55 protein-coding genes and 2 pseudogenes are annotated in these 56218 nt (G+C 68.2%); 26 read left to right on the top strand and 31 right to left on the bottom strand.

Features of this window, described 5'->3' with window-relative positions:
* Positions 1-165 precede the first annotated feature (165 nt).
* Entirely contained in the window at positions 166-387 is a 222-nt protein-coding gene (locus NBW77_RS09925) for a hypothetical protein (protein WP_131746219.1), read from the top strand.
* Positions 388-481: 94 nt separating this feature from the next.
* Here the strand turns inward: NBW77_RS09925 and NBW77_RS09920 are convergent, their stop codons facing one another.
* Complete coding sequence (locus NBW77_RS09920; protein WP_131746220.1) at positions 482-1213, bottom strand: flavodoxin family protein; 732 nt, start codon at positions 1211-1213, stop codon at positions 482-484.
* A gap of 360 nt (positions 1214-1573) precedes the next feature.
* Entirely contained in the window at positions 1574-2047 is a 474-nt protein-coding gene (locus NBW77_RS09915; protein ID WP_131746222.1) for a VOC family protein, read from the bottom strand.
* Positions 2048-2342: 295 nt separating this feature from the next.
* Between NBW77_RS09915 and NBW77_RS09910 the strand changes: the two genes are divergently transcribed.
* On the top strand, positions 2343-3329 hold the full coding sequence (locus tag NBW77_RS09910; protein ID WP_242605726.1) for an SPFH domain-containing protein: 987 nt from the start codon (positions 2343-2345) through the stop codon (positions 3327-3329).
* 490 nt (positions 3330-3819) lie between these two features.
* Here NBW77_RS09910 and NBW77_RS22790 read toward each other — a convergent pair whose 3' ends face one another.
* Complete coding sequence (locus NBW77_RS22790) at positions 3820-4035, bottom strand: helix-turn-helix domain-containing protein (protein ID WP_502799463.1); 216 nt, start codon at positions 4033-4035, stop codon at positions 3820-3822.
* On the bottom strand, positions 4032-4274 hold the full coding sequence (locus tag NBW77_RS22785) for a hypothetical protein (protein ID WP_502799462.1): 243 nt from the start codon (positions 4272-4274) through the stop codon (positions 4032-4034). Before NBW77_RS22785 ends, NBW77_RS22790 begins: the two co-directional genes overlap by 4 nt.
* 413 nt (positions 4275-4687) lie before the next feature.
* On the opposite strand from NBW77_RS22785, the gene NBW77_RS09900 reads away from it, so the two are divergent.
* From NBW77_RS09900 to NBW77_RS09875, 6 genes are all read left to right on the top strand, one after another.
* Positions 4688-5728, top strand: a complete 1041-nt coding sequence (locus NBW77_RS09900) for an L-idonate 5-dehydrogenase (RefSeq protein ID WP_131746223.1) — start codon at positions 4688-4690, stop codon at positions 5726-5728.
* A 49-nt stretch (positions 5729-5777) separates the two neighbouring features.
* Positions 5778-6923: a transaldolase gene (gene tal / locus NBW77_RS09895; RefSeq protein ID WP_250279612.1), complete on the top strand. Its 1146-nt coding sequence runs from the start codon at positions 5778-5780 to the stop codon at positions 6921-6923.
* A complete protein-coding gene (gene tkt, locus NBW77_RS09890) occupies positions 6920-9127 on the top strand; it encodes a transketolase (RefSeq protein ID WP_242605727.1) in 2208 nt (735 codons plus the stop codon). Before tal ends, tkt begins: the two co-directional genes overlap by 4 nt.
* Entirely contained in the window at positions 9063-10499 is a 1437-nt protein-coding gene (gene gnd / locus NBW77_RS09885) for an NADP-dependent phosphogluconate dehydrogenase (protein WP_131746224.1), read from the top strand. Before tkt ends, gnd begins: the two co-directional genes overlap by 65 nt.
* A gap of 157 nt (positions 10500-10656) precedes the next feature.
* A complete protein-coding gene (locus tag NBW77_RS09880) occupies positions 10657-11469 on the top strand; it encodes an HAD-IIA family hydrolase (RefSeq protein WP_131746225.1) in 813 nt (270 codons plus the stop codon).
* A gap of 119 nt (positions 11470-11588) precedes the next feature.
* A complete protein-coding gene (locus NBW77_RS09875) occupies positions 11589-12011 on the top strand; it encodes a VOC family protein (protein ID WP_131746226.1) in 423 nt (140 codons plus the stop codon).
* Positions 12012-12090: 79 nt separating this feature from the next.
* On the opposite strand, the gene NBW77_RS09870 is transcribed toward NBW77_RS09875, so the two are convergent.
* The 3 genes from NBW77_RS09870 to NBW77_RS09860 form a co-directional block, all read right to left on the bottom strand.
* Positions 12091-13008 (bottom strand): NAD(P)-dependent oxidoreductase, encoded by a 918-nt coding sequence (locus NBW77_RS09870; RefSeq protein ID WP_207386924.1) that lies wholly within the window; start codon positions 13006-13008, stop codon positions 12091-12093.
* The gene (locus NBW77_RS09865; RefSeq protein WP_250279611.1) at positions 13005-14042 is read right to left on the bottom strand and encodes an NAD(P)-dependent oxidoreductase; all 1038 of its coding nucleotides are present in this window, start codon (positions 14040-14042) and stop codon (positions 13005-13007) included. The genes NBW77_RS09870 and NBW77_RS09865 overlap by 4 nt, the downstream gene beginning before the upstream one ends.
* A gap of 124 nt (positions 14043-14166) precedes the next feature.
* Positions 14167-15126 (bottom strand): cyclase family protein, encoded by a 960-nt coding sequence (locus tag NBW77_RS09860; RefSeq protein ID WP_131746227.1) that lies wholly within the window; start codon positions 15124-15126, stop codon positions 14167-14169.
* 162 nt (positions 15127-15288) lie between these two features.
* Here NBW77_RS09860 and NBW77_RS09855 point away from each other — a divergent pair, with 162 nt between their 5' ends.
* The 7 genes from NBW77_RS09855 to NBW77_RS09825 all read left to right on the top strand — a co-directional run bounded on the left by NBW77_RS09855 (position 15289) and on the right by NBW77_RS09825 (position 22819).
* Positions 15289-16089, top strand: a complete 801-nt coding sequence (locus NBW77_RS09855; protein WP_207386926.1) for an IclR family transcriptional regulator — start codon at positions 15289-15291, stop codon at positions 16087-16089.
* Positions 16090-16230: 141 nt separating this feature from the next.
* On the top strand, positions 16231-17790 hold the full coding sequence (locus NBW77_RS09850; RefSeq protein WP_250279610.1) for a sugar ABC transporter ATP-binding protein: 1560 nt from the start codon (positions 16231-16233) through the stop codon (positions 17788-17790).
* On the top strand, positions 17790-18968 hold the full coding sequence (locus NBW77_RS09845; RefSeq protein WP_131746229.1) for an ABC transporter permease: 1179 nt from the start codon (positions 17790-17792) through the stop codon (positions 18966-18968). The genes NBW77_RS09850 and NBW77_RS09845 overlap by 1 nt, the downstream gene beginning before the upstream one ends.
* Positions 18969-18978: 10 nt before the next feature.
* Positions 18979-20136 carry a substrate-binding domain-containing protein gene (locus NBW77_RS09840; protein WP_207386928.1) on the top strand — a complete coding sequence of 386 codons (1158 nt, stop codon included), beginning with the start codon at positions 18979-18981 and terminating at the stop codon, positions 20134-20136.
* A gap of 61 nt (positions 20137-20197) precedes the next feature.
* Positions 20198-21232: a zinc-dependent alcohol dehydrogenase gene (locus NBW77_RS09835; protein WP_131746231.1), complete on the top strand. Its 1035-nt coding sequence runs from the start codon at positions 20198-20200 to the stop codon at positions 21230-21232.
* Entirely contained in the window at positions 21229-22305 is a 1077-nt protein-coding gene (locus NBW77_RS09830) for a D-2-hydroxyacid dehydrogenase (protein ID WP_131746232.1), read from the top strand. Before NBW77_RS09835 ends, NBW77_RS09830 begins: the two co-directional genes overlap by 4 nt.
* Positions 22292-22819 (top strand): shikimate kinase, encoded by a 528-nt coding sequence (locus NBW77_RS09825; RefSeq protein ID WP_131746233.1) that lies wholly within the window; start codon positions 22292-22294, stop codon positions 22817-22819. The genes NBW77_RS09830 and NBW77_RS09825 overlap by 14 nt, the downstream gene beginning before the upstream one ends.
* Before the next feature lie 12 nt (positions 22820-22831).
* On the opposite strand, the gene NBW77_RS09820 is transcribed toward NBW77_RS09825, so the two are convergent.
* From NBW77_RS09820 to NBW77_RS09735, 18 genes are all read right to left on the bottom strand, one after another.
* Positions 22832-24730 (bottom strand): serine/threonine-protein kinase, encoded by a 1899-nt coding sequence (locus NBW77_RS09820; protein WP_242605728.1) that lies wholly within the window; start codon positions 24728-24730, stop codon positions 22832-22834.
* A 437-nt stretch (positions 24731-25167) separates the two neighbouring features.
* Complete coding sequence (locus NBW77_RS09815) at positions 25168-26091, bottom strand: proteasome assembly chaperone family protein (protein ID WP_131746234.1); 924 nt, start codon at positions 26089-26091, stop codon at positions 25168-25170.
* 73 nt (positions 26092-26164) lie between these two features.
* A complete protein-coding gene (locus NBW77_RS09810) occupies positions 26165-26542 on the bottom strand; it encodes a response regulator (protein ID WP_131746235.1) in 378 nt (125 codons plus the stop codon).
* A gap of 341 nt (positions 26543-26883) precedes the next feature.
* Positions 26884-27306: a pyridoxamine 5'-phosphate oxidase family protein gene (locus NBW77_RS09805; RefSeq protein WP_242605729.1), complete on the bottom strand. Its 423-nt coding sequence runs from the start codon at positions 27304-27306 to the stop codon at positions 26884-26886.
* 184 nt (positions 27307-27490) lie between these two features.
* On the bottom strand, positions 27491-27739 hold the full coding sequence (locus tag NBW77_RS09800; RefSeq protein WP_131746237.1) for a DUF4190 domain-containing protein: 249 nt from the start codon (positions 27737-27739) through the stop codon (positions 27491-27493).
* Between the two features lie 50 nt (positions 27740-27789).
* On the bottom strand, positions 27790-30093 hold the full coding sequence (locus NBW77_RS09795) for a HelD family protein (RefSeq protein WP_131746238.1): 2304 nt from the start codon (positions 30091-30093) through the stop codon (positions 27790-27792).
* A 241-nt stretch (positions 30094-30334) separates the two neighbouring features.
* A complete protein-coding gene (locus NBW77_RS09790) occupies positions 30335-30970 on the bottom strand; it encodes a CoA transferase subunit B (protein ID WP_131746239.1) in 636 nt (211 codons plus the stop codon).
* The gene (locus tag NBW77_RS09785; protein ID WP_250279609.1) at positions 30967-31725 is read right to left on the bottom strand and encodes a CoA transferase subunit A; all 759 of its coding nucleotides are present in this window, start codon (positions 31723-31725) and stop codon (positions 30967-30969) included. The genes NBW77_RS09790 and NBW77_RS09785 overlap by 4 nt, the downstream gene beginning before the upstream one ends.
* 116 nt (positions 31726-31841) lie before the next feature.
* Positions 31842-33047, bottom strand: a complete 1206-nt coding sequence (locus NBW77_RS09780; RefSeq protein ID WP_250279608.1) for a 4-hydroxybenzoate 3-monooxygenase — start codon at positions 33045-33047, stop codon at positions 31842-31844.
* A gap of 11 nt (positions 33048-33058) precedes the next feature.
* Positions 33059-34291, bottom strand: a complete 1233-nt coding sequence (pcaDC, locus tag NBW77_RS09775; RefSeq protein WP_250279607.1) for a bifunctional 3-oxoadipate enol-lactonase/4-carboxymuconolactone decarboxylase PcaDC — start codon at positions 34289-34291, stop codon at positions 33059-33061.
* Positions 34288-35769, bottom strand: a complete 1482-nt coding sequence (gene pcaB, locus NBW77_RS09770; RefSeq protein ID WP_131746240.1) for a 3-carboxy-cis,cis-muconate cycloisomerase — start codon at positions 35767-35769, stop codon at positions 34288-34290. Before pcaB ends, pcaDC begins: the two co-directional genes overlap by 4 nt.
* The gene (gene pcaG, locus NBW77_RS09765; protein ID WP_250279606.1) at positions 35756-36337 is read right to left on the bottom strand and encodes a protocatechuate 3,4-dioxygenase subunit alpha; all 582 of its coding nucleotides are present in this window, start codon (positions 36335-36337) and stop codon (positions 35756-35758) included. The genes pcaB and pcaG overlap by 14 nt, the downstream gene beginning before the upstream one ends.
* Before the next feature lie 20 nt (positions 36338-36357).
* Positions 36358-37224 (bottom strand): protocatechuate 3,4-dioxygenase subunit beta, encoded by an 867-nt coding sequence (pcaH, locus tag NBW77_RS09760; protein WP_165485980.1) that lies wholly within the window; start codon positions 37222-37224, stop codon positions 36358-36360.
* 171 nt (positions 37225-37395) lie between these two features.
* Complete coding sequence (locus NBW77_RS09755) at positions 37396-38229, bottom strand: FAD:protein FMN transferase (protein WP_250279605.1); 834 nt, start codon at positions 38227-38229, stop codon at positions 37396-37398.
* The gene (locus NBW77_RS09750) at positions 38226-38678 is read right to left on the bottom strand and encodes an FMN-binding protein (RefSeq protein WP_250279604.1); all 453 of its coding nucleotides are present in this window, start codon (positions 38676-38678) and stop codon (positions 38226-38228) included. Before NBW77_RS09750 ends, NBW77_RS09755 begins: the two co-directional genes overlap by 4 nt.
* A 51-nt stretch (positions 38679-38729) precedes the next feature.
* Positions 38730-40190: a ferredoxin reductase family protein gene (locus NBW77_RS09745; protein WP_207386931.1), complete on the bottom strand. Its 1461-nt coding sequence runs from the start codon at positions 40188-40190 to the stop codon at positions 38730-38732.
* 127 nt (positions 40191-40317) lie between these two features.
* Positions 40318-42000, bottom strand: coding sequence for a sensor histidine kinase (locus NBW77_RS09740; RefSeq protein ID WP_250279603.1), 1683 nt, complete (start codon positions 41998-42000; stop codon positions 40318-40320).
* The gene (locus tag NBW77_RS09735) at positions 42000-42767 is read right to left on the bottom strand and encodes a response regulator transcription factor (RefSeq protein ID WP_131746243.1); all 768 of its coding nucleotides are present in this window, start codon (positions 42765-42767) and stop codon (positions 42000-42002) included. The genes NBW77_RS09740 and NBW77_RS09735 overlap by 1 nt, the downstream gene beginning before the upstream one ends.
* A gap of 183 nt (positions 42768-42950) precedes the next feature.
* On the opposite strand from NBW77_RS09735, the gene NBW77_RS09730 reads away from it, so the two are divergent.
* The 4 genes and pseudogenes from NBW77_RS09730 (at position 42951) to NBW77_RS09715 (ending at position 44225) form a co-directional block, all read left to right on the top strand.
* The gene (locus NBW77_RS09730) at positions 42951-43184 is read left to right on the top strand and encodes a hypothetical protein (RefSeq protein ID WP_250279602.1); all 234 of its coding nucleotides are present in this window, start codon (positions 42951-42953) and stop codon (positions 43182-43184) included.
* A 52-nt stretch (positions 43185-43236) separates the two neighbouring features.
* Positions 43237-43396: pseudogene (locus tag NBW77_RS09725) on the top strand (IS6 family transposase); the annotation flags it as partial.
* Between the two features lie 149 nt (positions 43397-43545).
* Complete coding sequence (locus NBW77_RS09720; RefSeq protein ID WP_242605731.1) at positions 43546-43782, top strand: FitA-like ribbon-helix-helix domain-containing protein; 237 nt, start codon at positions 43546-43548, stop codon at positions 43780-43782.
* Positions 43779-44225: a type II toxin-antitoxin system VapC family toxin gene (locus tag NBW77_RS09715; protein ID WP_131746244.1), complete on the top strand. Its 447-nt coding sequence runs from the start codon at positions 43779-43781 to the stop codon at positions 44223-44225. The genes NBW77_RS09720 and NBW77_RS09715 overlap by 4 nt, the downstream gene beginning before the upstream one ends.
* A gap of 191 nt (positions 44226-44416) precedes the next feature.
* Here NBW77_RS09715 and NBW77_RS09710 read toward each other — a convergent pair.
* Positions 44417-44662: pseudogene (locus tag NBW77_RS09710) on the bottom strand (IS66-like element ISFsp10 family transposase); the annotation flags it as partial.
* Positions 44663-44745: 83 nt separating this feature from the next.
* The gene (locus NBW77_RS09705) at positions 44746-44991 is read right to left on the bottom strand and encodes a hypothetical protein (RefSeq protein ID WP_207386933.1); all 246 of its coding nucleotides are present in this window, start codon (positions 44989-44991) and stop codon (positions 44746-44748) included.
* 26 nt (positions 44992-45017) lie between these two features.
* Here NBW77_RS09705 and NBW77_RS09700 point away from each other — a divergent pair, with 26 nt between their 5' ends.
* Together NBW77_RS09700 and NBW77_RS09695 are read left to right on the top strand one after the other, a co-directional pair.
* A complete protein-coding gene (locus NBW77_RS09700) occupies positions 45018-45767 on the top strand; it encodes a tyrosine-protein phosphatase (protein ID WP_131746245.1) in 750 nt (249 codons plus the stop codon).
* Between the two features lie 301 nt (positions 45768-46068).
* Positions 46069-46734: a polysaccharide deacetylase family protein gene (locus NBW77_RS09695; protein WP_165485982.1), complete on the top strand. Its 666-nt coding sequence runs from the start codon at positions 46069-46071 to the stop codon at positions 46732-46734.
* Here the strand turns inward: NBW77_RS09695 and NBW77_RS09690 are convergent.
* Positions 46719-47606: a putative RNA methyltransferase gene (locus NBW77_RS09690; protein ID WP_207386934.1), complete on the bottom strand. Its 888-nt coding sequence runs from the start codon at positions 47604-47606 to the stop codon at positions 46719-46721. The two genes, NBW77_RS09695 and NBW77_RS09690, sit on opposite strands and share 16 nt — an antisense overlap.
* 50 nt (positions 47607-47656) lie before the next feature.
* On the opposite strand from NBW77_RS09690, the gene NBW77_RS09685 reads away from it, so the two are divergent.
* The gene (locus NBW77_RS09685) at positions 47657-48940 is read left to right on the top strand and encodes an NAD(P)/FAD-dependent oxidoreductase (RefSeq protein ID WP_284346910.1); all 1284 of its coding nucleotides are present in this window, start codon (positions 47657-47659) and stop codon (positions 48938-48940) included.
* A 480-nt stretch (positions 48941-49420) separates the two neighbouring features.
* Here the strand turns inward: NBW77_RS09685 and NBW77_RS09680 are convergent, their stop codons facing one another.
* Both NBW77_RS09680 and NBW77_RS09675 read right to left on the bottom strand, forming a co-directional pair.
* Entirely contained in the window at positions 49421-50230 is an 810-nt protein-coding gene (locus NBW77_RS09680) for a FadR/GntR family transcriptional regulator (RefSeq protein WP_165485983.1), read from the bottom strand.
* An 891-nt stretch (positions 50231-51121) separates the two neighbouring features.
* Positions 51122-51961 (bottom strand): lysophospholipid acyltransferase family protein, encoded by an 840-nt coding sequence (locus NBW77_RS09675; protein ID WP_131746248.1) that lies wholly within the window; start codon positions 51959-51961, stop codon positions 51122-51124.
* Positions 51962-52249: 288 nt separating this feature from the next.
* On the opposite strand from NBW77_RS09675, the gene NBW77_RS09670 reads away from it, so the two are divergent.
* On the top strand, positions 52250-52942 hold the full coding sequence (locus NBW77_RS09670) for a M50 family metallopeptidase (RefSeq protein ID WP_131746249.1): 693 nt from the start codon (positions 52250-52252) through the stop codon (positions 52940-52942).
* A gap of 44 nt (positions 52943-52986) precedes the next feature.
* Complete coding sequence (locus NBW77_RS09665; protein WP_242605732.1) at positions 52987-53793, top strand: SOS response-associated peptidase; 807 nt, start codon at positions 52987-52989, stop codon at positions 53791-53793.
* On the opposite strand, the gene NBW77_RS09660 is transcribed toward NBW77_RS09665, so the two are convergent.
* Entirely contained in the window at positions 53783-54379 is a 597-nt protein-coding gene (locus NBW77_RS09660) for an alpha-ketoglutarate-dependent dioxygenase AlkB (protein ID WP_131746250.1), read from the bottom strand. The genes NBW77_RS09665 and NBW77_RS09660 overlap by 11 nt on opposite strands.
* Positions 54380-54615: 236 nt before the next feature.
* Here NBW77_RS09660 and NBW77_RS09655 point away from each other — a divergent pair, with 236 nt between their 5' ends.
* Both NBW77_RS09655 and NBW77_RS09650 read left to right on the top strand, forming a co-directional pair.
* On the top strand, positions 54616-55611 hold the full coding sequence (locus NBW77_RS09655; RefSeq protein ID WP_131746251.1) for an ATP-binding cassette domain-containing protein: 996 nt from the start codon (positions 54616-54618) through the stop codon (positions 55609-55611).
* Positions 55608-56218: ABC transporter permease (locus tag NBW77_RS09650; protein ID WP_250279601.1), on the top strand; the 611-nt coding region annotated here is incomplete at its 3' end. The genes NBW77_RS09655 and NBW77_RS09650, both read left to right, overlap by 4 nt.

Here is a 56218-nt window from a genome sequence, read left to right as displayed (position 1 = left end):
ACCTTGGAGAGGAGCTCGCCCTCGACCCGGGAAACCCACCGGCCGGTCATCTGGAACCCCTGCGCCAGCAGCGCGGTGTCGAGGGCGTGCCAGCCGTAGGAGTCGGTGACCTCGCGGACCAGCCGTTCGCCCCGCAGTACCCGCCAGATGGTGGTGGCGAAGCGCATGAGATCCGGCCTGCCCGACGACCCCGAGGACGACGACGGTGACCGTGACGTGGTGGCCGTCCGCCCATGCGGCCGCCACGTCCGTCCGGCAATACCGCTGGGCCGTGTCCAGGTCGAGCAGTCGCGCCGGCAGGCGGAGCATCATTTCCTCTCACCCACAGTCACCAGTCACCAGTCACCAGTCGGCGGTCGGCGGTCGGCGGTCGGCGGCACGGGGTAGGCGCCAGCCTGCGCACGTTCCGATCAATTTTTCTGATCAGATAGCGCCAGTTCTGGCGTGGTACCGGCTCGTGTCGTCAATACGGTCAGAACGGTTAGGCACGGTACTCGGGATTTGCGAAGTCGAAGCGAGCGCCGGCGTCCCATTCTTTTCGCTGGTTGCCGTATTCGGGAAACCCGCCGGCAGAGCGAAGCAGCTGGGCCAGGTGCATCAGGTTCCAGGTCATAAAAGTCGTGTTTCGGTTCGTGAACTCATTGTCCAGACCGACTCGCGAGCCGTCCTCGAGCACATCTCCGTAGCTCGGCCCTGGTCCGGCCTCGCCGATCCAGCCGGCATCGGACTGAGGGGCCACGCTGTAGCCGATGTGCTGCAAGCTGTACAAAATGTTGGATGCGCAGTGTTTGATTCCGTCTTCGTTACCCGTGATCAAGCATCCGCCGACCTTGCCGTAATAGAGCCACTGCCCCTTGTCGTTGAGTTCCCCGGAGTGTGCGTACAACCGCTCGATGATCTTCTTTGTCTCGCTGCTGTTGTCGCCGAGCCAGATCGGCCCGGCGATCACGAGGATGTCCGCGGCAAGCACCTGTTCGAACAGGTCCGGCCACGCGTCGATCTCCCAGCCGTGCTCGCGCATATCCGGGTAGACACCGGTCGCGATCGGATGGTCGACGGCACGGAACTGGTCGACACGCACCCCGTGTTTCGCCATGATCGATGCGCTTATGTCGATTAGTAGCTGGGTGTGACTGATCTCCGGTGATCGAGTCAGGGTTGTGTTGATGAACAGCGTGGTCAGGCCCGAGAAATCAGTGTTTACACTGGTCATGACGAGCAGGTTACGGACACTTGGGCACGATCGATAGCCAGCCCCTTACGGTTTGCGCACACGGACGATGCCCAGGCGCGTCCAGCGAGCATGGTCATATACTGCTTGGCGCCTTCACCACCGGACAGGCCGACCCAGAGTCCGAGCGCATCACGGTCGCCGTCGACGGTGCCGCCCATCGCGACATAGACCGTGTGGGACTCCAAAATTCGGGTTTTGGCCCGTGAGTCGGCTTTTGCGGTTGATGCGACCGTCTGCGGAAGTTGAAATGCTCCGCATATGCGGTTGAGGACTCCGGTCAGATGCCGTTCGGAGACGAGCAGCGGTCTGTCGGTGCAGACGTGGTCTTTCTCGCGGTACCTATGCCTGGTCGGCGGCTTGCCGCAGCTCCGCAATGTCGATCTTTTTCATCTGCAGCATCGCCTGCATGGCGCGCTGGGACCGTCCGGGGTCGGGGTCGGCGAGCAGTTCGCCCAGCGCGGTCGGAACGATCTGCCACGACAGCCCGTACCGGTCCTTGATCCAGCCACAGGGTCCCTCCTGCCCGCCGTCGCTCAGCCTGCTCCAGTACTCGTCGACCTCCTGTTGGGAACCGCAGCTGATCTGGAACGAGATCGCCTCGGAGAACGTGAACTCCGGTCCGCCGTTCAGGGCGACGTACTCCTGCCCGTCCAGCACGAAGGTGACGGTCATGACCGTGCCCTGCGGGCGGGGTCCGGCCGGGCCGTAACGGGTGACGTCCACGATCGTGGAGTTCGGGAAGATCGAGGTATAGAAGTCGGCGGCCTCTTCTGCCTGGGTGTCGAACCACAGCCATGGAGTTGTCTTCGGCATCGTCCAGTCCCTTCTGCCCAGTGATCAACCGTATACGAGGTTCGCATCCTGTTCATCTTCGATCCCGAACGCCGCACGGTACTCCTCATCGCCGGAGACGAGGCTGTACGGAGCCGTGGAGTCCTTGTCGGCTCCACGGATTCAGGGCTCAGGATTCCCGGCTGGTGCCTGCCGCTGTCTCCCCTGTGACATCCTGTGGAAAACTTCCGTCTGTCCTCACATCATAACGATTGTCCTGTTTGGTGTGCGTGTGATGGAAGGCCGGGGTCATCACCCCACCTCCCGGAGGAGTCCCGTGAACTTCAGACCCGTCAGGGCCGCAGCCTTCGGCGTAGCCGCGATCCTGCTCCTCTACGGGCTGGGCGCCGGCATCGCGGCGCTCGGCTCGTTCGACCGGACCTCGGGCGGGGAGGTGGCGGTGGTACGTAACGGCGGCCCCTTCGATAACCACCGGATCCGTGGCGTGATCGGACCGGCGTCGACCCGGACCTGGGTGGGTTTCTTCTCCGACGTCCACAAGTACCCATCCCAGCAGCGTTTCTACACAATCACCGCGGATGCCGGGAAAGGCGACCGCGGTGGTGTGGACGTGGTGCAGGTCCCGTCCAAGGACGGTGTCGAGATGGGTATCGAGGGCACCCTGTACTTCACGCTGAACACCGATCACGAGGTGCTCAGGCTGTTCGACGACAAGTTCGGCACCCGTACCTTCCGATCGGTCGACGGCAAGAGCGAGTACCACCCGTACGACGGTGGTGCCGGCTGGTCGGCCTTCCTCGACTCGATCATCCGGCCGGTCATCGGGAACGACCTGCGTGAACAGATCAACAATTTTACCTGTGCGGAACTGGTCTCCAGCTGTGCGCTCGTGCAGATCGGCGCGGACCCGACCGCGACCCGGGGCGCGGCAGTCGTCTTCTCGTCCAACAATGGCAACATCAGTAAGGTCCAGGAGTCGATCAACAGATCCCTGGCCGCCGACCTGCGGGAGACCCTGGGCGCGGAGTTCCTCACCGGCCTGCGGTTCAACCTCGTGCGGATCACCCTCCCCGGTCAGGTGCAGGACGCGGTGAACAAAGCCCAGGCCGAGTTCGCCAACGTCAGCGCGGCCCAGGCCCGGGTGGCGCAGGCGAAGGCCGACGCCGAGGCCAACCAGCAGCGGCAGGCCGGCTACAGCCAGTGCCCTGCCTGTGCCTCCATCGACCAGCTAAAGGCGATCCCGAGCACCGTGACCGTCTATGCGCCCGGACAGCCGTTCGCCGTCACCCAGCCCCAGAAGTGAGCCGGCGTGCGCGCGTTGTGCGCCGGCCTGCTTGCCGGGGAACTGAACGATGAGGGTTCCACCGGGACCTCCTGACCGGCCGACGGGGCGGGGCTGGGGCACGCACCTCGCCGCATCGCTCCCCGTCCATCGCTTCGGGAGGCACGGGTACCCCGGCTCGTCGGTCGACACCCACAACCAGGGTGACTCCCTCCTCCGCCTCGCGATGCACGCACCCCAGGCCCGAGGTTAAAAATCAAGCTTATGGCAGTCGAGTCACTGTTGGAGATCGTCCATCGCGGTAGCCTGGAGGTTCCGGTCTGACGCCGCGCCTGAGCGAGAAAAGGTTCCGCGTGCTGTTCGACGGCTTCGAGTGGACAGACAAACCCGCCCCTGCTTCGGCTTGCCTCGATGGTGGAGGCACACCGTGCACCCTGCGGCATGCAGCCGGGTCGGGCCGAAATGGATCTCTGATCCGGGCCGGAGAACCCTGCCCGGCAGCCAGCGGCTGTCACCCGGACGATGACCCTTGGAATGCGCGGCGGTAGGCGTGGGGACTGGTCCCGACGAGCCGCCTGAAGCGGTCACGGAAGGTATTCGCCGATCCGAACCCGACCTGTCCGGCGATCATCTCGACCGGGTGGCGGGTGGTCTCCAGCAGGTACTGCGCCCGGCGCAACCGGGCGGCGTCCGCCGCCACCGCGCAGCCATGGTCCCGTCTGATCATGTGCAGGTTCGCCGTACCGGGTCAACCTTGATCACCGTGTCCGCTCCGGCCAGCGCATCCAGCCCCCAAGGGGCTCGAAGGGCGAAGGTCCCCGCGTCGACCTCCTCGGTCACCCCGCAGACCAGGAGCTGGTAGGCGACGCGCCCGCCGGGCAGACGGGTGCGCCCGAACACCTCGACCGGGGTCGACAGGTCGAAGGGTAGGACCCTGTCCAGGGCGAGAACGGCGACGGTGTGCATGGCGACAACCTAGACATCCACCCGGTTCTGGCCAACACGGTCTTCTCGCACAGGAACGACGGTTCGTCCGCCGAGCCCTGGTGGACGAGAAAGCCTGCTATGAGGCTGATCGATCGGGAGCTACCACGACCAGCCCGATGAACCACCGTCCAGTATTTTGGACGGTGGTCATAGTTGTGCCGGCTTGTGGATGCGCTCTGCGCTCGATGTCGCCGAACAATGCCTGGTAGCAGGCTACCATCCGATCCCGGGCGACAAGGTTGCCGCCAAGTTGGCCAGTATACTGGACATCAAACATAATGCTGTTATTCTCCTGTAGTGGTCAGCGTGGTTCGTCACAGTCGACCGAGTCGCCCCCGGCTCGTCCCACTCGCTGCCACCGCGCCGGACTCCAACATTGAGGAGAGACTCCAATGCGTGCTTGCGTGGTCCACGCCGCCGGTGACCTGCGCGTGGAGGAGGTCCCCGACCGGGCACCCGGGCTCGGCGAGGTGTCGGTCGCGGTAGAGCTCGCCGGCATCTGCGGCTCCGACCTGCACTACTGGCGGCATGGCCGCGTCGGTGACTTCCGCCTGCGGGAGCCGCTGATCCTCGGGCATGAGGTCATCGGGACTGTTGTCGACGTCGGCCCCGGCGTCACAGCCCTTGCGGTGGGCACATCGGTGGCCGTGCACCCTGCGACGCCCTGCGGAGCCTGCGCCGAATGCCGGGCCGAACGCGCCAATGTCTGCAGGCACAGCCGCTACCTCGGCAGTGCCGCGCAAACGCCGCACGTGCAGGGCGGATTCTCCGACCGGCTCATCGTGCCGGCACGGCAGGTACGCAGGCTCCCACCGGGCCTCGCAGCCAGGCGTGCGGTGCTCGCCGAGCCGCTGTCGGTGGCAGTGCATGCGGCAGCCCGCGCCGGCAATCTTGCTGGCCGGCGTGTTCTGATCACCGGCGCCGGGCCCATCGGCTGTCTTGTCGTGGCCGCCGTCGCGGCTGCCGGCGCCGAAGAGGTGGTGGTGACCGATCTGCTGCCCGAGGCCCTTGCCATCGCCACGGAGGTGGGTGCCACTGCCACGATCCCCGTCGATGGCACGAGCGCGAGCGACAGGAGTGACTGGCCGGGGGACTTCGACGTCGCGATCGAAGCCTCCGGCGCCGCGGCGGCGCTGCATACCTGTGTCGGTCAGGTCAGACGCGGCGGCACCGTCGTACTCCTCGGGCTACTGCCTCCCGGGGAGGTGCCCCTGTTGGGCAACATCGTCGTCACCCGCGAGCTGACCCTGCGCGGCGCCTTCCGCTTCGACCACGAGTTCGACACGGCGCTGGCGCTGCTCGCCGACGGACTTCCCGTTGGTCCCGTGGTCAGTGCCACGCTCCCACTCGCCGATGCGCCATCCGCGTTCGCGCTGGCCGCCGACCGCAGCCGCGCGTGCAAGGTGCTCCTCGATCTGGTTGCGGATCGATGATCAAAGTGCCTTCTCCTGCCTGACGGTTGGCCTTACCTGGAGGCATCTCATGTCTGATCTATCTGATCCGTTACGCGCGCTCGCCGAGGCGGGAGTGGCTGTCTGGTTGGACGATCTGAGCCGGGACCGGCTCAGATCGCAGACGCCGGGGTATCGCGCTTCCAGCCTGGCGGCGCTCGTCCGCGACAGGCATGTCGTCGGAGTCACCACCAACCCGACGATCTTTCACTCGGCGATCTCGGACGGACATGCCTACGACGGGCAGCTGCGCGATCTCGCCTGGCTGGAGGTCCGGCCCACAGAGGCGCTCAGGCTCATCACGAGCCACGACGTGCGGGCGGCATGCGACCTGTTGCGCCCGATCCACGACATGACCGAGGGTCGGGACGGGTTCGTCTCCATCGAGGTCGACCCACGCCTGGCGAACGACACCGAGCGGACCGTCGCCGAGGCCCAGCTGCTGTGGTGGCTTGTCGACCGGCCGAACGTTCTGATCAAAATACCGGCGACGGAACGCGGGGTGCCGGCAATCAGACGCACGCTCGCCGAGGGGATCAGCGTCAACGCGACTCTGATCTTCTCGCTGGACCGTTACGACGCGGTGATGAACGCGTTCCTGAGTGGGCTTGAGCAGGCCCGCCAGGCCGGCCGAACCCTTTCCCGCATCGCCTCGGTGGCGTCGTTCTTCATCAGCCGGGTGGATACCGAGGTCGACCGGCAGCTGGACAAGATCGGGACAGCTGAGGCGGTCGCGCTGCGTGGGCGCGCCGCGATCGCCAACGCCCGGCTCGCCTACCAGCGGCATCTGCGTGTCTTCGGCTCCGAGCGGTGGCGGGCCCTCGAAGTCGAGGGCGCTCGCTCGCAACGTCCCCTGTGGGCCTCGACCGGCGTGAAGGATCCCGCGTACGACGACACGCGCTACGTCCTCGACCTTGTCACGCCAGGCGTGGTGAACACCATGCCCGAAGCAACGCTCAACGCCGTTGCCGACCACGGCGTCGTTCGCGGCGACACGATGAGCGAATACCACGCCGAAGCGGAGCACGTCCTCGCGGCCCTCACCCATGTCGGCGTCGACTACGACGACGTCGTTCGGACCCTCGAGGTCGAGGGCGTGCACAAGTTCGTCGCCTCCTGGAACGCTCTCCTGGAATCGGTCGCCGTCGCCCTGGGGCATCGCGGAGCCGACGGGTGAGCGAGCAGACGGTGACCGCGGCCACGCGGTTCCCGACAGCCCTCGACGCGTTGTCCGTGGCAACGATCCGCACGCTGTGCATGGACGCGGTGCAGGCGGCCGGCTCCGGTCATCCTGGCACACCGATGGCGATGGCGCCGGTGGCGTACACCCTGTGGCAGCGCTTCCTTCGGTTCGACCCAGCCGACCCCATCTGGCCGAACCGGGACAGATTCGTACTTTCGTCCGGGCACGCGTCCACGTTGCTGTACGCGCTGTTGCATCTCGCGGACGTCAAGGCGGTGAACCGGGCGTACGAGTCGCTCGCCGACCCCGCGGTCTCCCTGGACGATCTGCGCCGGTTCCGCCAGATGGACTCCCGTTGCCCAGGTCACCCGGAATACCGGTGGACCTCCGGCGTGGAGGCCACCACCGGGCCGCTGGGTACCGGAGCCGCGACGTCGGTCGGCCTTGCCGTCGCGTCCCGGTGGTTGGCGGCGTATTTCAACCGGCCCGGGTACATGCTGTTCGACTTCGACGTGTTCGCGCTGTGCGGCGACGGCGACCTGATGGAGGGCGTGGCGGCGGAGGCGGCATCCCTGGCCGGCCACCTGGGCCTGGCCAACCTGTGCTGGATCTACGACAGCAACCGGATCAGCATCGAGGGCAGCACGGACCTGGCGTTCACCGAGGACGTCGCGACCCGGTTCGTCGGCTACGGATGGAAGATCATCCAGGTCGACGACGCCAACGACATGGCAGTGCTCGGCGACACGTTCGACAGCTTCCGCGGGGAGCGGCACCGACCCACGCTTGTCATCGTGAACAGCCACATCGGCTACGGGGCGCCGACCAAGCAGGGCACCGCAGCCGCACACGGCGAGCCACTCGGCGAGACCGAGGTACGCGCGGCCAAGCAGTTCTACGGCTGGCCGCCCGACTCCTCCTTCCTCGTCCCAGACGGGGTATACAAGCACGTCGCGGACGGCATCGGCGCTCGAGGCAGGGCGTTGCGCGACGAGTGGACGCAGACCTTCGAGCGTTACCGCGGCGACTACCCGCGACTCGCCGAGGCGCTCGTCCAGATGCAGCACCGGCGGTTGCCCGACGACTGGGACGCAGACATCCCGACCTTTCCCGCCGACGCCGGAGGCATGGCCACCCGCGACTCGTCCGGACGGGTGCTCAACTCGGTCGCGCGCAACGTCTCGTGGCTGCTCGGCGGGGCCGCGGACCTGGCCCCGTCGACGAAGACCGCGCTTACTTTCACCGGCGCCGGCGATTTTCAGCTCGGCAACTCACAGGGCCGCAATCTGCATTTCGGGGTACGGGAATTCACCGCTGCCGCCGTGGCCAGCGGCCTGTCACTGGCGAAGGCACGGCCCTACTGGTCGACGTTTCTTGTTTTCTCCGACTTCGCGCGGGGTGCTATCCGCCTGTCCGCGCTCATGGAGCTACCGGTCGTCCACATCTTCACCCACGACTCGATCGGGGTCGGTGAGGACGGTCCCACCCACCAACCGGTCGAGCAGCTCGCCTCGTTGCGCGCCATCCCGGGGTTGCTCGTCATCCGTCCCGCCGATGCCAATGAGGTGGCCGAGGCGTGGCGGGTCATCATGCGGCTTCGCCGTGAGCCGGTCGCGCTGGTGCTCACCCGGCAGGCCGTACCCACCCTCGACCGCACCGTGTATGCCCCCGCGCAGGGCCTTGCCCGCGGCGGTTACGTTCTTGCCGACCCGGCCGATGGCGATCATCCGGAGGTCATTCTCATCGGTACCGGCAGCGAGGTTCACCTCGCTGTATCGGCGTACGAGCGGCTGAGCGCCGGGGGCATCCGCGTAAGGGTCGTGAGCATGCCCTGCTGGGAGCTGTTCGAGCAACAGTCGGCCGACTACCGGGACCTCGTACTACCCCCTTCTGTCACCGCGCGCGTCGCGGTCGAGCAGGCGGCGACGTTCGGCTGGGAGCGGTATGTCGGTGTCGGTGGCGCGGTGCTGGGCATGCAGACCTTCGGCGCCTCCGCGCCGCTGGGGGCGCTGCTCACCAGGTTCGGCTTCACCCCGGAGGTCCTCGTCCGTGTTGCCTGGGAGCAGGTGCGAGCCGCGTCCGGCAAGGCAGGTCGGCCAGAACTGATGTCGGCCAGAACTGAAGGAGGTAGCAGTGACAGACCAGGCGCAGATCGGCGTGACCGGGCTTGCGGTGATGGGGCGCAACCTGGCACGTAACTTCGCGCGGCACGGTTACTCCGTCGCGGTCCACAACCGCAGTACGGCCCGGACCGCCGCCCTTGTCGACAACCACGGCGACGAGGGCACGTTCATCGCGGCGGAGTCCCTGGAGGACCTCGTCGCCTCGCTGGAACGTCCGCGCCGCATTGTGATCATGATTAAGGCGGGGGCGTCGACCGAATCCGTGATCAATGAACTCGTGCCGCTGCTGGATCCTGACGACATCCTCGTCGACGGTGGCAACGCGCACTTCATCGATACTCGTCGACGAGAGGCTGAGCTGCGGGAGCGGAGCATCCACTTCGTCGGCACGGGTATCTCCGGAGGTGAGGAGGGCGCGCTGCTCGGACCGAGCATCATGCCCGGTGGCTCGGAACACGCCTACGCCCGTCTTGGCCCGATCCTCGAGGACGTCTCGGTCAAGGTCGACGGCACGTCCTGCTGCGTGCACGTCGGCCCCGACGGTGCCGGGCACTTCGTCAAGATGGTGCACAACGGCATCGAGTACGCCGACATGCAGCTCATCGCGGAGGCCTACGACCTGCTGCGACACGGTCTCGAGATGTCTGTGGCCGATGTCGCCGAGGTTTTCCGCGGCTGGAACTCCGGTGACCTTGAGTCGTTCCTCGTTGAGATCACCGCGACGGTCCTCGCCCATGTCGACACAGCCACCGGCAGGCCGTTCGTCGACGTGGTTCTCGACCAGGCCGAACAGAAGGGCACCGGCCGGTGGACGGTGCAGAGCGCGCTGGACCTCGGTGTGCCGATCACAGGCATCGCGGAGGCTGTCTTCGCGAGGTCGTTGTCCGGTCATGTCGGGCAGCGTGCCGCCGCACGCGCCCTGCCCGGCCCCGTCGGTCGCCGTCTCACCGGCGTGGACGCCGACCGCCTCGTTGAGGACGTCCGCCAGGCACTCTACGCATCCAAGATGGTTGCCTACGCCCAGGGCTTCGACCAGATGGCAGTGGCAAGCACGCAGTACGCCTGGGATGTCGACCTCGGCATGATGGCCGCGATCTGGCGCGGCGGCTGCATCATTCGAGCGCGTTTCCTCGACCGGGTCCGCGAGGCATACGAGAAGGAACGTGGGCTGCCGTCGCTGCTCGTCGACAGTTACTTCACGGCCGCTGTCGGCGAGGCGCAGGAGGCGTGGCGGCGGGTCATCGCCACATCGGCATCCCTGGGGATTCCCGCGCCAGGTTTCACCTCGTCGCTCGCCTACTATGACGCGCTCCGTCGGGACCGGTTGCCCGCGGCGTTGGTCCAGGGGATGCGCGACCTCTTCGGAGCGCACACCTACCGTCGGGTCGACCGGGAGGGATCGTTCCACGTCTCATGGGCCGGGAACGGCCAGGAGGTACAGGTCTGACCTGACCTCTTTTCCACCTGTTTGCGCCGAGCTCTGGTTTCAGCGACACTCCGGACCGGGAGTGCCACTGGTCCGGACCCCGATGCGGTTCGCTCGCACCGCTTCGCGTCTTCGGATGTCCCGCCTTCGGATGCCTCAGGGAGAACCAGGAGCGACGATGACGACCGAGCGCACGTCCGTCGAGAACTATCTGATCGACATGGACGGGGTTCTGATGCACGAGGCCCAGCCGGTGCCGGGAGCGGACGCCTTCCTGCAGAAGGTCGCCGCTGCCGGCCTCGGCTATCTCGTTCTCACCAACAACTCGATTTTCACCGCCCGCGATCTTCAGGTCCGGCTGCGTGACGCGGGCCTGCACATACCGGCCGACCGGATCTGGACCTCCGCGCTGGCCACCGCGCAGTTCCTGCACTCGCAACGCCCCGGCGGCACCGCGCACGCTGTCGGTGAGGCCGGCCTGACAACAGCCTTGCACGATATCGGATACGTGCTCACCGACCGTTCGCCCGAGTACGTGGTGCTTGGTGAGACCCGGACCTACAGCTTCGAGGCGATCACCCGGGCGATCCGGCTGGTCCGCGACGGCTCGCGGTTCATCGCGACGAACCCCGACCCGACCGGACCGTCCGCCGAGGGCCTGCTCCCGGCCACCGGCGCCGTGGCGGCACTGATCACCAGGGCGACCGGGGTGACACCGTATTTCGTCGGCAAACCGAACCCGCTGATGATGCGCAGCGCACTCAACACCCTCGAGGCGCACAGCGAGACGACGATCATGATCGGCGACCGGATGGACACCGACGTGATCGCCGGCATGGAGGCCGGGATGGAGACGGTCCTGGTCCTGTCCGGTATCACTTCCGAGGTTGAGATCGACAGGTTTCCCTACCGCCCGTCCCTTGTCCTGCCCAGCATCGCGGACCTGCCGGTCGGCGTCCGGCCGCGGCACGTGTCGCTGTCCGCCGCGTAACCGCCGTTCTGGAGCGGGCGCTCAGGTGAGGCAGCTGGCTCGGACGTTGACTGGGAGGACCCGTTGGAGATGAGACTGGACCACGTCGGGCTGTACGTGTCGGACCTTGGGCGGTCTCAATGGTTCTACTGCACGGTCCTGGGAATGTCGGAGATACCTCGCCCGTCGGACTTCACCTTCCCGGTGTCTATTACCGGGGCGGTGGCGCGGAGGTGCATATCTTCGTGGAGACCACGGTCGGCCGGACAGCCTCGCTGCGCCAGGGGTGGAGTGAGGAGGAGTTACGTTCCGGCTACTGCAGCCACTTCGCGTTCCGAGTCGATGATCTGGATGAGTACCGGAAACGGCTCGCCGAGCACGGTGTGCCGCTCGTCGGTGGCCCTCGGGTGCGCGGGGACGACGTCGAACAGATATATTGCGCCGATCCGGACGGTAACATCGTCGAGCTGCTTACCCAGCTCGACGGGCACACCGCCGAACGGCGGCGGCGGGAAATCATCGAGTCCGGTCAGTCAGTGCCCATCGCACCATCGTGCTGCTGATCCGCCTGGCCGGGATTCTCACCGGACGACCGACCCCGGTGGGCGGATGCGGGGAGGCGGCCCGGGACTGCGCAGTGGTTCAGGCGGCCCTCGGGAACCGTCGGCGCAGGACCTCCAGGACGATGCTGTTGTCAAAGTCGACGAGGCCCTGCTCGACCACATCCGCGTACAGCTGCGCGACCGCGTCGGCCACCGGGAGCGTGACATGTTCGGCCCCGGCACTGGCGAGCACAAAACCGAGATCCTTGACCAGGTAGCCCGCTGGTCCGGTGCCATGGAAATCGCCGCTGATGAAGTGCTGCCGCTTCTGGGACAGGACCTCCGACCGTGCCAGGCCGTTGCCGAGGATGTCGAGCAGCGTCTCGGTGTCGAGCCCACCGCGCTCGGCGAGCAGCAGGGCCTCGGCGAGCGCGGTTATGGTCGCGGCGACGACGAGTTGGTTACACGCCTTGGCCAGGGAGCCGGACCCGACCGGCCCCATGCGGCGGATGGCCCGGCCCATCGCCTCGAAGTACGGCAGCAGCCGGGTACAGGCCTCCTCCGCACCTCCAATCATGATCGAAAGACTGGCGTCCTGGGCGCCCTTCTCCCCGCCGCTGACCGGCGCGTCGACCACGACCACGCCGCGCTCGGCGAGCCGGTTCGCGAGATCGCGCACCGCGACCGGTGACACCGTCCCCATGACGACGAGCGCGTCGACGGCGCTGCCAGGGGCGAGCAGCCCACGTGGGCCGTCAAGGACCTGCCGCACCTGAGGCAGGTCCGGCAGCATCGTGATGACGGTGCGGGCAGCCGTGCCGACCGCGGCGGGGTCGGCCGCGAGTTCGAGGCCGGCCGCAGCTGCAGCCCGGCTCGCAGCCTGACCGCGGTTCCAGGCAAGGACGTCGAATCCGCGGCGGGCGAGGTTGACCGCCATCGGAAGGCCCATTTTGCCGAGCCCGATGAAGCCGACCGTTGTGTCGGGCGTTGTGTCACCGGGTGCCGACGGGTCGGTCACAGCCGTCCCCCGAGTTTTGCCATCCGCTCGCGGAAGGTGGGCCGTTCCAGCACGGCGCCGTTCACGACGAACCTGGGCACCCGCCCGGCGAGTACGTCGAGCACGGTCCGCACGGCACTGCCGCCGTTACCAACCGCCATCTCGTCGGTCCAGGCCAGGCAGTGTGGGCTGAGTACCGTCCGCTCCAGGGTGAGCAGCGGGTTGTCGGGCGACGGCGGCTCGGTCTCGAACACGTCAAGACCCGCCCCGGCGATCCGCCCCTCGCGCAGCGCAGCCACGAGTGCGTTCTCGTCGACGATCGGGCCTCGGGCCACGTTGACGAGCACCGCGGACGGTTTCATCAGCGCAAGCCGTCGGGCGTCGACAAGATGACGGGTCTGCGCAGTGAGAGCCGCCATGACGATCACGGCATCCGCCTGGGTCATCACCGAGTCGACGTCGGCCAGCCGTACGCCGAGGGCCCCCGCGGACTCGGGGCTGCGATAGGGGTCGTACGCCACGACGTCGACATGGAACGGGCGCAGGAGCTCGACAAGATCGGTCGCGGTGTTCCCGAGCCCCAGTAGCCCGATGCACCGGCCGGTGAGTCCCCTGCCCATCCAGCCGGTCTTGTCCGCCCACCGGCTCTCCCTCGTCAGCCGGTCCTTGACGACAAGATGGTGCAGCGTTGCAAGTAACAAGGTCAGCGTCGCTGTGGCAACTGGCCTGCGTGCACCATCCGGGGTGATCGTCACGACCGCGTCGTGTTCGGTGCAGGCGTTGAGGTCGACCGTGTCGTAGCCGACGCCGAAGCGGGCGAAGACGGCGGGAGCGGGCTGACCTTCGTCGAACGTGCGCCGGGTCACCGCGGGCCCGGCGAATATCACGGCGTCGAGACCGGCGACGTCCTGGGCGAGCAGCTCATCGGTGTTGCGATCAAGATAGCGCCACAGGACACCCGCGCTTCCAAGAGCGTCAAGGCCGATGTCGCCCCACACGTTGCGGCCATCAGCATCGAGGAAGTCCCGGCTGACGCCGACCCGGAATTCGTCCACGGCACCTCCTAACGATCCTTGGGGCCTCCGGGCGCGCGAAAGGAGCTATGATCGCACGCCCTTTGGCCGGTGGAAATCTGTGGGACGGCACGAGAAGATCTATGAGCGAGCCGCCTTGGGCCAACTACAGAACCGCGACCGGATTGACGGGAGAGCCTGTCCCGCCCGGCACGTTGAGAGGTGCGACAACGAGGAGGAACTCGTACCTGCCGGCGTCGGCGCATGCCTGCGACAGAGCCTCCAGATCGAGGTTGTCCAGCAGGGGCACACCCATCGCGGTGATGGCAAGGGCGTGGATGGGGGAGTGGACGCCGGGCACCGGCGAGGGGCGCACGTCGCTGTCGCCGTCACCACCCAGCAGCGCGATGTCGCGTTGGGCAAGCAGCGGGAGGGCGTCGACGTGAAAACCGGCACTCGCCTCGGAGGTGTTCCAGGCGCCGACATTTCGACGGCGTTTGAAATGCCCTGAGCGCAGCAGTACGGCGTCCCCGTCGGTGATCTCGATCCCGAGCCGCTCCTCCGCGGCGAGTACGTCGTCGGCATGCACCGCCTGTCCGGGCTCGAGCCAGTCGACGTTCTGCACGAGCGGGATGTCGAGCAGCACGCCCCTCGTCGCGATCACACCCAGCTTGTCCACGGAGCCGTAGCGGGCGCCGCCGGCATCCACCACATCGCGTGCCCGCCGGCCGTCGAACAGCTGCCCGCGGTAGGCGATGTGCGACAGCGCGTCGAGGTGGCTGACCGCCTTCCCGTGGTAGTCGACCGCGATGAAGTCCTTGTGGGTCGAGGGCTCGGGCGCTTCGACGTCCCCGAGGTCCGACATGTAGTGCAGCGCGGGCTTGGCGTTGTCCGGACCCGGAACCGTGTTCCACGGCAGGGCCATGGGAACCACCACCCCGCTGCGGACGAGCTGGGCCGCAGCGTGTGCGTGCGCCGGCGTAAGCCGGTTCCACGCGCCGCGTTCAGGCGTTGACCAGCGGCCCCAGGCACTCACCTGCTCGAAGATGGCTTCGAACTCCTCGCGGGAAACCGGCGGTCCGTTGTCGGGATCCGCTGCCCGCGCGGTGGTGAGACTCTCAGTCATCAGCGTTCCATCTCCGGTGAGGGATCGGCGGTTGTCGCCCATCTGCTGCGCTACGGTCGTGGCTGTCGTCCGGTAGTGCCCGCGCATGGTCGAGAGGTTTCCCGCTCGATAGGAACAACCAGTATTCTGGACGACAGTCAGAATAATGGACGGGAGTTGGCTGTGAGCGCAAGTGACCCAGGCAGTCTCGTCCCCGCGGTCACCCGCGCTGTCGCGATCCTGGACGCGCTGGCGGCGGCTGAGGGGCGACCGCTGTCGGTCAGTGAGATCGCCAGAATGCTCGGGCTGCCGAAGTCCTCGACGGCGAACCTGTGCGCCTCTCTCGAGGCAACTCGATTGGTTACTCGTAGTGATGCTGGATTCACTTTGGGGCGTAAACTGGTTGAACTCGGTGGCCGTTACCTGTCGACCATCGACCAGATCCGCGAGTTCTACGAGTTGTGCCGCCGTGCGCCCCGGCTGTCTCGGGAGACGGCCCGCGTCGCCGTCCTCGACGGGCTCGACGTGCTCTACCTCGCGCGTTACGACGGTACTCAGCCGTTGCGGTTGACCGCGAACATCGGGGACCGTTTCCCCGCGGTGTGCACGGCCACCGGTAAGGCGATTCTGTCGACGCTGGACCCGGCCGTCGTCGAGGACCGGCTGCGGGGCCGCCCGGCGTTGCCCGCGCTCACCGAGCGCTCGATCACGACGGTACCGGCGCTGCTCGAGGAGCTGCGGGCCACGCGATTGCGTGGTTATGCGGTCGACGACGAGGAGACGACCGTCGGGGTCGTGTGCTTCGCCGTGCCTGTGGCGGGCTTCCACACCGAGTCCGTGGCGTTCGCGATCAGCGTCACCGTTCTCGGGGCACGTGTCGACGACGAGTTGCGTGACGCGCTGCTCGCGGACCTGCGCGGCGTCGCTGCGGGGCTTGCGAACCCGATGCTGCCGCGGGGTTCGGGACTCGCGTACTCGGGCTGAGTGCTCCGCGCGCACCGGTCGCGTCTGGTCGGAAACAAATGTGTCATCAGCACTTGACCAGCATGCTGTTTTGCGTCCAGCATGCTGCACGGGCTCGCGGTAGTTGGTCTGCGGGCTGATGACCATTTTTCGGAGGGGTCTGTGTACAACGCTTTCCCCAATGCTGTCTCGGACTCCCTTCGCCCGGCGACGGACGGTGAACCGGTGCCCCTTGTCTGGGTACGGGGTCTGCGTAAGCGGTTCGGTGGAACCCTCGCGCTCGCCGACGTCGACCTCGATCTGCACGGGGGCAGCATCCTTGCGCTCCTCGGCCAGAACGGCGCAGGCAAGTCGACGCTGATCAAAATTCTTGCCCGCGTCTACCAGGCCGACCGGGGTGAGGTGAGCGTAGCGGGCCATCCGCTGGGCAGCGAGGCCGCGACGCGCAGCATGTCCTTCATCCACCAGGACCTCGGGCTGGTGGAGTGGATGACGGTCGCGGAGAACATCGCGCTCGGTGCCGGCTACCCGCGTCGGGGTGGCCTCATCTCCTGGCGGAACCTGCGCAGGCGCTGCACCGAGGCGTTGAAGGTGGTCGCCGACCACCTGGACCCCGATGCGCGTGTCGGCGATCTCACCCGCGCGGACCGCTCCCTCGTCGCCATCGCCCGGGCGCTGTCGGCGCAGGCCGCGGTCCTCGTACTTGACGAGCCGACTGCGAGCCTGCCCGCGGCCGACTGCGCCAGGCTGTTCTCAGTGCTTCGCGTACTGCGTGACCGGGGCCACGGGATCGTCTACGTGAGTCACCGCCTTGACGAGGTCTACGAGGTCGCCGACACCGTCGTGGTGCTGCGGGACGGGCACCTGGTGGCCCGCGGCCGGCTCGCCGAGTACACCGCTGCGCGGCTGGTCCGCGACATCGTGGGCCACGAACCCGTGAGCTACCGCGCCGGCACCGCCGCCGCAGGCGGTGCCCCGGTGCTTGCCCTTGAGCAGGTGTACACCGACGCTTGTGGGCCGGTCAGCCTCAACCTGCACCCAGGTGAGGTTCTCGGCATGGTCGGTCTCACCGGCGCCGGTCACATGGACCTCGGGCGTGCCCTGGCCGGCGCGGGCACTGTCCGGGCCGGCCGGATCAGTCTCGACGGCCGGCCTTACCGTCCGCGTACGGTCGCCGCCGCGGTCGATGCCGGGGTGGGTTTTGTGACCAGCAACCGGCAGGAGGAGGGCTGTGCCCTTGACCTGACCATCCGCGAGAACCTGCTGGCCAACCCCCGGGCGCGGGGCATCCCGCCGCTGCGATGGGTCCGCCCCCACAGCGAGCGGATCATGGCCGAGAAACTCGTGGAGCGCTTCGCCGTGCGGCCGCCCGACAGCGAAGCCACGATCGCGACGCTGTCGGGCGGGAACCAGCAAAAGATCATGATCGGCCGTTGGCTCGGAGTGCACCGGCGGCTGGTGATTCTCGAGGAACCGACGGCCGGGGTCGACGTGGGCGCCAAGGCCGAGATCTACCGCCTGCTCGACGACGCGCTCGCCGCCGGGCTCGCTGTCCTGCTCATCTCCACCGACTTCGAAGAGGTGGCCAACGTGTGCCATCGGGCCCTGGTGTTCGTCCGCGGTGCTGTAACAGCGGAGTTGACCGGAGACGCTATTTCCGTCACCGAACTTACCCGCACCGCATCGGGTGCTCCCGTCGTGACCGAGACGGTGGGGGCGTGATGGGCGCCGCGTCGCGGCCGTCGCGGGAGCCCTCGGTAGGCCGGCATGGCGGCCACTTAGCAGGCAACTACGGCCTGCTCGGGTTGACGGCGCTGCTTTTCCTGATCTTTGCTCTGGTGCTGCCGGACACCTTCCCGACGCTGACGAACATCACGTCCATCCTGTCCAACCAGTCGATTCCCGCGATCCTCGCGCTCGGCGCGATGATCCCCGTCGTCACCGCCAAGTTCGATCTCTCGATCGGCTACGGTCTCGGACTCGCCCACGTCCTGACTATGCAGCTCATCGTCCACAACGGCTGGCCGTGGCCGGTCGCCGCGCTCGTCGTCATCCTGGGCGGCGCGCTCGTCGGGGTGGCCAACGGCATGCTCGTCGAATTCGCGCAGATCGACTCGTTCATCGCAACCCTCGGCACGGGCAGCGTGCTGTACGCGATCACCGGTTGGATCACCCACGGAGCGCGTGTCATCCCCGGTCCGGACGGCCTGCCGGCGTCGTTTACCGACATCTACGACTCGAAGTTCCTCGGCCTGCCGGTCTCGGCGACCTACGTCGTCGTACTCGCGATCCTCCTGTGGCTGCTGCTCGAACGCCTGCCGTTGGGTCGGTACCTCTATGTCATCGGATCCAACGCTCGCGCAGCCGACCTCGTCGGCATCCCGACCCGCCGCTACGTCATCTACGCCTTCGTCGGCTCGGGCATGGTCAGCGGCTTCGCCGGAGTACTGCTCGCCGCGCAGCAGCAGATCGGTAACCCCAGCGTTGGCCTGGACTACCTGCTGCCCGCGTTCGTCGGGGCACTGCTCGGGTCGACCGCGATCAAACCCGGCCGTGCCAACGCGCTCGGCACCGTCGTCGCGGTCGCGATCCTCGCGATCGGGCTGTCCGGTATCGGCCAGCTCGGTGCGCAGTTCTGGGTCACCCCGCTGTTCAACGGCCTGACCCTGATCGTCGCGGTCGGTCTCGCGGGCTACTCGGCGCGCCGCCGGCTACGCGCCGGGGCCGCCGCCACCCGTCAGTCGATGTCCGCAGGCGTGACCGGAGGGCCTGCGTCGCCACCCTCGTCACCCGAAGCGTCCGGGCGGACCGCCGTCGATGCGGCCCCGATTTCACCGGCCGGAGCCCAAACACCCCTTCTCGGTGCCGCACCCGCCGACCACTCCCACCATTCAGCCTGAAGGAGCCACCGTGTCTGTCATCAGGAACCGCGGAGCGTACGTAGCGGTGCTGTTATCGGTGGCCGCGGCGACCTTGGCCGGTTGTTCGCGGGGTTCGTCCACCTCGTCGAGCAGCCCCGTCTCATCCAGTTCCCCGGCAGCCAGTGGATGCCCCGCCGCGCTTGCCACTGCCAAGCAGGCCGTGCAACAGGCCCAGGATGTCAATGCGCCCTGGACCGGGCCCATCACCGGGCCGAAGGCGGTGGCGGGAAGGACGGTCGTCTATGTCGCGCAGACGATGACCAACCCCGGTGTGGCCGGTGCAGCCAAGGGCGTTCAGGATGCCGCGCAGACGATCGGCTGGAACGTCCGAGTGATCGACGGTCAGGGCACCCCCGCCGGCATCCAGGCCGCGTTCAGCCAGGCGGTCGCGCTCAAGCCGAGCGGTATCGTCCTCGGCGGATTCGACCCGAACGCGACCGCGCAGCAGGTCGCGCAGGCAAACGACGCAGGGATCCCGCTTGTCGGCTGGCATGCCGTGGCCAAGCCTGGCCCGAGTGAAAGCCCCAAGCTCTTCTCGAACGTCACCACCTGGGTCGAGGACGTTGCGAAGATCAGCGCAGACTGGATCATCGCCCGGTCGAACGGCAACGCGGGTGTGGTGATCTTCACTGACTCCTCCATCCCGTTCGCCGAGAACAAGTCCCAACTCATCAAGTCCGAGCTTGCGACCTGCTCGACGGTCAAGCTGCTGTCCTACGAGAACATCCCGATCTCGGACGCGAGCAGCCGTACGCCGCAACAGGTGTCGTCGTTGCTGTCACGGTTCGGTGACCAGTGGACCTATTCCGACGCCATCAACGACCTCTACTTCGCCGACGCCGCCGCCGCGCTGCGTTCCGGTGGCAAGAAGGGCGACGCCGCGCCGTTCAACATCGGAGCGGGTGACGGCGACCCGTCGGCCTTCCAGCGCATCCGCGACAAGCAGCACCAGTCGGCCACGGTGCCCGAACCGCTCGGTGCCCAGGGCTGGCAGATCGTCGATGAACTCAACCGGGCCTTTGCCGGCCAGAAAGCCAGCGGTTTCGTCGCACCGGTCCACCTGACCACCACCGAGAACGTCGGTGACACATCCTCATGGGACCCCAGGGGCTACCGCGAGGCCTACCAGGCAGTCTGGGGGAAGTAACGGTGATTTTTCCGGTGGCTCCGCTGAGCATGCCAGTTCCGTCACGCCTCGGGAGCGTCCGATGAGGGCACTGGTCAAGACCGCGCCCGGGACGGGACATGTCGGTCTGGTCGATGACTGGCCGGACCCTCGGCCAGCACCAGGCTGGGTCGTCGTCGAGGTCATCGCCTGCGGACTGTGCGGCACGGATCTGCACATCCTCCACGACGAGCACAAGAACTGGCCGCCGGTTGTGCTCGGACACGAATACGTAGGACGGATCGCGCGGCTTGGCGAGGATGTCGAAGGCTTCGCGGTCGGGGACCGTGTCGTGTGCGAACAGCACACCCTCGCCTGCGGACGTTGCGACGTGTGCCGGCGTGGAGCGATCCATCTGTGCTCGCACAAGCGTTCGCCCGGCTGGGGAATCGACGGGGCCTTCGCCGACAGGGTGGCGCTGCCGGCGGCGCTCCTGCACCGGGTACCCGACAGTGTTGCCGACCTCGCCGCGGTGACGACCGAGCCGAGCGCGATCTGCCTCACCGGCATCGACCGGCTCGATCTGCGTGCCGGCGAGCGGGTCGCCGTGGTCGGGCCCGGGCCGATCGGCCTTGTCTCGGCGTTGCTGGCCCGGCATGCCGGCGCGGCAGAGGTCTTTGTGGTGGGTCGTTCCTCGAGCGCGCACCGGATCGCCGCCGCCGAGCGGTTCGGCTTCACCACGGTCGTGAGCGATCGCGTCGACGCTGTCACGACGATCCTTGCGGCCACCGGAGGGCTCGGGGTCGACGCGGTGATCGAGACATCCGGTGCCGCCGCCGCTCTGGACACGGCGATCCGCGTCTGCCGGTCCCTCGGCCGCATCGTCTGTCTCGGCATCGGTGGGCAGGGGGTCGATCAGGCAGGGCTCGCTGAGGCGATGACCAGGTCGCTGTCGATCCATTTCAGCATGTCGAGCGAGTACTCGACCTGGGACCGGGCGCTGCGGCTGATGGCGGCCGGGTATGACCCGTCGCCGCTTGTTCGGAGCTATCCGCTCGCGGACTGGTCCGAGGCCTTCGACGACGTCGCCGCCCGCCGTGTGATCAAAGCTGTCATTGTCCCGGGGCGGGCACAGTGACCGTGGTGACGATCTGCGCTCCGCTGTCGCTCGACCCGACAGAGGCGATCGCGATGGCTGTCCGGCGTGCTGGTGGCGCGGCCGAGGTGCGCTACGAGCCGGCGCTGTTGCCACCGCAGCGTTTCCCCGCCGATCACACCGGTGACCCGGCATGGCGGCGCCCAACCCAGGCCGAGCAGCGGTGGCAGAAGCTGCTGGCCGAAACCGAAGTGGCGTTCGGTATCCCGGGGGACTCGCCCGACGGACTGCGGGCCTTGGTCGCCACCGCTGCCCGCCTGAAGTGGGTGCAGGGCACCGCGGCCGGCACGGGGGAGCAACTGCGCCGTGCCGATCTGCCGGCCGACGTTGCGCGTCTGCTCACGGTCACCTCCGCCGCGGGGGTGCATGCCCGGCCGCTCGCCGAGTTCGCGATGTTCGGGCTGCTTGCTTTCGCCAAGGACGTCGACCGGTTGTTGGAGGCCAGGGACCAGGCGCGGTGGCCACCGCGCTGGCCCATGCGCCAGCTTGCCCGCAGCCACGTCCTGGTAGCCGGCCTTGGCGGGATAGGGCGTGAGACGGCCCGACTGTGTGCCGCATTCGGTGCCCGGGTCACCGGTCTGCGGCGGCGGCCGTCGGCCGGTGACATGCTTGACGGCCCCGAGATACCCGGAGTCGAACGGGTGGTCGGCATGGACGAGCTTGACGACGTTCTGCGAACATGCGACGCCGTCGTGGCGGCGTTACCCGGAACTCCCGAGACCGAGGGTCTGTTCGACGGGAAACGGCTCGCCATGCTGCCGTCGCACGCGGTTGTCGTCAATGTCGGGCGCGGCAGCGTGGTCGACGCCGCGGCGCTGGTCGCAGCCCTGGACGCGGGCCGGCTACGCGGGGCCGTGCTCGACGTCACCGACCCCGAGCCGTTGCCTTCCGCGTCGCCGCTGTGGCGGCGTCCGAATGTCATCATCAGCCCGCACACGGCCGCGCTGACCGTTGATGAGGACGATCGGATCGTGCAACTGTTCGCTGAGAATCTCGAGCGATGGTTTGCCGGCGGGAGGCTACGCAACGTGGTCAACGCTCATGTCGGCTACTGAGCCCCGGCCGAAACGGGTCTTTCTCGTCGGGCTCATGGGGGCGGGCAAGTCCACGGTGGGTATCGCGCTGGCAGCCCTGCTGGGCTGCAAGTACCTGGACAATGATGTGCTGCTCGAACAACAGGCCCGCGCCAGCCTGCAGGAACTGGCCACCGCCGGGCGCCAGGCTCTGCACGAACAGGAGTCCCGTCAGCTCCGGGCGTTGTTCGACATATCAGGACCGTTCGTCGCCGGTGTTGCCGCGAGTGTCGCGGACCGTGCCGACGACATGGCGCTCATGGTCGCGGCTGGACGGGTCGTCTACCTTCGCGCAACTCCGGCGACCCTGGCCCAGCGGGTGGGAGGCGGGGAGGGCCGGCCGTGGCTGGCGGACGATCCGCTGCCCTTGCTTGAGTCGATGTTCGCCGCCCGTGACCGCGCCTTTCGCAGTGTCGATCATGTGGTTGACACCGACGGACGTGACTCGGAGGAGATCGCGGCTGAGCTGGCGGCGCGGCTCGTGGCGGAGGAGTGAATCCTCGGATCATCAGAAGTAGGACGAGCAGGTGGGCACGCCGGGAACGGCTTCGTTCTGCCCGCCCTGGGACACCGCGGTCGCCGGCAGGTACCCCCAGGCGGAGCCGTATCCATGGGTGTTGGACCGTGAGTCGTCGGCCTGGGTGTAAAGCCACCAGGTGTTGGTGTTGCCCTGGATAACGGGGTTCGAGCGGCCCTGGTACTGGCACATCACCCACACGCTCTTGGCTGCGTTCATGTATCCACTGTCGTCGAGTGCCTCCGACGTCTGATTGGACCGGACGTTCGCGTAGACGGCCGAACCCACATAGGTACCGCAGTAGTAGCGGGTCGAGAAGCGCCGTCCGGCGTAGTCGGTGGTCGCCTCACTGCGCGCCGAGCAACTGTCGACGGAAGCCGGTTGCGGGGAGGCGGCCCCGGGGGACGAGGACGGCACGGGGGATGCGGGAGAAGACGTCTGGGACGAGCGGGATGGGACACCGGTACCCGCGGGGGCCGGACCGGCCACCCCACCAGCCTCGGGCATCGGGCTCGCCATCCCCGCGGCGACCGGTGCCGTCGGTGCGGCGGACATCGTGTCGAAGGAGGACGGCGTCGGCGACCGGAGCGCGTCCGGATTTGCTGCTGCTGCTGCTGCTGCCGCAGCCGCCGCCGCATGCCCGGGTCCGGACCCGGTCGATGCCGGGGCCGCGACGACCGCTGTGCCCGGCGTGAGGAACGGCAGGCCACGTACACCGAGAAGGGCAAGTAGACCGCCTGCGACCGCGACGCATCCCACCGGGACGAACAGGAGCGCCCACCGCCGGCGACGGGAGCCTGTCCGCCTGGCCGGCCGGCCGTCGTCCGGCCCCTCGGCGGAGGATGCTGCGTCCGGGTTCCGTGCAGCGGCGGAATCTTCGGTGCCGGCGGAAAACGCGGCATCGGGTCGGGCAGGTTCCTCAACGGGATGCCGGGTCGGTTCTTCCGGTGTTACAGCAGGCTTTTCCGGCTTTTCGGTTGCAGCCTGGACGGGTGCCGGCTGCATCGGCATGGCGATATGGGTCGTGATGACCGTGGGTGGCCGACTCGGGGCCCCGCGACCCGGCGACCGTTTGAGTGCGACGAGTTCACCGAGGACGTCCGTGGCGGTCTTTGGACGCCGCGCCGGTTCGACGGCCAACATCCGCTGGACGAGCAGGGCGAGGTCTTCCGGCACGTCGTCGCGGTTAATGACCGGCACCGGGCCGTCGAGGACCTGTTGCAGCACCTGCGCCGGAACCCGGCCGGGAAAGGGTCGGTTGCCGGTCAGCAACGCGAACAGGGTGGCGCCGAATGCGAAGATGTCGGACGCGACGCTGTGGTTGTCACCGCGCATCACCTCGGGAGCGGCATACCCGGCGGTGAACGCCGCGGAGACGGTCAGACCGTCCGCTCCGGCATCCAGAGCGGCGATACCGAAATCGCTGAGCACGGCGGTCATGGGCTCACGAACAAGAATGTTCGCCGGTTTGAGGTCACGGTGGAGGACGCCGTGTCGGTGCGCGACGGCCAGCGCGTCGGCAATCTCCGTGGCGGCTTTCAACGCTTCGCTCACGCCGAGCGGGCCGGATTCCCTGACGCGGCCGGCGAGTGACCCGCCCGGCAGGTACTCCATGGCGATGTAGGGCCGCCGGTCACGGGTGGTCCCGGCGGCGAAAACAGTGATGATGTTCGGATGACCGGTCAGTCGTCCGGTGGCCCGACACTCCCGCAGGAAACGGCGTTGCGCGTCGGCATCACGAAGGTCGGCATGTATGATCTTCAGTGCGACCTGGCGATCGAAGATTTTCTGATGTGCCAGGTAGACGGTGCTGAAGCCCCCGTGCCCAATCGGTTCCAGCGGTCCGTATCCGTCGATCATCTCGATGCTTGCGCGGCTGTGGTCGTGCATTGATATCGCTCGACCCGCCCCACCCGCGGCCTGCCGACCGCATCCTCGCATCCGGCTATACGGACAAAACGCTACACCTGATCCGTTCCCCGGGCCAAGGGCGGTAGCGGTCATCGGCATGACGGTTGCGGTTTACCTGCGCCTGTAGCTGGAACGTTTCGCGGGAGACGACCGAGCCCGACCGCTCCCGCAACGCACTGGAGGCTACCGTGAGCAACAACATCCTCTCGCCTCTGGCGAGACCGTGCCCGCGCCCGGCGGGGTGAGGGTGCCTCGACGCCTTCGCCCCACGTCAGATCGTCCAGCTCGGGTTCCTGCCGCCGGCCAAGTCCTCGATCAACGCCGCCGGACAGACCGACATCTACGGCGAGCGGACACTTTCATGAGAAGCGGACGCCCTCACGACGACATCGGGGAAGGGTAAGGAAGAGAACGGGTCAGGAGGTGGTCGGCGGTCCGCCGGGCTCGGTCTGCTCGGCGAGAAACCGCTCGAGGGCTGCACCGAGCTCGTCGGCTGTCGGCAGCGGCCCGGTGGTGGCTGTCGGAAGGCTCGTGCCCTCCCTGCCGCGCACGTACGCGTCGTACTGTTCCTCCAGCGCTCCGACGAGCACCGCGGCATCACCGCCCTGTGCCAGCTGGCGGTCGACGTTCTCACGGACGACCGCCGCCGCGGATCGCAGCCCGTCCAGCGGAAGCAGCAGGCCGGTCGCCCGTGACAGCGACGTGAGGAGTGCCTCGGTGGCGGCGGGGTAGTCGGTCTGGGACAGATAGTGCGGGACGTGGGCGGCGAAGCCCATCGCGTCCTGGCCGGCCCGTCCCAGCTCGTATTCCAGGAGATGGCCGGCGCTGCCCGGGACCTGCACCCGTTGCAACCACGGTTCGTAGCCGACGATCAGGTCCTGCCTGGTGGCGTGAGCGGTGATGCCACACGGGCGGGTGTGCGGGACGGCCATCGGGATCGCGTTGAGGCCCACCGTCAACTGAACGCCCAGCTGCCCGACGAGGGCACGCACGGCGGCGGTGAACCGCTTCCACAGCAGGTCCGGCTCCAGACCGGCCAGCAGCAGGAACGGTGTGCCGGCGTTGTCGTTCACCATGTGCAGCCCGAGTACCGGCTCGTCGTAGTGCTCCCAGCGGTCCCGGAGGAATGTCATAGTGGGCCGGCGGGACCGGTAGTCGAGTAGCCGGTCCACGTCGAAGGTCGCGATGAGGCGGTGGTCGAGAGCGGTCAGCAGGTGGTCGCTGGCAAGGCGTACGGCGCCTCCCGCGTCCACGACGCCGGTGAGGGCCTCCACCATCACGGGCCGGCCCAGTTCGGGCAGGTCCTCGACGACCTCGTACAGTTCATGCGGGTCGAGCACTGGTGGAGACCTCCTTGCAGGGTCTGTCAAGTGGCTTCACCGAAGAGGAAGCCGCGTCGACATCGATCCATTCCTACCGCGTGCCGTCACCTCCATGCTGCCAGGAACGGTACTCACCACCTTGCACCGAGGGCACGCCGATGGCGAACACGGCCGGCCGGTGTGAGGTCAGTGTGATCCGGCCCCCGTCGGCCTCGACCAGGGAGCGGGCGGTCAGCAGCAGTATCTGCAACGCCGGGAATCTCTCCCGGAGTCGCCGGCACACCTCGAGGCCGTTCATGAACGGCAGGCCGACGTCGACGATCGCGATGTCGTGACGGCCGGTCAGCCCGGTCTCGAGCCCGCCCGGACCATCGGTGGCGACGTCCACCTCGTACCCCTCGCGGCACAGCGACCGGATCAACGGCTCGGCGATCGAGGGATCGTCCTCGATGAGCGGTACGGCGGTCACCTCTCCACCGTGCCGGGCTCACGTCTTCTGCTGGTCCGACCCGACCGGGTGGGATGACTGCTCGCCGCTGGTGTCGGTCTCGGCCCACTTGTCGGCTACATCCTGTCCCGTGGACCGGGCCTGCCCGACTACACCGACTACACCGACTACACCGATGACAAAGGTACCTGGGGCGAACCTCTCGGTGTCGTGAGCCTCGTGGTCGAAGGCCTGCTTCTGCTCGTGGTTCTCGCCGCATTCGTCCGTTCTTCCGGCCGGAATGAGCCGGTGGGCGTGCGAACGGCATAGCTGTCCGGAGCTGTGCCGTCGGCAGCGGCGAGGTCCACGATCCGTGCGCCTGTTCAGGGGGCGGTGATGCGGCGTCCGGTAATCGAGTGCGCGCGGATGCCCACCCACCGCTCGCGGGCGATGGTGTCCGCCCAGGGCTCCAGGCTCGTTGCCTCCAACCGGGCCAGCCACGGGTCGCTCACCAGGTCACAGGTTCCCTTCACCACCACGCTCCAGCCCTGGCGCGAACCGGCGTGGTACCCGTCGATCTCGAACGCGACCGCAGCGTTGGACAGCGCCGCCATCAACTTCGAACCGTCCGCCGTGCGAAAGGCCACAATGGTTCCGTCCACCGTGTAGTTCACCGGCAGGATCTCCACCTCGCCGTCCGAGGCAAAGGCAATCCGACCGACCGGTGTTGTCCGCAGCAGTGTCAGGCACTCTTCGAAGGTCAGCACCGAGAGACCCGCATGGTCCACTGTGGGTGAAATGCTCATCATCACCTCGCCGAGTCGAAATTCTTATTGCCCACCGTAATAACGGCGACACGCAACGGCCAGAGAAGATGGTCCCCGTATCGGACGGTCGGGTGCGGACGGAAATCGGGTCGAACGGCGACGGAGCCGGGCGGGGAATCGTTTTCGGTTGGTGTCACGGCGCCGGATCGATATCGGACCCGGATCAGTACCGGGAGTACAGGTGCGAATGCCAGGCGGCCAGGCCGATGATCCACAGTGCGACGTCGATGACGCCGAGAACGAACCCGGCGGTCGCCCTGCCGCCGCCTCCGCCGCGCCGTCCACGCATCCCGAAGACGATCGCGACGATGCCGAGCAGGATCGGGAGAATGAACAGGCCGACGACTCCGGAGGCCAGACTGATGGTGCCGTCCCGGCGGGCCGTAGGGGTCCTGGTGGGTCCGTAGTTCATGTCCGGTCTGTTCCCGCACCCGCATCCGAGTACACGTTGTGACGAACGGGCTATGTTGTCATCGCCGGTCGGTCCCCCAGCCGGTGCAACACCGTCGGCAGCTCCCCGCAGTGGACGACGGTCAGGGTCTGGGTGGCCCTGGTCATCGCCACGTACAGGTCGGCGAGCCCACGCCGGGAACTGCCGAGGATGGCGCCCGGCTCGGCCAGGATGACCGCGTCGAACTCCAGGCCCTTGGACTCGGCGACGGTGAGCACCGCGATCGGGGCGGCCAGCAGGTCCGCCGCGTCCGTCGCGGTGTCTGCCGTCGTCGGATATCCCGATGCGGGGTATCCCGGCACGGCCGCCAGCGCCGCGCGGACCCGCTCGCGCAGGCCCTCCGAGCAGATCACCGCGACCTTTCCCTCACCGACGTCCTCGGCCGCCTGCAACGCCGTGTCGGCAGCCCTGCGGACGACCGCGTCGACACTCCCGTCGACGCGCACCGCTACCGGGAGCCGGCCGGTGGCGCGGACGGACCGTGGCGGCTCGGCGTCCGGGTCCTGCGCGGCGAGCACGTCAGCCGCAACATCCATGATCTCGGATGGGGTCCGGTAGCTCACGCTGAGTCGTTCCACCCGCCATCTGTTCCCGATATGCGGGGTCAGCGCATCAGCCCAGGAACGCGCCGCCGCCGGATTCGCGGCCTGCGCGAGATCACCCACCAGGGTCGCCGACCGCATCGGGCAGCGCCGCCACAGCAGGCGCCACAGCATCGGCGACACCTCCTGGGCCTCGTCGACAATGAGATGACCGAAGGTCCATGACCGGTCGCCACCTGCGTGCTCGACAGCGCTGCGCCGCCGTCGCGATCCGGACCAACGTTCGGCCATCATGTCCGCGTCGACCATCTCCGACAGGCCCAGCCCGTCGAGGACCTCGCGGGCGTACTCCCGTTCGGCGCGCCGCTCCTGCTCGGCCTCCCACGCCGCCAACTCGGCGGACTCGTCGTCAGGATCGCCCAGCAGTTCGGCGGCCTCGTCGAGCAGCGGCACGTCGGCCGGTGTCCACGGGGAGCCCGCCGGCCGATGCAGCAGGTGCCGCTCGGCGTTGGTCAACCGGACCGCCGTACCGGCGGCGGCAAGCCGGGCGGGCGTGGCGAACAGCTCGGCGAGCAGGCCCTGCGGGGTCAGCTGCGGCCACATCGCGTCGATGACCGCCCGCACATCCGGGTCGGCGCGCAGATACCCCGCGATCTCGTCGGTTTCGTCGTCGTCGAGCAGGCCACCGGCAAGGTGCCCGATCACCTGTCTGGTCAGCGCCGTCACCAGTTCACGGACGAAGACCCGCCGGGCTGCGTTGTGCGGTCGGCGGCTACGCCGCGCCCGGGCGCGGGCGTTCTCGACCGTGCGGCGCTCCAGGCACAGGACCGCGCCGTCGTAGGGGACGTCCACCCCGTTGGGGGGAACCTCCTGCCGGTCCTTCACCGCCGCGGCCACGAGTCTCGCCATCCGCAGGTCGCCCTTGAGCGCGACGACCCGGTCGTCCTCCCCGGCGACGGCGTCGACACCGGGGAACAACCGGCCCGGGGTCGCGAAGACGACCCCGGTCTCCCCGAGGGACGGCAGCACCTGTTCGATGTAACGCAGGAACACCGGACTCGGGCCGATCACCAGCACCCCCGACCGGGCGAGCCGCTCCCGGTCGGTGTAGAGCAGGTAGGCGGCCCGGTGCAGGGCTACCGCGGTCTTCCCGGTACCGGGCCCGCCGTCGACGACCAGGACGGACGTGGCGTCGGCACGGATCACCCTGTCCTGTTCGGCCTGCAGGGTCGCGACGATGTCGTGCATGTGGCCGGAGCGGGGCGCGGACAGGGCCTCCAACAGCGGCGCGTCACTGCTCGAGGCGACCACCGGACCGTCCGAGGCGCCCGCGGGGTCGAGGACGTCGTCGGTGAACCCTCTGACCTCCCGTCCCTTGGTCCGCAGGTGACGGCGCCGGACCAGGCCGTGCGGATCCGCGAGGGTCGCCCGGTAGAAGGCGGTGGCCACCGGGGCACGCCAGTCGATCAGTATCGGATCGTGTTCGTCGTCGGACAGTCCGATCCGCCCGATGTAGACGCGTCGGTGGTCGGTGTGGTCCATGGCGCCGAAACACAGCCGTCCCTCCGCCGCGTCGAGCTGGCCGATCCGGTCGGAGTACGCGGTGGCGAAGGCATCTCGCTCCACCCGGGACTGCGGCGTGCCGGTACCCGAGTCCAACAGGACGGCGCGCAGCTGCCCGCGGATCCGGTCACGCAGCTCGTCCAACCGGTTGTACAGGGTGTCGACGTATGTCTGCTCGGATGTGAGTTCCTGCTCGTACGTCGTCGGCACTTGCGGTCCCTCCATGCTCGGTCACGCACTACTCCGGTTACCACCTGCTTCGGTGACGAACTCCGGTGCGGGCCGCGCGAGGATGTATGCGGTGCTCCGGTTTCGGGTGGTAACGGCTCCACTCGCCAACATCCGCAGTCGTGAGTGGGACATCGAGCCTACGTGGCGGAGCGGGTCGGACGCGCGGACCAGTGGCGAGGCCCACCCGCGGGCAGGACAATTCCGGCCGGCGGCGGCGACCTCAACCGGCGACGGCGACCTCGGCGGCGGTGTTGGTCAGGACGTCGGGCACGGTCACACCGGGCGCGGTCTCGACGAGGGTCAGACCGTCCGCGGTGACGTCGAGGACGGCAAGGTCGGTGATGATCCGGTGGACGCAGGCCTTCCCGGTGAGCGGGAGGGTGCACGCGGGCAGGATCTTCGGTGAGCCGTCCCGGGCGGTGTGCTCCATGAGGACGAGGACACGGCGGGCACCGTGGATGAGGTCCATCGCACCGCCCATCCCCTTGACCATCTTCCCTGGGATCATCCAGTTGGCCAGGTCACCGGTTGCGGACACCTGCATCGCGCCGAGGATCGCGACGTCGACATGCCCGCCGCGGATCATGCCGAAGGACAGTGACGAGTCGAAGGTGCTCGCCCCGGACAGCAGGGTGACGGTTTCCTTGCCGGCGTTGATGAGGTCGGGGTCCACCTCGTCGTCGAACGGGTACGGGCCGACGCCGAGCAGCCCGTTCTCGGACTGCATGACGACGCCCACCCCGCCGGGCAGGTGGTTGGGCACGAGTGTCGGCAGCCCGATGCCGAGGTTCACGTACTGGCCGTCGGTCAGTTCGGCGGCGGCGCGGGCGGCCATCTGCTCGCGGGTCCAGCTCATCGGGCACGTACCGTCCTTTTCTCGATCCCTTTGGTGACGGACTGCTCGTCGGTGAGCGCGACGACGCGCTGTACGAAGATGCCCGGCAGGTGCACCTCGTCCGGGTCGAGCTCGCCTGGCTCCACGAGATGTTCGACCTCGGCGAGGGTGATCCGTCCGGCCATGGCGGCGAGCGGGTTGAAGTTACGGGCCGCCCGGGAGAACACGAGGTTGCCGTGGCGGTCCCCCCGCGCGGCGCGGACCAGGGCGAAGTCGGTGACGATGCCTTCCTCGAGGACGTACTCGCGACCGGCGAAGGTCCTGACCTCCTTGGCCGGCGAGGTGAGTGCCACTGTGCCGTCGGAGCGGTAGCGGCGCGGCATGCCGCCGTCCGCGACCTGGGTACCGACCCCTGCCGGGGTGTAGAAGGCCGGGATGCCGCAGCCGCCGGCGCGCAACCGCTCGGCCAGGGTGCCCTGGGGGATGAGTTCGACCTCCAGCTCACCGGCCAGGTACTGGCGGGCGAACTCCTTGTTCTCGCCCACGTAGGACCCGGTGACGCACACGATCCGCCCCTGCGCGAGCAGGATGCCGAGGCCGCCACCGTCCACGCCGCAGTTGTTGGAGACCACGGACAGGTCGGTGGCTCCGTGCCGGTCGAGAGCATCGATGAGGACGGTGGGCACGCCGCACAGCCCGAATCCGCCGACGGCGAGCGAAGCACCGTCGGTTATGTCAGCCACCGCATCGGCGGCGGAGGCCACAACCTTGTCCATGGCGTGCGGATCCCCTTTCGTGGGAGGGAGCGAGTTCGGACGGGCGATTGGTTCGGTAGGGCAGCGGACCGGAGGGCCTGTTGTCGGGCTGTTGTCGGGCTGTTGTCGGATGGTTGTCAGGCGGAGGCGGCCCCGACGTAGTTCTCGGCGACAACAGTGGCCGCGGCGGTCGAGGCGACGGTGTAACGCAGGTTCGCGAGCTGTAGGCGGCACTCGAAGTCGCCGGCTTCCGGGTCGGGATGCAGCATCGTGGTCATGAGATAGGAGAAGTGCTCCGCCCGCCAGACCCGGCGCAGCGCCGTCTGCGAGTAGGCGTCCACGGCCGCGTGGTCCCCGTCTGCGAACCACCGGGTGAGGGCTCGGGCCAGCAGCGTCACGTCGGCGACGGCGAGGTTCAGGCCCTTTGCTCCGGTAGGCGGCACGATGTGGGCGGCGTCGCCGGCGAGGAAGAGCCGCCCATGGCGCATCGGTTCCGCGACGAAGCTGCGCATCGGGGTGATGCCCTTCTCGGTGATCGGCCCACGTTCGAGGTTCCAGTCGGAGTGGACCGCGAAGCGGGCTTCGAGCTCGTCCCAGATCCGTTCGTCCGACCAGTCGGCGAGGTCGGCGTCAGGGGTGACCTGCAGGTAGAGCCGGCTGACAGTGGGGGAGCGCATGCTGTGCAGGGCGAAGCCCCGCTCGTGCCGGGCATAGATCAGCTCGTCGCAGGACGGTGGCACGTCGGCGAGGATGCCGAGCCAGGCGAACGGGTAGGTCCGGGTCCAGGTGTGCAGCGTGCCGGCGGGGACGCATCGACGCCCCATCCCGTGGAAGCCGTCACATGCGACCACGACGTCGCAGCGCAGCGTGTGCTCGGCGTCGCCATGGCGGAAGGTGATGGTGGGACGCCCGCCGTCCATCTTGTCCGCTGACGTGCCGTCCGCCGAGATGCCCTCCACCGCGGTGGCCTCGGCCTCGAACAGGACATGCCCGCCATCGGCCAGCCGGCGGGCGATCAGGTCCTTCACGACCTCGGTCTGCGCGTAGACCATCACGGCGCGTCCCCCGGTCAGGGACGGGAAGTCGATACGGTGGCACTCCCGGTCGAAGCGCAGTTCGATGCCCTCGTGGACGAGCCCCTGGCGGTCCATCCGGTCGCCGACGCCGCTTGCGCGCAGTACGTCGACGGTCCCCTGCTCGAGGATTCCGGCACGCTGGCGCTGCTCGACGCGGTCGCGGCTGCGGCTTTCCAGGACAACCGAGTCGATGCCTTCGAGGTGAAGGAGATGGGAGAGCAAAAGGCCGGCGGGACCGGCACCGATAATCCCAACGCGGGTCTGCACTGTTGTCTCCCTCAGCCGAGCGGGTGGCGGGTGGTGCCGGTGGTGCCGGTGGTGGCTCCGGGGTCGAGGTCGAGGTCGAGGTCGGCGAGTGTGCGGTTGGCGACCTCGAAGGCGGAGTTCGCCGCCGGCACCCCGCAGTAGATGGCGGTCTGCAGCAGAACCTCTTTGATCTCGTCCCTGGTAAGGCCGTTGCGGACGGCCGCGCGTACGTGCATGGCGAGCTCGGTGTGATGTCCCCCGGCCACCAGCGCGGTGAGGGTGACGCAGCTGCGGGCACGCCGGTCCAGGCCCGGCCGGGTCCAGATCTCGCCCCAGGCGTACCGGGTGATGAGGTCCTGGAAGTCGGCGGTCAGGCTGGTCGTCGCGGCCTGGGCCCGATCCACATGGGCGTCGCCGAGGACCGCCCGGCGGACCGTCATCCCGGCCGTGTGCCGATCGGCGTCGTCGGCCGGCACTGGCCGGCCGAAGTGGGCGGCCAGTGCCCGCCCGACCGCAGCCGGCTGTTCGACGCCGGCGAGGTGCGCCGCATGGGCGATCTCCACCAGGGTGGCGTCCGGGATGCCGTCGGCGAGTTCGCGCGCGTGCGCGGGCGGGGTCGCCAGGTCGTCCCGCCCGGCGACGACAAGGGTCGGCACGGTGATGCGACCGAGGTCCGCCCGCAGGTCGTAGCCGGCCAGCGCGTCGCAGCAGGCGGCGTAGCCGGCCGGGTCCACAGCGGTGAGTTCGGCGAGAAGGCCGCGGACCCGGTCCGGGGCCCGATCGGCGAAAGCGGGGGTGAACCAGCGTGCGGCTGCGGGTCCCACCAGCGCGGCCGTGCCCTGCTCGCGGACGACGGCGGCGCGGTCACGCCAGCCGTCCGGTTCCCCGAAACGCGCGGACGAGCAGACCAGGGCCAGCGCGCTGAGCCGCTCTGCCCGGTGGACGCCGAGGTGGGCTCCGACCGCACCACCGAGCGAGACCCCCGCATACGCGAACTTGGAGTAGCCGTACACGTCGGCCAGTTCCAGGACGAGTTCGGCGAGATCCGCAACGCCGGCCCCGGCCCCGGTTTCAGCCCCGGCCACGTCGGCGGCGGTGCCACCGTGACCCGGCAGGTCGAAACGCAGCACCCGGTGGTGGCGGGCGAGTCTCCCGACCAGTTCGTCCCAGACGTGCAGGGTGGTGCCAAGCGACGGGCCGAGCAGCAGCGGCGACCCGGACACCGGGCCGTCGACGCGGTGGTGCAGGCGGATGGCGCTGCTCACGCGTCCCCCCGGGTCCGCGGCCGGGTGTCGCGGCCGCTGTGACGGTCATCGGTGCTGTCACTGCGGGCGTCCGCTTCCGCGAGCACGCTCAGGGCCCGGTCGACCAGTGCCGCAGCGGACCCTGTGTAGGTGGTCGGGTCGAGGAGCGCGGCGATCTCGGCGGCGTCGAGGTGCTTTCTGAGTGCTGGGTCCGCGGCGAGGACATCACCCAGCCCGCGTCCCTCACGCACGCTGCGCCGGGCCGCGTCCTCACTGACCCGTCTTGCCTCGGCCCGGCCGAGCAGGCGGGTCAGCGCGATGGACAACCGTTCGGACACCACCAGGCCTCCGGTCAGGTCGAGATGGGCGCGCATCCGCCTGGCGTCGACCCGCAGCCCTTCGGTGAGGTCGGCGGTACCCTCGGCGGCACCTCCGACGAGGCGCAGGGCCTCCCGCAGGATCTGCCATTCGGCATGCCAGGTACCGGCGGGCCTTTCGTCCTCGGAGACCAGGGAGCCGATCAGTACGGTGGCGAGCGGTCCGACGTGGCGTGCCGCGGCGGCGATGAGGGTGGAACGTACCGGGTTGCTCTTGTGCGGCATGGCCGAGGAGCCGCCGCCGACGGATTCGGCGAGCTCCCCGGTCTCGGTTCGCGTCGCCAGGAGTACATCTGCGGCGATCTTCCCGAGTGCGCCGGCGGTGAAGGCGAGAGCCGCGCCGAGGTCCGCGATCGGGGTACGCAGCGTGTGCCAGGGCAGGAGGGGTTCGGCGAGGCCGAGTTCGCGCGCGAACTCGGCCAGAAGCGCGATGCCGGGTGTCGTCACGGCGACCCCGGCCGTATCCATACAGGTGTTGGCGTTGGCGTTGGCGTAGGCGTCGAAGGCGGCAAGTGTCCCGGCGGCCCCACCCAGTTGGGCGGGCAGCTGGCCGAGCAGCGTGCCGAGCCGGGACCGGGCATCCAGGACGAGCTGGTGCCAGCCGGCCGCCTTCAGACCGAAGGTCGTCGGGACGGCGTGCTGGGTGAGGGTCCGACCGGGCAGGGGCGTGTCGCGGTGTTCGGCCGCGAGCCGGCGGAGTGCCACGGCGGCGCGGTCCAGATCGGTTGTGATCATACCCAGGGCGCGACTGGAGACCAGCATGGCGGCCGTGTCCAGGATGTCCTGGCTGGTCGCACCTTGGTGGACGTACTCGGCCGCGTGCGGGTCGCGGGCGGCGACGGCCGCCGTGAGGTCCGCGACGAGCGGGATCACCGGGTTGCCCCCGGCGCGGGCGCGTAGCGCAATGCCACGGACGTCATAGGCGTCGGCATCAGCGCAGGAACCAACCGTGGCTGCTGCGGACGGCGGGATGAAACCGAGGCTCGCCTGCGCGCGGCTCAGCGCGGCCTCCGCGTCGAGCATGGCCTGTAGCCACGCGGTGTCACCGGTGGCCTGCTCGACGGCGGTGCCGGCCCGGCCCGGTGAGAGCAGACCGACGTCCGCCGCGTCAGCGGTGTTCAAGGAAGACCGTCTCCCCGTCGCCCTGTAGCCGGACGTCGAACCGGAAGACCCGGTCGGACTCTGCGTGGGCGACGAGCGTTGCGCGCCGCGCCGGGTCAAGGCCGCGCAGGAGCGGGTCGGCGGCGTTCGCCCGGGCATTGCCCGGTAGGTAGATCCGGGTGAAAAGGCGGTGCAGGAGGCCCCGGGCGAAGACCGCGACGGCGATGTGGGGCGCCCCTGCGGGGACGGCCGGCGGTAGCGTGCGCAGCACCCAGTGTCCGTCCGGGCCGGTGGGAACGCGGCCGAAACCGGTGAAGGTGTGCCCGTCGCGGTGCAGCGATCCGGGGTTCCCGGTGAGGGAGCCGTCGTGGCCGGCCTGCCAGAACTCCAGGAGGGCATCGGGCACCGGCTGCCCGGCACCGTCGTGGACGGCACCGTGGATGGTGATCGTGTCCGGGTGGCCCGTCGGCGCCATGTCGCCGCCGTGCGCGAACGGCAGGGCATAGCCGAAGAAGGGGCCGATGGTCTGCCCCGGCGTGGCCTGGCGCCCGTTCGCGGCCTGGAGCGCGGTCCCGGGCGTTGCCGGCACACCGGTGTTCTCCGCGGGGTTCAATGCTGGTCCTGCTCGAGCCGGGTGGCGGCCGGGCCGTCCAGGACGACGTCCCAGTTGTACCCGAGGGCCCATTCGGCGGTGGTGCGGTCATGGTCGTATGCGGCGACCAGGCGCCCGCGGGCGTCCTCGTCAGTGATCGAATTGTAGATCGGGTCGAGCGGGAACAATGGATCTCGGGGAAAGTACATCTGGGTGACGAGCCGCTGGGTGAACGCGGTACCGAAGAACGAGAAGTGGATGTGTGCCGGCCGCCAGGCGTTGCGGTGGTTGCGCCACGGATAGGCACCCGGCTTGATCGTGACGAACCGGTAGCGGCCTTCGGAGTCGGTGAGGCAGCGGCCTGCGCCGGTGAAGTTGGGGTCCAGCGGAGCGGGATGCCGGTCGCGCCGGTGGGCGTACCGGCCCGCCGCGTTCGCCTGCCAGATCTCCACCAACTGGCCGCGGACAGGACGCCCGGCACGGTCGAGGACCCGGCCGGTAACGATGATCCGCTCGCCGAGAGGTTCACCGATGTGCTGGTGGGTCAGGTCGGCGTCCAGCTCGGACACGTCGGCATCCCCGAAGACCGGGCCGGCCAGTTCGACGAACGCCTCCGGTGCGGTGACCGCAGGACGGTGAGGATGACGCAGGACGCTGCTGCGGTACGGGGGGAAGTCCAGCTCCGGGTCTGACGAGGCGGGCGTGCCGTCGGCCCGGCGCTTCGCGGCGTCTGCGTGGAACGCCTGGATCTCCCGGAAGATCTCCAGCTGGGTCGCTTCCGCGGCATCCGAGCCTCCTGGCCGGCGCGCGGTGGGATCCGGGTCGGTGTCGGTGTCGGTGTCGGACGTGTCCGGCCCGTTCGCGATGTCGCTCGCTGCTGCCATGGCGATGGCGTTCCTTTACGTTGTTCGCCTAGTGAACTTAAGTTCGCATTTGTGCAGCAGTGTGCGTCCGCGCGCAGGCTGTGTCAACAGTGCCGTCCCACGGTCCAGGGAACCGTGAACGCCCCCGACAACCCGGGAAGGAAGCCCGCCGTCGGAGGTTTCAGGGGTTCGCTAAACCGGCCGCAGGTCGAACCCGGGTGTGCTCCGGTAGTCGCCGTCCGCGGCGACGATCAGACCCTCGGTCTGCTCGAGTCCGGCGAGCCAGGTCAGCGCGTCGGCGCCACGGGCGAACGCGGCAGTGGCGTAGACGTCCGCCCACATCACCGACGGGCCCACAACCGTCACGGCCAACGCATCCCCACCCGCGGGCCGGCCGGTCCGCGGGTTGATGATGTGCGCGCCGCGGGCCGCGCTGCCGGACGTCGCGATTCCACCCGAACGTATGGGCAGGGCACCGAGTACCCGGGAGCGGTCGAGGGGGTCTTCGACGCCGACGTTCCAGGCGGGGGACATCGGGTCGTCCACGTAGGCGGCGATGTCCCCGCCGGCGCCCAGGTAGTAGTCGTGGCCGTCGATCGCGGACAGGTCCCTGGCGGCCCGTTCGACAGCCCAGCCCTTGACCAGGCCGGACGGGTCGAACCAGCGGCAGCGATCCGCCGCCGGCAGGCCGGGCGTCGACCGGTCGTGCACCGGCAGGTCGGCGGTGAAGTAGCCGTCGGTGCGTTCGGTGGCCTCGGCGCACAGGTCGGCGACCTCCCGGATGAGCCCGTTGCACTCGCGTAGTCGCAGTTCGCCCCGGTTCAGCCTCATGATCTCGCTGTCGGGCCGGTAGGTACTGAACAGGGCGTCGACGCGACGGAGTCCGTCGAAGACGTCGGCGACGATCCGTTCGACGCCCGGGTCGACGCAGGCGCGCGGTCCACGGACGTGCACGCTGACCGGCATCCCCATGATCTGCTCGACCCAGGCCCGACGGGACGGCGAGCCGGTCGCCCGGACCGTCATGACAGGTGTGCCGCGTCGATGGCGGACTGCAGCGAACGGGTGTAGCCCTCGCTGGTGACGGTCGCACCACTGACTACGTCGATCTTCGCGCTCTGCGCGGCCACGGTCTCGGAGTTGAGGATCGGGACGGCAACTGTGTTGATCTCGACGTCGCGCCGGTTGTTGGCCGGTACCTGTACGGTGTCGGCGCTGGCGATTTTGCCGTCCTTGACGATGATCTGAACCTGGACGATGCCCCACCGGGTGTTGGCCCGGGAGCCGGTCACGGTTTGAGATCCGTTCGTTCCGCCGCCCGGGTCGGTGCTGCTGTCGGTGCTGCTGTCGGTGCTGCCCGCGGTGATGGTCGTCGACCCGGAGCGCGCCATGGAGCTGCTGGTGCTGGTGCGGTAGCTGAAAAGCAGGACGACACCCGCGACGGTCGAGGCGATGGTGATGACGATGCGGCGCATGGTCGGTTCCCTTCTGGTCGGCCGGAGGATTCGCTCACGAGGCAGCGGGAGTCACCAGGTGAACCGCTCCATGTGCAGCTGGCCGGAGGGGACGCCGGCCGCCACGACCGCGTCCTGTACCGCGTCCATCCACGCGTCCGGGCCGCATACGAACACGTCGTGGTCGGTGATGTCGGGGACGATCTGTCGTAGCGCGATGTCGTCCGGGATGTGGGCGAATTGGTCCGGTAGCCACGACAGACGGCTGGCTGAGCGGCGTCCGGGCAGGTAGATGGTGCGGATGCCGCGCAGCGTGGCCAGTGTGTCGAGTTCCTGGCGCAGGATCAGCTCTGCTTCGGTGCTGGCCCGGTAGATCAGCACGGCCTCGCCGGACGAGTAGTCGAGTTCTTCCAGCAGCGCCCGGATCGGGGTGATGCCGATGCCTGAGGCGATCATTGTCAGCCGGCGTCGGTGGCGGACCGCCCCGGTGAGCCGGCCGTAGGGACCTTCGAGGAGCACCCGGCTGCCGGGCCGTACGGTGGCGAGCCCGCCGCTACCGTCGCCGAGATCCTTCACGGTGATCCGCAGCCAGCGCGGATGCGGCGCCGCGGACAGGGAGTAGGGGTTGCCGCGCGACCAGCCGGGTCCGCTCAGGAACCGCCAGATGAAGAACTGGCCGGCGCTCGCCCGCATCCGTTCGATCGCCTGCCCGCGCAGGTGCAGGGACACGACCCCGGGCGCCTCGATGACGACCTGGTCGACGACGACGCTGTGGCGCCAGGTGCGCCAGGCCGGTAGGCCGATGCGGAACGCAAGGACGCTGCCCGCCGCGGCGGCGTAGATCGTCCACCAGTAGACGCGGGCACAGGGGGTCGCGGTGAAGTCGGTGCCGGTCCACAGCTCGTGCGGGATGGACAGGCCGACGCCGAGGTAGGCGTAGAGGTGCAACAGGTGCCAGGACTCGTAGCGCAGTCGCCTCCGGGCGGCCCGCACCGAGCTGACGACGACCATGACGAGCAGCACGGACCCGGCCGTCGCCAGCAGCATGCCCGGGTAGTTCCACACCAGGTCCCAGGCCTGGGTGAGGATTCCGGTCCGTGCCGATGCCGCGTAACCTACAGTGATCAGTGCGATGTGGACGAGCATCAGGTTGAACGAGGTGAACCCGACCAGGCGGTGCCGCCGTGCCAGCTCGTCCTGACCGTAGGCGCGTTCCACCCAGGGGATACGCGCCATGAGCAGCACCTGGACTAGCAGCAGGTCGGCGGAGATCAGGCCGGTGATCCGGCCGAGGCCGGTCAGGGTGTCGGCGGGGCCGGCCGTGGCCAGGTCGCGCAGGCCTCCATGGGCGACCCACAGTGCCACCACGACGAGCATGCTCCCGGCCGTGGCGAGACCTGCCGCGTCCCGCCATCCCTGCTGGGGGTCGTTCGATGGGATGGGATCCGGCGGGACCGGATTCGCGGCTTGTCCCGCCAGCGGCATCCCGTCCGCGGCGACCGGTCTGGACGAGCCCAGCGTCGTCATGGCCATGGGTTGCCTTTCGTGTCCGCGCCCGGGGACGTGCCGGCGTTCTGATACCCACCGTGGGCGAGGGGTCTTCACCGTCGCTGAAGCCAGGCTGCGAGGTTGCTGTGAGCCGTTCTCGGACAGGTCATCGTCACGACGTACCCGCAGCCCCGCTGGCCACCGAGGTGTCACCCACCGCGGTGTCACCCACGGTGGTGTCACCCACAGTGGTGTCACCCACCGTGGCGCTGTCGGGTGCGGGGTCCGTCACCTCGTCCCCACGGGGCAGCCGGACGCGGAACCGGGCTCCGGCACCCGGGGCGGTGTCCAGCTCGACATCGCCGCCGTGGGCGGCGACCAGTCCGGCGACGATCGCCAGACCGAGACCGGTGCCGCCGAGCGACCGGGACCGGGAGGGATCGGCCCGGTAGAAGCGTTCGAACACCCGCTGTGCGGTCTCGGCCGGCAGTCCGGGCCCGCTGTCGGCGACCTCCAGGACGGCATCGTCGCCGACGCTTTCGACCCGTACGGTAACGGCCGTTCCCGGTGGGGTGTGGATGAGGGCGTTGGACATCAGGTTGGTGGCGACCTGGCGCAGACGAGACTCATCCCCGAACACGATGGGCGGCGGGTCGATACGGCCGGTGACGTCGAGGGTGATCGCGTGGTCCGGGGCGATCATCCGGGCGTCCGCCACCGTGTCGGCTGCGATCAGTAGCAGGTCGACGGGACGTCGTTCCAGTGGGCGTTGCTGGTCGAGGCGGGCCAGTAACAGCAGGTCATCGACGAGCAGACCCATCCCGGTCGCCGTGGTCTCGATTCGTTCCAGCATCCGGCTCACCGCTTCGGGACCGCTCACGGCACCCTGGCGGTGCAGTTCGGCGAACCCGCGGATGGATGTGAGCGGGGTGCGCAGTTCGTGGCTGGCGTCGGCGACGAAACGACGCATCCGCTCCTCGGACGCCCGGGCGCTGGCCTCGGATGTCCGCTGGGCACGAAATGCCGCCTCGATCTGCGCGAGCATCGTGTTGATGGCGCTCGCGAGGCGTCCGATCTCGCTGCGGCGTCCCGTGTTCGGTACCCGTTGGGTCAGGTCTCCCGAGGCGATCGCCTCGGTGGTGGTCTCGACCGCGACGAGTCCGCGCAGGCTGGAACGCACCACCAGGTAGGCGAGGACGCCGAGGACGGCGAGGACGATGACACCGACCACCAGTTCGATGAGTTCGAGCTGGTGGATGGTGTTGTCCACGTCCTCGAGGCCCATGGCCACGGTCACCGCACCGGCTCCGTCCGCGAGGGCGGTGACGAGGACGCGCCAGTCGTCTCCCTTTCCGGTGGCGGACGTGGTGAAGGGCCGTCCGGCGAGCGCGGACACTCCTGCCGCGTCGAGCCGTGGCAGGGCCGGGGCACTGCGCACGCCGCCGGCCGGCACCTGTAGATCGGGACTGGTCGTGGGACCGCCGGTGGCGTCGGTCCACAGGATGTAGACCGCATCCGTGACCGGGCGGCCCGCATTTTTGATCATGTCGAGCCGCTTCCGGTCCGCGTCGGAAAGATCGGTGTTGGAACGATCGGTGTTGGAACGATCGGTGTTGGAACGATCGGTGTTGGAACGATCGGCGTACAAGCTGTCCCAGCCGGCGTGTTCCCGGGTGCTGTGGGCGGTCGTCGTCAGCTGGGAGTCGACGCGGCTGACCAGGTAGGTGCGGAGCGCGGCCGTCCCGGCGAAACCTGCGGCGCCGAGGGCCACGGCGACCAGCACCAGGACGGCCGCTACCAACCTGATCCGCAGCGGAGTGTCGGCGGTGGCACCTCGCAGCCGCTTCAAGATCATTACTGTGGAATCCGCATGATGTAACCGACGCCGCGCAGGGTGTGAATCAATCTCGGTTCGTCCTTGTCGATCTTCTTTCGCAGGTAGGACACATAGGACTCGACGATCCCGACGTCCCCGCCGAAGTCGTAGTTCCACACATGGTCGAGGATCTGCATCTTCGACAGGACGCGTCCGCTGTTCTGTATCAAGTAGCGGAGCAGTTTGAACTCGGTGGGTGACAGCGCTACCGGCTCGCCGTCCTTCCACACTTCGTGGGTCTCGTCGTCGAGTTCCACATCGGCGAAGCTCAGCCGGCTGGCCGGCGTGCCGGCGCCGTTGCCGTCCGTGCCGTTGCCGTTGCCGGGAGCCCCCGCATCGCGCACCCGGCGCAGCACCGCGCGGATCCGGGCGAGTACCTCCGCGAGGCTGAACGGCTTGGTCACGTAGTCGTCGCCACCGAGGGTGAGGCCACGCACCTTCTCCTCGACAGCGTCGCGGGCGGTGAGGAACACGACCGGGATGCGGCAACCATGCACACGCAGCTCGCGCAGGACGGTAAGCCCGTCCATGCCGGGCATCATGACGTCGAGCACGACCAGATCCGGTTGGAACAACTGGACTGCGGTCACGGCATCCGGTCCGTTGGCCGCGGTGGCGACCTCGAAGCCCGCGAACCGCAGGCTCACCGACAGCAGTTCGACGATGTTCGGTTCATCGTCGACGATCAGCAGGCGGGCCTCGGGTGCCGGGTGTTCGGGTACCGGGTGCCCGGGCGGTTCGACCATCGTTGCGCTCCCTCACTCGGGATACCGACAGCGACGGGAGCAGCTGTGCTGGTAGAGCTCCCGGCGTGCGAGTCTGCGCCAGCTTCTCTCGGTTTTGCTGAGGAGCGCGACCCTGCTGGTTAATTCGGCCGTCGCGCCGGGCGCCCCGGTCTGGCCGACATGCCCGCCGTCGAGGTCTTACCGATGGTCCTGGCGCAGAACTACACCCGGACCACCACGAGCGGCGGGCGGGAGGTGGTCAAGCGGCGGGAGGCGGAGGTGGATGGTCTCCCGCCCGGCAGAGCGCGGCTAACCTCCCCGTATAACCGTGACGCCCGCTGGAGCGTCAAACGCGACATGTTCTGGAACGGCCACCCCCTCGACCGCACCCCCCGTCTCGCCCGCCTCGCTCGCCTCGAACTCGCCCAGGCTGCATGACGCCGAATTAACCAGCAGGGTCCCACGGGATTAACCAGCAGGGTCCCACGGGCCGATCCGCGGACTCAAACGCTTCCGCTCCGCCCAGACGGTCGCAGCCGGTCATGCGTTCGCGGGAGAACATCCGCCGCGGCCACTACGAACTCGGCGTCGACACCGACCCGCACCTGCGGCTGACGGCTGCCTTCACCGAACTCACCCTGACGATCTGATCACCGGTCTGGCAGTGCCTGCCATGTCCTGCCTCCACATAACGCAACAGACCCCCGCGGCTCGTTACGGCTTGGCTCCCGCCCTCCCTGCAGCTCCGATGATGACTGCAATGCTAGCATTGCATCTGGAAGTGAGCCGGATAGCCACATTGACCATCAGAGAGCTGGACGACACGATCAAGGCCCGACTGCGGATACGAGCGGCGCAAAACGGTCGGTCGATGGAGGCTGAGGTTCGGGCTATTCTGCGTGCGGCGCTGACCGGGCCAGCGGCGGAGCGGGGGCTGGGTAGCCGTATTCAGCGTCGTTTCACCGATCTCGACGGTTTCACCCTCTCGCCGCCACCGCGTACCGACCAGCCCCAGCCGGCAGAATTTCCCTCGTGATCGTATTGGATGCGAATGTCATCTCGGAGCTGATGCATCCGCGCGCTGATCCCGTCGTTGTGGCGTGGGTCGACGCGCAGACCGTCGGCGACGTCTACCTGACCGCGGTGACGACCGCCGAACTGCGGTACGGCGTTGCGTGCCTGCCAGCAGGACGACGCAGGGCCGACCTCGCCGACCGGGTACGCCGCACCCTTGAGGAGGACTTCCCTGGCCGGATTCTTCCCTTCGACGACGAGGCTGCTAGTCACTTCGCCGAGATCGTCGTGAGCCGCGAGCACCATGGCCTTCCCGTCAGCACGGCAGACGCCCAGATCGCGGCGATTTGTCGCAGTTACTCGGCTGGCCTCGCAACCCGTAACGCGAAGGATTTCGTGCATACGGAGGTCGAACTCATCGACCCCTGGCATGACGGCGGAACGGCAATTGATTCGACAGAATGACTAACGATTCATAAACATAGCGCTATCCCCCATAAGATTCTTGGCTCGCCACCGTCGAGTCGCGTTCATGTCGGGATTCTGATACGAAAAATCCCGAATACTGGTAGCTGTTCAGCTGGGATTGCTGGTTGCTGAGCGTGGCGTCAGGAGGGTTGGGTCGCGGGCGGGAGCCAGGCGCCGATGGTGAACAACTAAGTGAGCGCGTCGAGGGTGTCCAGGCCCCATTTGGTGACGGTGGACAGGTAGGACTGCACGACGGCGAAGTCGATGAGGCCTTGCAGGGTGCGCCAGCAGCTCCCGGAGGCCCGTTGTTGGACCTTGGCGGGTCTGGCGTCGCGGGCCTCCAGTAAAGTGTTCGCCATCGCGTCGGCCCACACCTGCCCGTCCGGGTCACCCTCGTGGACCGACCGCAAGTCCCTGACGAGATGGGCGCCGCACACCCAATCCCCAACGCGTACTTCCAGTCCATCCCGAACCGCACCCGCGCCGCCGCCGCCCGATCGGTCAGGTCCTCGGCCATCTACAGCACCGTGACCAGCGCCAACCGTCCTGGCGACCACCCCGGCCTGCCCCGGACCCCGAACGCCTCGGCGAACCCCTCGTCAGCGAACAGCTCACCCAACTCGTCCCGGACCCGCATCGCCAGCGGATACGGACCCGGTACCAGCCCTGACCGGGAGCCGGCCGGGGCGCTCCCCATCTGGAGGTGAACTTTCTCCTTCGGCCCGGCCCCACTGCGGGTGGGTGTGCTCAACTGGGAAGGCATCGGACGATCACCTGGAGAGTGAGCCCATGAGCACCGGCGACACGACGGCATCCCGACCCGATCTCGCGCGCCTGGTGAACCTGCGGGACGTGGGTGGAATGCCGACCGGGGACGGCCGGCTCACCCGGACGGGTGTGCTCTATCGCAGTGAGGCGCCTCGGCGTGACGACTGGTCACCATCCGCTGATTTCGAATGGCCGCCACGCACGGTCATCGATCTGCGGTCGCCGGTCGAGCGGGGTAGTGGCGCACATCCGCTGGCATCGGACAGGACCGCCGTCCACGTGATCCCGCTACTCGGCGATGTCGATCCCACTGATCGCACCTCCAGCGCAACCCGCGCGCTGTCCGGTGGTCTGGACGCGCTGTACCTGGCGATCCTTTCGCTTGCCGCTGAAAAGGTCGTTCAGATTCTCCACCTCGCGGTGGACGCGCCAGCACCGCTTCTGGTCCACTGCGCGGCCGGCAAGGACCGGACCGGTCTTGTCGTAGCGGTGCTGCTGCGCGCGGCGGGGGTGGAAACGGATGCGGTACTCACGGACTACGCGGCCACAGCCACGAACATGCCGGGGGTGCTGAGTCGGATGGGTGCCCATCCGCTGTTGCCCGTCGGGGGCGGAATGGACGGTCCTGACATGACCGGGATCTCGGCGCCGGCGGTCGAGCGGGTGCTGGCCATCATTGACGGCCACTGCGGTGGCGCGCGGGGCTGGCTTGCGGATAATGGCGCGCGTCCGGGGGCGGTACATGCCTGGGAATCCCGGTTGTTGTCCTGACACGCGGTCACCGAAAAAGTGCCGGTACGCCGATCCCACCAGCGATCTGTTGCGCAGAGTAGCCGTCGTCCTCAGAATTTCATGAGTGGACCGACGCACCCTCGTAAGAATCCTCGCCCTAGGGGCTGCCGACCTGATTGTCGGCTGTTCCGACAACGGCCGGAACGGCATATCATCAGCTGGCTCACCGCGCCATTCGGCGTTGTGGTCGGCTCCCGGATCGGCGCACCTCGGTCCGGCGGGTACGGCTTCCGTGCCCGCTATACGGGGGGAGCCACCATCGGCGCCGGCATCTTCTCCCGTGTTCGCGCCAACTGTGATCGAGAAGCAGCAGATCCTGTTCAACGCCCCGGGACCGACCCGACAGATCGCCCTTACCGTTGACGACGGATTCAACGCCATCGCGGTTGCCGGGTACATCGATTTCGCCAAGCGAACGAATATTCCCCTCTCGTTTGCACCGAACGGCATGTACCAAAAAGTGTGGAATCCACATGCCGACGCCGTCCGGTCGCTGATCGAAGCTGGACGGGTTACAATGGTCAATCACACCTGGAGCCACTTCAGTATCCGTACGCTGTCGGATTCGGCGCTGCGGACCGAGGTCGAACGTAATGACGACTGGATCGAGCGGACATTCGGTGTCAGCACCCGTCCGTGGTTCCGTCCGCCGTATGGGGAGTACAGCGAGCGGTCCAGGGCGATCCTCGCCGAACTCGGCTACTCGCGGATTCTCATGTGGAACGGTACGGTGGGGGACTCCCGGCTGGGGGTCACGGCCGATGAACTCGTCGCCGCCGCGCGCGAGTCCCTCCAACCGGGAGCAATCGTTTTGGGGCATGCGAACCAGCAGGTGGTCGTTAATCTCTACGGAGAACTCGAGAGGATCATCGCCCAACGCGCTCTCGTCCCGGTCACGATCAGCTCGATGTTCGAACCCAGTAATCTTGCTCACCTGGCCGGTTGATGGATCTCGATAGTGAATGATGCCGTCAGGGAAACTCCGTCCGGCCACCTGTTCTCGATGACTTCCCGGACATCCGCCACCCGTCGGTGATGGGCACTCGGACCCATTATCACCAGGTTCAAAAGATCGTCTGCTTTCAGGGAAAGCTCAAGGTCCAGCATCAGCCGGTCCTGACGGACGAACAGGCCGGCAAGTTTCTCGCGCAGCCGCGCGGCCTTTCTGTCGTCCACTGTGACAAGGCCGAGCGGATTCACGATATCGGCCAGATGCCGGGCGGTGGGCATCACGATGACCAGCTTGCCGTCCGGTCGCAGAACGCGGCGCATCTCCGCGACGTTGCGTGGCGCGAAGACGTCGAGCATCAGGGATGCCACGCCGGTGCGGATGGGCAACGGACTGCGCACGTCCGCCCCGACGGCACCGATCAGCGGATGCGCGCGGGCCGCCCGCCGCAGCGCGTAGCGGGACGCGTCAATGGCGATTCCGACCGCGCCTGGACACGCTCGAAGCAGGTGTGCCAGGTAATAGCCGGTACCGGCCCCGACGTCGACGATGACCGGCTGGCCACCGGGTTGCCGGCCATGGGTGTCCCCAAGCTCGGTGTCGCTCTTGGTCTGCTGTCCCAGGACGGTTTCAGCGAGCGCGTCGGCGAGCGCCGTAAAATGGCCGGCAGCGAGGAACGCCTCCCGCGCCTGCACCATGTCGGCGCTGTCGCCGGAGATCTCGTTGGCCCGTCCAGTGGTGAACGTCACATACCCCTGCCGGGCGATGTCGTAGGCGTGGCCGGCCGGGCAGCGTACCTGACTGTCGCCGACAGTGAGGCCCTGGAGACACAGTGGGCATGTGAGATAGGCGAGAATCGCATGAATCACGCGTTGCCCACCGCCATCATCGGCCGCATGGCGACGACAGTACGTGCCCGGTGAGCGCGTTCGAACGGGTGGCGGTCGTGGGCGCCGGCATGGTCGGGCTGTCCACCGCATGGTTTCTGCAGGAGCGCGGAGTCCAGGTCACGGTGATCGAACGTGATCATGTGGCCGCCGGATCCTCCTGGGGTAACGCCGGCTGGCTGACGCCGAGCCTGGCGACGCCCCTGCCGGAACCGGCTGTGCTGCGTTATGGCGCCCGCGCTGTGTTGAGCCCCGCCTCACCCGTGTACGTGCCGCTCCGCGCCGACCCTCGGCTGCTGCGGTTCCTTGCCGGATTCGTCCGCAACAGCACAGCAGGCCGCTGGCGGGTGGCGATGGGGGCACTTGCCCCGCTCAACCGCAGGGCGTTCGCCGCCTTCGATCTGCTCGCGGCCGGGGGCGTGGAGACATCCACCCCCCCGGCCGCGCCGTTTCTGGCCTGCTACCGCAGCGCGCGCGAGCGGGAGGGGCTGGTCACCGAACTGGAGGAGATCCGCGCTGCCGGGCAGAAGGTCGAGTTCGAACTGCTCAGCGGACCCGCGGTGCGTGGACTGTTGCCGGCGCTGACCACAGAGATCAATGCTGCGGTCCGCATCGACGGACAGCGCTTCTGCGATCCGGGGCGTTTGGTGACGGCGCTCGCGGACAGTGTCCGAGCCCGCGGCGGTGACCTGTGGGAGGGGGTCGGCGTCCGGGGGATCCACGTAGGCCGTCCGGGGATTCTCGATGCCCGCGACAGCCTGAATGGTGCCGGCGAGGTAGGACTGGACCTTTCGACGGGGCAGATCGCCCGGTTCGACGCGGTCGTCGTGGCGAACGGCGCGTGGCTGGGGGAACTGGTTCACCCGTTCGGAGTCCGGATCCCGGTGCAGGCCGGACGCGGGTACAGCTTCAGCGTCGCCGCCCGTCAGGTTCCCGACGGTCCGCTGTACTTTCCCGCACACCGGGTGGCCTGCACACCCCTCGGGGACCGGCTGCGCATCGCCGGGATGATGGAGTTCCGGAAACCTGGAGCGCCGCTCGATCACCGACGCATCGCTGCGATCGTCAATGCGGTCCGCCCTTTGCTGACCGGTGTCGACCTCGACATGCGGACGCAGGAATGGGTTGGTTCGCGTCCGTGTACACCGGACGGCCTTCCCGTTGTCGGGCGAACCGCGTCCCCGCGGGTGTTCGCGGCTGGCGGTCACGGAATGTGGGGAATTACCCTTGGTCCAGTCACCGGGCAGTTGGTGGCAGAGGCGGTCACCACGGGTCGGCGGCCCGTGGAACTCGCGCCCTTCGATCCCCTTCGTTGATGGATTGGGAGTCGTAGGAATGCTCTTGGTAACGGCCATGCCCTGAGGAAGGGGGGCTCCAACCTGCGGGCGGGTTCTGCGCTTTGACAACAAGTGCGATGGGTGTAAGTCTGCCTGGGTGGAGCGGCGAAAGGCCGCACCGTCGGTGGTTGTCCGAATACTTGGATGACCGGCCGCCGACCGCCGAAGAAGTGGACGGACGATTGACGGCGTTGCGCCATTCATGTTTCAGATACCGGACGGCCGCTTCCCGCCGCAGTGCCCGGGACGACGCCAGCGGTCACGATGACGGATCGATGCAGGTTGTCTGCGACGATGATGGCCATCGCTGGTGGGTCGTCCGCTGGTCGCTCGCCGGCCTGCTTGCTGACGGTCCGTTCGAGACGCGAGCGGCCGCGCTCGAACGAGCGTGCATATCGCCCGGGCTCTGACGACACCGCTCCCGGGAGGGACGACCCGCTTAGATGAGGTGCTCGATCCTCAGCCGAGCAGGTCCAGCACGGTGGCGGCTATCGGGCCGTCGGTCAGGTACTCGCCGGTCTCCAGCAGGTGCGCCCGCCACAGATCTTCCGCGGCCCGTGCTTCACGTGCCTCGATGAGTTCCACGACGCGCTCGTGGGCGAGGAGGCGTCGGCGGATCGTCAGCCGGTGCTCCGGGCCACGCTGGTCCACCGTCGGATGCGAGAGAGTTGCAAGATCGAGGATGTGGCGCAGCATGCCGGACAGAACCGACAGGGTGGTGTTTCCGGCAAGCTCGACCAGCAGAACGTGGAAGGCGAGATTGGCCTGCAGACACTGGCCCGGATCGTCGGTCGCGGTCGCAGCCGCGGTTTCGTTCACCGCGATCCTGAGCCTGTCGAGGTCCTCCTGGGTGCGGCTTTCCGTCAGGAGCGCCACGCACGGCGGCTCGATCACCGCACGGGCCTGGTGGATGTCTGCGAGGGTGGTTCCGCGGTACTCCAGCACGAGGGCGGCGTAGCGGGCGGCGATGTCCCCGTTCGGGGTGTGCACCCGTGCGCCGCCGTGTGCGCCACGCCTGACCGTGATCAGCGCTTCGGACTCCAGGACTCTGAACGCCTCACGCAGCGTCGGCCGGGAGACACCGAACTGCTCCATGAGCGTCGCCTCGGGGGGAAGGGCGTCGCCCTCGACGAGTTCTCCCCGGACGATGCGGCGGCGCAGATGCGCCGCGACAAGCTCGGCGGTCTTCGGGACTCGAACCTGCTGTCCGATCGCGACCACTGTGCCGACCCTGCTTGCAGCCGGCATTACCAGCTCTTGTACAGCCATCGTGGGCGCCTCCGTCGACAGGAACAGGTGAGTCTCTTGTAAACACAGACCCGGCGAGCCGTGTGGGCCGATGCGAAATGTTGTTGGTGCTTGAGGTTACCAACGGGTCGCCCTGCTTCCCTAGAGAGCCCGGACACATCTGAGCCTCGGTTGTTGTCTGCAAGTAGCCTTTGCCTTGTCTCAGGAGGGCATCGTGGTCGGACGGTCCCCTAGATGCGGCCCCCACCGAAATGCCTGCCCACCCCTTCTGCTAAAACTGTCCGGGCACTGTGCTATAAGCACTGGGATCTGGACGGTGCGGCATCGGCCCGCGGGGCTCGGGACTCGGAACGTGGCCGTTCCCAGCGTGGCCGTTCCCAGCGTGGCCATGCCGGGAACGGCCGGCGAACCTTCGGGCGCGGGTTTCCTGACACCTGGTGACAGCTCGGACCAGCACATCCTGAGCCGACACCGGCCGAGAGCGCCGCGGGATGCCGGCAGGAGGCAGTCACCGCGATTCGTTGCTCGGGCCTACCGCCGGGGTGGTGTCACAACTCCTCGTCGTGACGGTGCGAGACCTTCCTCGGGCACCTCCCGGTGCCGCCCGCGGCATCCAACGAGCATCACACCGCCGTGGTGGTAGATATCTGTTCGCGATTTCCCGTGTTCGCGGTCGACCGGGTGATCTGCGTCATGGTTGTTGACGGCGGTTACAATCGAATGTTTGCTGGCCGCAATGTTTCCGTTACCCCACGTTTGACGAGGTGCTTGTTTCAGGAATGCGTCCGATACGGCACGGTGAGACGTTTCTGACAACATTCGCGTTTGTTGCCGACACCGCCGACGACCCCGGTCGGTGCGGCCGTCGGTGTTCCGCGAACAGTGGAACGCCGCTGCGACCCCCGCGCGTCGTTACTTCTTCTCGCCGCTCGTGTCGCTCTCGCCGCTCGTGTCGCTCTCGCCGCTCTCGCCGCTCGTGTCGCTCTCGCCGCTCGTGTCGCTCTCGCCGCTCGTGTCGCGCAGTGTGGCCTGCTCACGGGCAACCGTCTCAGGGGTGGGCGCGCCGCCCCCGAGGTGGGCGGGAAGCCACCACGGTGACTCGCCGGGACGCGGTGGTGGATAGTCGCGCTGCGCATCGGCGAGAAGCTTCGCCATGGCGTCCGCGAGCAGCTGCGTCCCGGTAGCGGAGTGCTGGAGCTCGGCTGGGGGGATCGGCTCCCCGAGCATGATCGAGATTGGGGTGCCGCGCGCCGCCCGGAAGTTACGCGGCCGTCCCTTGGTCAGGATGCGCTGGCTGCCCCAGATGGCGACCGGGAGAATCGGGACGTCTGCCTCGGCGGCCATCCGGGCCGCCCCGGATTTGAAGGGCTGGAGGCAGAAGCTCCGGCTGACAGTCGCCTCGGGGAAGACGCCCACGAGTTCGCCAGCCCGCAGGGCCTTCACCGCATGGCGGTACGAGCCGGCACCGGCCGACCGGTCGACGGGAATGTGGTGCATCCCTCGCATGAGGGGCCCGGCGACAGGGTGGGCGAAGACTTCGTGCTTGGCCATGAAACGCACCAGGCGGCGGTGGGAGTACCAGAACGGGACGCCGGCGAGGGCGAAGTCCAGGTAGGACACGTGGTTGATGGCCACGACGCACCCGCCCGTGGCCGGTACGTGCTCCTGCCCGTGCACATCCAGCTTGAGATCGAGAGCCTTGAAGAACCCGAGCGCAAAGCGGATCACCGGCTGGTAGACGAGTTCCGCCACCCGCTCCTGACCTCCCGACCTTCTTCGTTGTGTCGATGGCTCATACCGGCCGCAGAAAGTGAGTGTCTGATCGTACCCTGAGTGGTGTGAACCGGGAGGAGGCCGCACCCGGCAGGCGCTCGACGATCGGTCCCCGGAGCATTGCATACTCGGGTTCCGGCAGTCACACCGACACCGCACCCGCCTGTACAGCGGCGCGAGTGGGACAGAACGCCAGTGGGACAGAACGCCAGTGGGACAGAACGCCAGTGAGACAGGAGACGTGCGACGCCTGACGAGTGGACCCGGCTGCATGCCGAGTGGACGCAGTTACTCACATCCGGGAATCCGCCACGCTGGACAGCGGTCGCCGGCGCCGCGGTCGCTCTGGTCGTGGTGCTCAACAACCGGCTGTGGCCGGTGGCTCGACATGTGATCACTATTGCCCACGAGGGCGGACACGCGCTTGCCGCGGTCGGGAGCGGCCGGCGGCTCGGCGGGATCCGGCTGCATTCCGACACGTCCGGGGTGACCGTGTCGGCGGGCCGCCCGACCGGACTCGGTGTTGTGATCACTGTTGCGGCCGGCTACATCACGCCCTCGTTGCTCGGTCTCGGAGGGGCCGCCCTGCTGGCGGTCAACCAGGTGAGCCTGATGCTGCGGGTCAGCGTGGTCCTGCTGCTCGGAGTGCTGGTCGCCATCCGCAACGCCTTCGGAGCGCTGTCGATCGTGCTCAGCACCGCGACCGTCATCGCCGTGTCCGTCCTCGCGCCATATCGTTGGCAGGAGGTGTTCGCCGCCTTCATCACCTGGTTTCTCCTGCTCGGTGGCCTGCGACCGATCGTCGAGGTCCAGCGGACCCGAAGTCGCGGCCGGGCGCCGACCTCGGACCCGGATCAGCTGGCGCGGCTCACCGCAACCCCGGCGTCGATGTGGGTGGCGTTCTTCGCCATGGTCTCCCTGCTCTGCCTCACCGTTGCGGGGGACTGGCTCGTGCGCTGACCGGTCAGCTCGTGCGCTGACCGGCAGGCCCTGCGGATGGGCATGTGGCAGACTCGGAATCCGTGTGCGGTCGTTACGCCAACACCTTCACCACGCAGCAGCTGGCGGAGTCGTTCACGGCATGTGACGAGACCGGTGGTGCGGAGCCGAACTTCAACGTCGCGCCGACGAATACGGCCCCGGTGGTTGTCATCCCGCGTGACCAGCCGACCGCGGACGCTCGACTCCGGCTGGCCCGCTGGGGCTTGGTGCCGTCGTGGGCCGACGACATCGCCATCGGTACCCGTCTGATCAACGCTCGGGCGGAAACCGTGGCCATCAAGCCGGCGTTCCGTGCCGCGTTTCGGGCGCGCCGTTGCCTCGTACCGGCCACCGGTTACTACGAGTGGCACCGGGTGGAGGGCGCCCGGCGCAAACAGCCGTACCTGGTTCGTCCGGACAACGGTGAGCCTGCCGCGTTCGCTGGGTTGTACGAGGTGTGGCAGCCGCCATCGGGCGGTCGGCTCGCGACCTTCACCGTCATCACGACCACCGCGGCGGGTGGCCTGGAGTTTCTGCATCCACGTTCACCGGTGCTCCTCCCGCGGTCATCCTGGTCGCGTTGGCTCGACCCCCGTCTGGACGATCCGGTGGCCCTGACCGGGATGCTGGCACCCGCGCCGCCCGGCGTGTTGCGTGCCCATCCCGTCAGCGCGCAGGTGGGCAACGTGCACAACAACGGCGCCTACCTGCTCGACCCGGTGACCGCGGACGACGAACCGGGTCGCTCGGGCCAGCCGGCTGTGCGGGCCGGGAAGGTCATGCCCGATCGCGACGAACTTCCGTTCACCGATCATCCACTCACGAGTTGACCCAGCGCCAGGATGCGCTGATTCTGGGGCCGCAGGCGGTGACTTTCGGGACAGCGTGTTCCCAGTCGGCCTGGCAGCGGCCTCCCATCACCAGAAGATCACCGGAAGCGGGGAAGAGGGTCCGCGAGGCTCCGCCGCCACGCGGCCGGAACCGGAAGGGACGCCGTGCCCCGAGCGTCACGATCGCCACCAGGGTGTCGTCGAGCCTACGTAGTTCGCGGTCGCGGTGGAACGCGAGGCTGTCATCTCCGTCGCGGTAGAAGTTGAGCCCGACCGGGCCGAACGGAACCTGGTACCGGGTATGCAGTGCGCCGCGTGCCGATCCCAGCACCGGGTGGGGCAGCGGTTCGGACACGGCATACCACCGTGACAGGCGCGGATCGTCAACCATCCGTTCGTACATCCACCGCCGTCCGCGTCGCCACGACACCTGTGCGGCGAGGATCTCGCACAGCTCGTCGGCGCCGCGCAACCACCCTGGAGTGACGTCGACCCATGTCGTGTCGTCCAGGTGGATGCGGTTTGACGGGGGATCGCTGTTGATCTCAACTTCACCCGAGATCAACAGGCTGTACTGAAGGGACATGCGGACACGTTAGGTGAACGTATGTTCGATGTCGAGTCCGGTGCGCGTCATGTCAGTGGTGTGTGCGTCCGGTCAGCGCGGTGTGCCCATCCGGTCAGCGTCGTCGCGCACAGTTCGTCCTGACCATGGCGGGCCCGGCCCACCGTGGACCGCCCACGTCGAACGGGCGTCGGTCGGGCAGGCGAGAGACAGAGACAGAAACAGAGACAGAAACAGAGACAGAGCAGGGGATCTTCGTGGCAGAAGCGATCGAAGCCGAGGGACTGGTGATGAGGTTCGGTGCGGTCATCGCGCTGGATGGTGTCAGCCTCGTCGGGCGTACCGGCGCCGTGCTGGGCATGCTCGGTCCGAACGGTTCGGGTAAGACGACGACCGTCCGGGTGCTGGCCACTCTGCTGCGACCGACCGCCGGTCATGCCCGCGTCTGCGGTTTCGACACGGTGTCCGATCCGCATCGGGTTCGGGCCCGTATCGGCCTGACCGGCCAGTACGCCTCCGTGGACGAGGACCTGTCGGGGCTGGAGAATCTCTACCTCATCGGACGGCTGTTCGGGCTTTCCCGACGGCAGGCCCGGACCCGTGCCGGTGACCTCATCGAGATGTTCAACCTCGCCGAGGCCGCCGCGCGGCGGGCACGGACCTACTCCGGTGGGATGCGCCGCCGGCTCGACCTGGCCGCGAGCCTTGTCGGGAATCCCGCCGTCCTGTTCCTGGACGAGCCCACCACCGGGCTGGACCCGCACAGCCGCAACGACGTCTGGCGGATGGTGACGGAACTGGTTGCCGACGGTACAACCGTGTTGTTGACCACCCAGTACCTGGAGGAGGCCGACCGGCTCGCCGACGACATCGTCGTGGTCGACCATGGCCGCGTCATCGCGTACGGCACCCCTGACGAGCTGAAGAGCCGTGCCGGCGCGCAGACCCTGCACGTCCGGCTCACCGGCCCTGAACAGCTCGACGTTGCCGCGGCGACGGTTGCCGAGCTGGTCGGGACACGGCCGGCGCGGGACCTCGACACGAACCTGCTGACCAGCCGGGTGAGTGACCCGGCGGTGCTGGCTGTACTGGTACGCCGATTCGACGAGGCCGGGATCGTGCCGGCCGAACTGGCGCTGCTGCGTCCCAGCCTGGACGAGGTGTTCCTCGGCCTCACCGGTCATCTGGACCGGCCCGGGCAGCCGGAGCTGGTTGGTTCCGACGTTACGGATACGGATCGGAGTGCGGCATGAACACCGCCACCGGCATGTCGGCAGGCCCGCCGCACACCGCGGCATCCGCCGGCCCGGCCGGGGTGGAAACGGCTGGATCGTTCGCAGCCCCGCCTGGCCGTGCCGGTGGCAGGCGGGTGGGTTTCGTCGACGGCGTGCGGCATGGCCTCATCCTGGCCTGGCGCAATATGATCAAAGGCTGGCGGACGCCGGAACAGCTGTTCGACGTGACGCTCCAGCCGATCGTGTTCGTGCTGTTGTTCGTTTTTTTCTTCGGCGGTGCCGTGGCCGGTGACTGGCACCGGTACCTTCGTTACGTCATCCCCGGAATTATGGTGCAGACCGTCCTGATGGCCAGCATGTACACGGGGATGACGTTGAACAGTGATCTTGCCACCGGCGTCTTCGACCGCTTCCGCAGCCTTCCGATCGCCCGCTCCGCGGCCCTGGTCGGCGCGGTTCTCGGTGACTTCGTCCGGTACGTCGTCGCTGCCGTGTTCGTCGTCGGGTTCGGGATGATCCTCGGGTTCCGCATCCACACGAACCCGTTGGCTGCGGTTGCCGCGGGAGGGCTGGTCATCGCGATGGCGCTGGCCCTGTCGTGCGTGTCCGCACTGGTCGGCATGCT

The organism is Frankia sp. Cppng1_Ct_nod (genome assembly GCF_920656135.1).
Lineage (GTDB): Bacteria > Actinomycetota > Actinomycetes > Frankiales > Frankiaceae > Protofrankia > Protofrankia meridionalis.
This window is presented reverse-complemented; position numbering and strand designations above follow the sequence as displayed.

Excerpts from the sequence above, each read along its gene's own strand:
- NBW77_RS09925 (WP_131746219.1), top strand. The coding sequence starts at position 166 with ATGAGATCCGGCCTGCCCGACGACCCCGAGGACGACGACGGTGACCGT.
- NBW77_RS09920 (WP_131746220.1), bottom strand. The coding sequence starts at position 1,213 with ATGACCAGTGTAAACACTGATTTCTCGGGCCTGACCACGCTGTTCATC.
- NBW77_RS09915 (WP_131746222.1), bottom strand. The coding sequence starts at position 2,047 with ATGCCGAAGACAACTCCATGGCTGTGGTTCGACACCCAGGCAGAAGAG.
- NBW77_RS22790 (WP_502799463.1), bottom strand. The coding sequence starts at position 4,035 with ATGATCAGACGGGACCATGGCTGCGCGGTGGCGGCGGACGCCGCCCGG.
- NBW77_RS22785 (WP_502799462.1), bottom strand. The coding sequence starts at position 4,274 with ATGCACACCGTCGCCGTTCTCGCCCTGGACAGGGTCCTACCCTTCGAC.
- NBW77_RS09900 (WP_131746223.1), top strand. The coding sequence starts at position 4,688 with ATGCGTGCTTGCGTGGTCCACGCCGCCGGTGACCTGCGCGTGGAGGAG.
- tal (WP_250279612.1), top strand. The coding sequence starts at position 5,778 with ATGTCTGATCTATCTGATCCGTTACGCGCGCTCGCCGAGGCGGGAGTG.
- NBW77_RS09880 (WP_131746225.1), top strand. The coding sequence starts at position 10,657 with ATGACGACCGAGCGCACGTCCGTCGAGAACTATCTGATCGACATGGAC.
- NBW77_RS09875 (WP_131746226.1), top strand. The coding sequence starts at position 11,589 with ATGGTTCTACTGCACGGTCCTGGGAATGTCGGAGATACCTCGCCCGTC.
- NBW77_RS09860 (WP_131746227.1), bottom strand. The coding sequence starts at position 15,126 with ATGACTGAGAGTCTCACCACCGCGCGGGCAGCGGATCCCGACAACGGA.
- NBW77_RS09845 (WP_131746229.1), top strand. The coding sequence starts at position 17,790 with ATGGGCGCCGCGTCGCGGCCGTCGCGGGAGCCCTCGGTAGGCCGGCAT.
- NBW77_RS09835 (WP_131746231.1), top strand. The coding sequence starts at position 20,198 with ATGAGGGCACTGGTCAAGACCGCGCCCGGGACGGGACATGTCGGTCTG.
- NBW77_RS09825 (WP_131746233.1), top strand. The coding sequence starts at position 22,292 with ATGTCGGCTACTGAGCCCCGGCCGAAACGGGTCTTTCTCGTCGGGCTC.
- NBW77_RS09820 (WP_242605728.1), bottom strand. The coding sequence starts at position 24,730 with ATGCACGACCACAGCCGCGCAAGCATCGAGATGATCGACGGATACGGA.
- NBW77_RS09805 (WP_242605729.1), bottom strand. The coding sequence starts at position 27,306 with ATGAGCATTTCACCCACAGTGGACCATGCGGGTCTCTCGGTGCTGACC.
- NBW77_RS09800 (WP_131746237.1), bottom strand. The coding sequence starts at position 27,739 with ATGAACTACGGACCCACCAGGACCCCTACGGCCCGCCGGGACGGCACC.
- NBW77_RS09790 (WP_131746239.1), bottom strand. The coding sequence starts at position 30,970 with ATGAGCTGGACCCGCGAGCAGATGGCCGCCCGCGCCGCCGCCGAACTG.
- NBW77_RS09785 (WP_250279609.1), bottom strand. The coding sequence starts at position 31,725 with ATGGACAAGGTTGTGGCCTCCGCCGCCGATGCGGTGGCTGACATAACC.
- pcaH (WP_165485980.1), bottom strand. The coding sequence starts at position 37,224 with ATGGCAGCAGCGAGCGACATCGCGAACGGGCCGGACACGTCCGACACC.
- NBW77_RS09755 (WP_250279605.1), bottom strand. The coding sequence starts at position 38,229 with ATGACGGTCCGGGCGACCGGCTCGCCGTCCCGTCGGGCCTGGGTCGAG.
- NBW77_RS09750 (WP_250279604.1), bottom strand. The coding sequence starts at position 38,678 with ATGCGCCGCATCGTCATCACCATCGCCTCGACCGTCGCGGGTGTCGTC.
- NBW77_RS09745 (WP_207386931.1), bottom strand. The coding sequence starts at position 40,190 with ATGGCCATGACGACGCTGGGCTCGTCCAGACCGGTCGCCGCGGACGGG.
- NBW77_RS09740 (WP_250279603.1), bottom strand. The coding sequence starts at position 42,000 with ATGATCTTGAAGCGGCTGCGAGGTGCCACCGCCGACACTCCGCTGCGG.
- NBW77_RS09735 (WP_131746243.1), bottom strand. The coding sequence starts at position 42,767 with ATGGTCGAACCGCCCGGGCACCCGGTACCCGAACACCCGGCACCCGAG.
- NBW77_RS09730 (WP_250279602.1), top strand. The coding sequence starts at position 42,951 with ATGGTCCTGGCGCAGAACTACACCCGGACCACCACGAGCGGCGGGCGG.
- NBW77_RS09705 (WP_207386933.1), bottom strand. The coding sequence starts at position 44,991 with ATGCCTTCCCAGTTGAGCACACCCACCCGCAGTGGGGCCGGGCCGAAG.
- NBW77_RS09700 (WP_131746245.1), top strand. The coding sequence starts at position 45,018 with ATGAGCACCGGCGACACGACGGCATCCCGACCCGATCTCGCGCGCCTG.
- NBW77_RS09680 (WP_165485983.1), bottom strand. The coding sequence starts at position 50,230 with ATGGCTGTACAAGAGCTGGTAATGCCGGCTGCAAGCAGGGTCGGCACA.
- NBW77_RS09660 (WP_131746250.1), bottom strand. The coding sequence starts at position 54,379 with ATGTCCCTTCAGTACAGCCTGTTGATCTCGGGTGAAGTTGAGATCAAC.